At 62.9% G+C, this 56,660-nt stretch carries 51 protein-coding genes and 1 tRNA gene (2 of these 52 only partly in view); 34 read left to right on the top strand and 18 right to left on the bottom strand.

The genetic code is table 11. The features are described 5' to 3' along the window. The 10 genes from DK459_RS19405 to erpA form a co-directional block, all read left to right on the top strand. Window positions 1–1,137, top strand: the 3' portion of a protein-coding gene (locus DK459_RS19405) for an ABC transporter substrate-binding protein (protein ID WP_020925257.1). The gene continues 18 nt to the left of window position 1, outside the view; 1,137 of the gene's 1,155 nt are visible here — the last part of the coding sequence; its start codon lies beyond the left edge, outside the window; the stop codon is at window positions 1,135–1,137. Window positions 1,138–1,386: 249 nt separating this feature from the next. Further along, entirely contained in the window at window positions 1,387–2,268 is an 882-nt protein-coding gene (locus DK459_RS19400; RefSeq protein WP_006388637.1) for a branched-chain amino acid ABC transporter permease, read from the top strand. Between the two features lie 2 nt (window positions 2,269–2,270). After that, window positions 2,271–3,137: a branched-chain amino acid ABC transporter permease gene (locus DK459_RS19395; RefSeq protein WP_006388638.1), complete on the top strand. Its 867-nt coding sequence runs from the start codon at window positions 2,271–2,273 to the stop codon at window positions 3,135–3,137. Then, a complete protein-coding gene (locus DK459_RS19390) occupies window positions 3,130–3,918 on the top strand; it encodes an ABC transporter ATP-binding protein (RefSeq protein ID WP_020925256.1) in 789 nt (262 codons plus the stop codon). Before DK459_RS19395 ends, DK459_RS19390 begins: the two co-directional genes overlap by 8 nt. After that, window positions 3,915–4,628 carry an ABC transporter ATP-binding protein gene (locus DK459_RS19385; RefSeq protein ID WP_006388640.1) on the top strand — a complete coding sequence of 238 codons (714 nt, stop codon included), beginning with the start codon at window positions 3,915–3,917 and terminating at the stop codon, window positions 4,626–4,628. Before DK459_RS19390 ends, DK459_RS19385 begins: the two co-directional genes overlap by 4 nt. 362 nt (window positions 4,629–4,990) lie before the next feature. Next, entirely contained in the window at window positions 4,991–5,419 is a 429-nt protein-coding gene (rplM, locus tag DK459_RS19380) for a 50S ribosomal protein L13 (RefSeq protein WP_006217309.1), read from the top strand. 9 nt (window positions 5,420–5,428) lie between these two features. Next, the gene (rpsI, locus tag DK459_RS19375) at window positions 5,429–5,821 is read left to right on the top strand and encodes a 30S ribosomal protein S9 (protein ID WP_006388641.1); all 393 of its coding nucleotides are present in this window, start codon (window positions 5,429–5,431) and stop codon (window positions 5,819–5,821) included. Between the two features lie 169 nt (window positions 5,822–5,990). Next, window positions 5,991–7,055 (top strand): N-acetyl-gamma-glutamyl-phosphate reductase, encoded by a 1,065-nt coding sequence (gene argC / locus DK459_RS19370; protein ID WP_006388642.1) that lies wholly within the window; start codon window positions 5,991–5,993, stop codon window positions 7,053–7,055. A 40-nt stretch (window positions 7,056–7,095) separates the two neighbouring features. Further along, entirely contained in the window at window positions 7,096–7,842 is a 747-nt protein-coding gene (locus tag DK459_RS19365) for a DUF6776 family protein (protein WP_024067698.1), read from the top strand. A gap of 85 nt (window positions 7,843–7,927) precedes the next feature. Next, window positions 7,928–8,299, top strand: coding sequence for an iron-sulfur cluster insertion protein ErpA (gene erpA, locus DK459_RS19360; protein ID WP_006388644.1), 372 nt, complete (start codon window positions 7,928–7,930; stop codon window positions 8,297–8,299). Window positions 8,300–8,404: 105 nt separating this feature from the next. Here erpA and DK459_RS19355 read toward each other — a convergent pair whose 3' ends face one another. Continuing rightward, complete coding sequence (locus DK459_RS19355) at window positions 8,405–9,514, bottom strand: anhydro-N-acetylmuramic acid kinase (RefSeq protein WP_070542910.1); 1,110 nt, start codon at window positions 9,512–9,514, stop codon at window positions 8,405–8,407. Between the two features lie 79 nt (window positions 9,515–9,593). Then, complete coding sequence (locus tag DK459_RS19350) at window positions 9,594–11,003, bottom strand: peptidoglycan DD-metalloendopeptidase family protein (RefSeq protein ID WP_006388646.1); 1,410 nt, start codon at window positions 11,001–11,003, stop codon at window positions 9,594–9,596. 257 nt (window positions 11,004–11,260) lie between these two features. Between DK459_RS19350 and tyrS the strand changes: the two genes are divergently transcribed. Continuing rightward, window positions 11,261–12,490: a tyrosine--tRNA ligase gene (tyrS, locus tag DK459_RS19345; RefSeq protein WP_054506233.1), complete on the top strand. Its 1,230-nt coding sequence runs from the start codon at window positions 11,261–11,263 to the stop codon at window positions 12,488–12,490. A 72-nt stretch (window positions 12,491–12,562) separates the two neighbouring features. Beyond that, window positions 12,563–13,219 (top strand): YbhB/YbcL family Raf kinase inhibitor-like protein, encoded by a 657-nt coding sequence (locus tag DK459_RS19340; RefSeq protein ID WP_006388648.1) that lies wholly within the window; start codon window positions 12,563–12,565, stop codon window positions 13,217–13,219. A 79-nt stretch (window positions 13,220–13,298) separates the two neighbouring features. On the opposite strand, the gene DK459_RS19335 is transcribed toward DK459_RS19340, so the two are convergent. Beyond that, the gene (locus DK459_RS19335; RefSeq protein ID WP_054506232.1) at window positions 13,299–13,937 is read right to left on the bottom strand and encodes a LysE family translocator; all 639 of its coding nucleotides are present in this window, start codon (window positions 13,935–13,937) and stop codon (window positions 13,299–13,301) included. Window positions 13,938–14,142: 205 nt separating this feature from the next. Here DK459_RS19335 and glyA point away from each other — a divergent pair, with 205 nt between their 5' ends. Then, entirely contained in the window at window positions 14,143–15,393 is a 1,251-nt protein-coding gene (glyA, locus tag DK459_RS19330; protein WP_006388650.1) for a serine hydroxymethyltransferase, read from the top strand. A gap of 206 nt (window positions 15,394–15,599) precedes the next feature. Beyond that, window positions 15,600–16,079: a transcriptional regulator NrdR gene (gene nrdR, locus DK459_RS19325; RefSeq protein ID WP_006388651.1), complete on the top strand. Its 480-nt coding sequence runs from the start codon at window positions 15,600–15,602 to the stop codon at window positions 16,077–16,079. A 47-nt stretch (window positions 16,080–16,126) separates the two neighbouring features. Here the strand turns inward: nrdR and DK459_RS19320 are convergent, their stop codons facing one another. Beyond that, complete coding sequence (locus DK459_RS19320) at window positions 16,127–17,086, bottom strand: GlxA family transcriptional regulator (RefSeq protein ID WP_024067703.1); 960 nt, start codon at window positions 17,084–17,086, stop codon at window positions 16,127–16,129. Window positions 17,087–17,098: 12 nt separating this feature from the next. Continuing rightward, window positions 17,099–17,668, bottom strand: a complete 570-nt coding sequence (locus DK459_RS19315; protein ID WP_054480496.1) for a cysteine hydrolase family protein — start codon at window positions 17,666–17,668, stop codon at window positions 17,099–17,101. A gap of 240 nt (window positions 17,669–17,908) precedes the next feature. On the opposite strand from DK459_RS19315, the gene ribD reads away from it, so the two are divergent. After that, a complete protein-coding gene (ribD, locus tag DK459_RS19310) occupies window positions 17,909–19,030 on the top strand; it encodes a bifunctional diaminohydroxyphosphoribosylaminopyrimidine deaminase/5-amino-6-(5-phosphoribosylamino)uracil reductase RibD (RefSeq protein ID WP_109421483.1) in 1,122 nt (373 codons plus the stop codon). Here ribD and DK459_RS19305 read toward each other — a convergent pair. Together DK459_RS19305 and DK459_RS19300 are read right to left on the bottom strand one after the other, a co-directional pair. After that, window positions 19,027–21,483 (bottom strand): hypothetical protein, encoded by a 2,457-nt coding sequence (locus tag DK459_RS19305; RefSeq protein ID WP_024067707.1) that lies wholly within the window; start codon window positions 21,481–21,483, stop codon window positions 19,027–19,029. The two genes, ribD and DK459_RS19305, sit on opposite strands and share 4 nt — an antisense overlap. Next, on the bottom strand, window positions 21,470–22,666 hold the full coding sequence (locus DK459_RS19300; protein WP_054499707.1) for a DUF3142 domain-containing protein: 1,197 nt from the start codon (window positions 22,664–22,666) through the stop codon (window positions 21,470–21,472). Before DK459_RS19300 ends, DK459_RS19305 begins: the two co-directional genes overlap by 14 nt. 874 nt (window positions 22,667–23,540) lie before the next feature. On the opposite strand from DK459_RS19300, the gene DK459_RS19295 reads away from it, so the two are divergent. The 6 genes from DK459_RS19295 (at window position 23,541) to DK459_RS30470 (ending at window position 29,885) form a co-directional block, all read left to right on the top strand. After that, window positions 23,541–25,457: a PrkA family serine protein kinase gene (locus DK459_RS19295; RefSeq protein WP_370445607.1), complete on the top strand. Its 1,917-nt coding sequence runs from the start codon at window positions 23,541–23,543 to the stop codon at window positions 25,455–25,457. 12 nt (window positions 25,458–25,469) lie between these two features. Next, window positions 25,470–26,729, top strand: a complete 1,260-nt coding sequence (locus tag DK459_RS19290) for a YeaH/YhbH family protein (RefSeq protein WP_006388664.1) — start codon at window positions 25,470–25,472, stop codon at window positions 26,727–26,729. Then, window positions 26,726–28,276 (top strand): SpoVR family protein, encoded by a 1,551-nt coding sequence (locus DK459_RS19285; protein WP_020925243.1) that lies wholly within the window; start codon window positions 26,726–26,728, stop codon window positions 28,274–28,276. The genes DK459_RS19290 and DK459_RS19285 overlap by 4 nt, the downstream gene beginning before the upstream one ends. A gap of 178 nt (window positions 28,277–28,454) precedes the next feature. Then, window positions 28,455–28,545: transfer RNA gene (locus tag DK459_RS19280), tRNA-Ser, on the top strand. Window positions 28,546–28,861: 316 nt separating this feature from the next. Continuing rightward, the gene (locus DK459_RS19275) at window positions 28,862–29,149 is read left to right on the top strand and encodes a hypothetical protein (protein ID WP_070542907.1); all 288 of its coding nucleotides are present in this window, start codon (window positions 28,862–28,864) and stop codon (window positions 29,147–29,149) included. 4 nt (window positions 29,150–29,153) lie between these two features. Continuing rightward, window positions 29,154–29,885, top strand: coding sequence for a hypothetical protein (locus tag DK459_RS30470; protein ID WP_146221910.1), 732 nt, complete (start codon window positions 29,154–29,156; stop codon window positions 29,883–29,885). Window position 29,886: 1 nt separating this feature from the next. Here DK459_RS30470 and DK459_RS19265 read toward each other — a convergent pair whose 3' ends face one another. Next, window positions 29,887–30,159, bottom strand: a complete 273-nt coding sequence (locus DK459_RS19265) for a helix-turn-helix domain-containing protein (RefSeq protein WP_370445605.1) — start codon at window positions 30,157–30,159, stop codon at window positions 29,887–29,889. 83 nt (window positions 30,160–30,242) lie between these two features. Here DK459_RS19265 and DK459_RS30465 point away from each other — a divergent pair, with 83 nt between their 5' ends. Both DK459_RS30465 and DK459_RS30460 read left to right on the top strand, forming a co-directional pair. Further along, entirely contained in the window at window positions 30,243–30,437 is a 195-nt protein-coding gene (locus tag DK459_RS30465; RefSeq protein WP_146221909.1) for a hypothetical protein, read from the top strand. Further along, window positions 30,434–31,336, top strand: a complete 903-nt coding sequence (locus DK459_RS30460) for a hypothetical protein (RefSeq protein ID WP_146221908.1) — start codon at window positions 30,434–30,436, stop codon at window positions 31,334–31,336. Before DK459_RS30465 ends, DK459_RS30460 begins: the two co-directional genes overlap by 4 nt. Window positions 31,337–31,470: 134 nt before the next feature. Here DK459_RS30460 and DK459_RS19260 read toward each other — a convergent pair whose 3' ends face one another. After that, entirely contained in the window at window positions 31,471–32,379 is a 909-nt protein-coding gene (locus tag DK459_RS19260) for an HNH endonuclease (RefSeq protein WP_083301443.1), read from the bottom strand. A 235-nt stretch (window positions 32,380–32,614) separates the two neighbouring features. Here DK459_RS19260 and DK459_RS19255 point away from each other — a divergent pair, with 235 nt between their 5' ends. From DK459_RS19255 to DK459_RS19230, 6 genes are all read left to right on the top strand, one after another. Next, window positions 32,615–33,949, top strand: coding sequence for a DNA cytosine methyltransferase (locus DK459_RS19255; protein ID WP_233256831.1), 1,335 nt, complete (start codon window positions 32,615–32,617; stop codon window positions 33,947–33,949). Then, a complete protein-coding gene (locus DK459_RS19250) occupies window positions 33,946–35,499 on the top strand; it encodes an ATP-binding protein (protein ID WP_070542897.1) in 1,554 nt (517 codons plus the stop codon). Before DK459_RS19255 ends, DK459_RS19250 begins: the two co-directional genes overlap by 4 nt. A 2-nt stretch (window positions 35,500–35,501) precedes the next feature. After that, complete coding sequence (locus tag DK459_RS19245; RefSeq protein WP_070542894.1) at window positions 35,502–37,763, top strand: Z1 domain-containing protein; 2,262 nt, start codon at window positions 35,502–35,504, stop codon at window positions 37,761–37,763. A 1-nt stretch (window position 37,764) separates the two neighbouring features. Next, on the top strand, window positions 37,765–38,751 hold the full coding sequence (locus DK459_RS19240) for a PD-(D/E)XK motif protein (RefSeq protein ID WP_158288280.1): 987 nt from the start codon (window positions 37,765–37,767) through the stop codon (window positions 38,749–38,751). 164 nt (window positions 38,752–38,915) lie between these two features. Beyond that, window positions 38,916–39,935, top strand: coding sequence for a hypothetical protein (locus tag DK459_RS19235; protein WP_233256830.1), 1,020 nt, complete (start codon window positions 38,916–38,918; stop codon window positions 39,933–39,935). Window positions 39,936–39,978: 43 nt separating this feature from the next. Further along, window positions 39,979–41,142 carry a helix-turn-helix domain-containing protein gene (locus DK459_RS19230; RefSeq protein WP_083301439.1) on the top strand — a complete coding sequence of 388 codons (1,164 nt, stop codon included), beginning with the start codon at window positions 39,979–39,981 and terminating at the stop codon, window positions 41,140–41,142. A gap of 233 nt (window positions 41,143–41,375) precedes the next feature. Here DK459_RS19230 and DK459_RS19225 read toward each other — a convergent pair whose 3' ends face one another. The 5 genes from DK459_RS19225 to DK459_RS19210 form a co-directional block, all read right to left on the bottom strand. Further along, on the bottom strand, window positions 41,376–42,527 hold the full coding sequence (locus tag DK459_RS19225; RefSeq protein ID WP_083301438.1) for a phage/plasmid replication protein, II/X family: 1,152 nt from the start codon (window positions 42,525–42,527) through the stop codon (window positions 41,376–41,378). Between the two features lie 120 nt (window positions 42,528–42,647). Further along, window positions 42,648–42,881 (bottom strand): AlpA family transcriptional regulator, encoded by a 234-nt coding sequence (locus DK459_RS31205; RefSeq protein ID WP_083301437.1) that lies wholly within the window; start codon window positions 42,879–42,881, stop codon window positions 42,648–42,650. A 150-nt stretch (window positions 42,882–43,031) separates the two neighbouring features. Continuing rightward, a complete protein-coding gene (locus DK459_RS30455) occupies window positions 43,032–43,817 on the bottom strand; it encodes a transcriptional regulator domain-containing protein (protein ID WP_146221907.1) in 786 nt (261 codons plus the stop codon). A gap of 139 nt (window positions 43,818–43,956) precedes the next feature. Next, window positions 43,957–45,156 carry a site-specific integrase gene (locus tag DK459_RS19215; protein WP_070542884.1) on the bottom strand — a complete coding sequence of 400 codons (1,200 nt, stop codon included), beginning with the start codon at window positions 45,154–45,156 and terminating at the stop codon, window positions 43,957–43,959. Window positions 45,157–45,415: 259 nt separating this feature from the next. Next, the gene (locus DK459_RS19210; protein ID WP_070542880.1) at window positions 45,416–46,273 is read right to left on the bottom strand and encodes a LysR family transcriptional regulator; all 858 of its coding nucleotides are present in this window, start codon (window positions 46,271–46,273) and stop codon (window positions 45,416–45,418) included. An 83-nt stretch (window positions 46,274–46,356) separates the two neighbouring features. On the opposite strand from DK459_RS19210, the gene DK459_RS19205 reads away from it, so the two are divergent. The 3 genes from DK459_RS19205 to DK459_RS19195 all read left to right on the top strand — a co-directional run bounded on the left by DK459_RS19205 (window position 46,357) and on the right by DK459_RS19195 (window position 48,629). Beyond that, entirely contained in the window at window positions 46,357–46,737 is a 381-nt protein-coding gene (locus DK459_RS19205; RefSeq protein ID WP_026382496.1) for a tautomerase family protein, read from the top strand. A gap of 313 nt (window positions 46,738–47,050) precedes the next feature. Beyond that, window positions 47,051–47,809 (top strand): putative nucleotide-diphospho-sugar transferase, encoded by a 759-nt coding sequence (locus tag DK459_RS19200; protein WP_233256829.1) that lies wholly within the window; start codon window positions 47,051–47,053, stop codon window positions 47,807–47,809. Window positions 47,810–47,978: 169 nt separating this feature from the next. Next, window positions 47,979–48,629, top strand: coding sequence for a DsbA family oxidoreductase (locus tag DK459_RS19195; RefSeq protein WP_006388669.1), 651 nt, complete (start codon window positions 47,979–47,981; stop codon window positions 48,627–48,629). Window positions 48,630–48,677: 48 nt separating this feature from the next. Here DK459_RS19195 and DK459_RS19190 read toward each other — a convergent pair whose 3' ends face one another. Both DK459_RS19190 and DK459_RS19185 read right to left on the bottom strand, forming a co-directional pair. Then, window positions 48,678–49,949, bottom strand: a complete 1,272-nt coding sequence (locus DK459_RS19190; RefSeq protein WP_006388670.1) for a hypothetical protein — start codon at window positions 49,947–49,949, stop codon at window positions 48,678–48,680. A gap of 17 nt (window positions 49,950–49,966) precedes the next feature. Further along, on the bottom strand, window positions 49,967–50,959 hold the full coding sequence (locus tag DK459_RS19185; protein ID WP_006388671.1) for a tripartite tricarboxylate transporter substrate binding protein: 993 nt from the start codon (window positions 50,957–50,959) through the stop codon (window positions 49,967–49,969). 142 nt (window positions 50,960–51,101) lie between these two features. Between DK459_RS19185 and DK459_RS19180 the strand changes: the two genes are divergently transcribed. Next, the gene (locus tag DK459_RS19180) at window positions 51,102–52,004 is read left to right on the top strand and encodes a LysR substrate-binding domain-containing protein (protein WP_006388672.1); all 903 of its coding nucleotides are present in this window, start codon (window positions 51,102–51,104) and stop codon (window positions 52,002–52,004) included. A 145-nt stretch (window positions 52,005–52,149) separates the two neighbouring features. Beyond that, the gene (locus DK459_RS19175) at window positions 52,150–53,628 is read left to right on the top strand and encodes a glutamate-cysteine ligase family protein (protein ID WP_006388673.1); all 1,479 of its coding nucleotides are present in this window, start codon (window positions 52,150–52,152) and stop codon (window positions 53,626–53,628) included. 189 nt (window positions 53,629–53,817) lie between these two features. Here DK459_RS19175 and DK459_RS19170 read toward each other — a convergent pair whose 3' ends face one another. Both DK459_RS19170 and DK459_RS19165 read right to left on the bottom strand, forming a co-directional pair. Further along, the gene (locus DK459_RS19170; RefSeq protein WP_110134982.1) at window positions 53,818–55,014 is read right to left on the bottom strand and encodes an ABC transporter substrate-binding protein; all 1,197 of its coding nucleotides are present in this window, start codon (window positions 55,012–55,014) and stop codon (window positions 53,818–53,820) included. Further along, window positions 55,011–56,660, bottom strand: partial view of a SpoIIE family protein phosphatase gene (locus tag DK459_RS19165; protein WP_054444337.1) — the 3' portion only. 354 nt of this gene lie beyond the right edge of the window; 1,650 of the gene's 2,004 nt are visible here — the last part of the coding sequence; the start codon falls outside the window, past its right edge; the stop codon is at window positions 55,011–55,013. Before DK459_RS19165 ends, DK459_RS19170 begins: the two co-directional genes overlap by 4 nt.

Here is a 56,660-nt window from a genome sequence, read left to right as displayed (position 1 = left end):
AAGCTGCTGGCCGCGCTGATCGCCGCCGGTATCGTCCCGGCTGCCCATGCGGCCGACATCAAGCTGGGCGTGGCCGAGGCCCTGTCGGGCGGCGCCGCTCAGTACGGCGTGTCGATCCGCAACGGTTTCCAACTGGCCGCTGACGAGATCAACGCCGCGGGCGGGATCAATGGCAACAAGATCGTGCTGGTGGTCGAGGACGAGCAAGGCAAGAAAGAAGAAGCCATCAACGTCTTCAAGAAGCTGATCTTCAAGGACAACGTCCTGATGGTGTTTGGCCCGACGCTGTCGAACTCGGCCCAGGCCGCCGACCCGATCGCCCAGGCCGCCAAGACGGTCGCCTTCGGCACCTCCAACACCGCCGACGGCATCACCTCCATCGGCAACTACGTGTTCCGCAACTCGGTCACCGAAGCCGACGTGCTGCCCGCCACCATCTCCACCGTCAAGGCCAAGACCGGCCTGAAGAACGTGGCGGTGCTGTACGGCAACGACGACGTCTTCACCAAGAGCGGCTACGACAACTTCAAGAAGGCCCTGGAAGACCAGAAGATCCCGGTCACCACGACCGAAACGTTCGCCAAGGGCGACGTCGACTTCAAGGCCCAGCTGACCAAGATCAAGGGCACCAACCCCGACGCCATCGTGCTGTCGGCGCTGCTGGCCGAAGGCGCCCCGATCATGGTGCAGGCCCGCCAACTGGGCCTGAACGTGCCCGTCATCGGCGGCAACGGCATGAACTCGGTCAAGATCTTCGACCTGGCCCCCGGCGGCGCGTCGAACAACCTGTGGATCGGCAGCCCGTGGTCGATCGAGAACAAGGCCCCCGAGAACGTCAAGTTCATCGACGCCTACAAGGCCAAGTTCAACGGCGCGCCCGACCAGTTCGCCGCGCAGTCGTACGACGCCATGTACATCGTCGCCCAGGCCCTGAAGAACACCAAGATCTCCGGCGAACTGGCCAAGGACCGCGCCGCCCTGCGCGACGCGCTGCCCTCGGTGCAATGGACCGGCGCCACCGGCGCCTTCAAGTTCCGCCAGGCCACCGACCGCGCCGGCAAGCCCGCCGGCTACGACGCCGACCAGGCGCCGATCGTCAGCGTGACCAAGGACGGCAAGTACGTCATCGAAAAGTAAGCAGTCAGCATCCCCGCGCGGGGGGATGCGCCTTGCGGACGGCGGCCAGCTGTCGTCCGCAAGGCGCTTTTTATCGTAGGACTCCCCAGGAATAGAACGGCTCTCTCAGGGCGGCAGGTCCACGCAATGCGCGGCGTGGAAGGCCTTACACAGGCCTGCCCCGGGTCCCGAAGCCGTGCCTGGCGAGCGGCAAGTCCACGCAGGGGGCGCGGCGTGGGGGCTCTTTTTTGATTTGGAATATGTCCCATCATGTTGGAACAACAATTCGTTAACGCCTTGTCGCTGGGCTGTGTGTACGCACTGTTCGCGCTGGGCTTCACGCTGGTATTCGGCGTGCTCGGGGTGATCAACCTCGCGCATGGCGCCGTCTTCATGGTGGGGGCCTACGCGGCGCTCTCCGTGGTGCAGCATTTCGGCCTGCCCCTGTGGGCGGCGCTGATGGTGGCATTTTTCGTCGCCGGCTTCACCGGGGTCATCATCGACTACCTGGTGCTCAAGCCGCTGCGCAAGCGTAATGCCCCCCACCTGATCCCCATGATCGCCACGATCGGCGTGGGCATCATCCTGAACAATGGCGCGCAAGGCATCTTCGGCGCCAGCAACCTGCGCTTCCCGCACGGCACCGTGCCCGAGGAAGTGATCGAGATCGCCGGCCTGCACCTGACCGTGATCGAACTGGGCATCATCTTCCTGTCGTTCGCGCTGATGGCCCTGCTGATGTTCGTGATGCGTCGCACGCAGTTCGGCCGCGCCCTGCGCGCCATTGCCGAATCGCCCAAGGCCGCCTGGCTGCTGGGCATCAACGTCGAAAAGCTCTTCATCACCACCTCGTTCGCCGCCGCCGCCCTGGGCGGGGTCGCGGGCGTGCTGATCGGCCTGTACTCGAACGCGCTGTTCCCGCTGATGGGCCAGCCGATGCTGCACAAGGGCATCGCGGTCATCATCCTTGGCGGCATGGGCGACATTCGTGGCGCCATGCTGGGCGGGCTGTTCCTGGGCTTCGCTGAAGTGCTGTCGGTGGCCTATATCGGCTCCACCATGCGCGACGCGGTGGCATTCGGCCTGCTGTTCCTGATCCTGCTGGTGCGCCCGCAAGGTCTGTTCGGCAAAGTGGTTCAACGCAAGGCTTGAGTATGAGCGGATTCGAAAACTTCTGGGCCATCTATGGCAACCTGGTGCTGACGCTCGGCACCAACGCCCTACTGGCCCTCTCCATCTGGCTGACGCTTGCCTGCGGCATGCTGGCCATGGCCAATGCGGCCTTCATGGGCATCGGCGCCTACGCGGCGGCGTTGCTCACCATGAACTACGACGTCTCGTTCCCGGTCGCGCTGGCCGGCGGCATGGCGGCGCCGGCCCTGGTGGCGGCGCTGATCGGCTTGCCGACCTTGCGGCTGTCAGGGGTCTATCTCGCCATGGCCACGCTGGGTTTCGGCGAAGTGGTGCGGGTGACGGTGCTGAACACCGAGTCGATCACCGGCGGCGCGCTGGGCCTTAACGGCATTCCGCAGCTGACGCAGTGGTGGCACGTCATCCTGGCGGTCGTCATCGTGCTGTTCGTCCTGTGGCGCGTGCGCGCCTCGAAGATCGGACGCGCCTTCGAGGCCATCCGCGGCGACGAGACCGCGGCCGGCCTGATGGGCATCGACGTGCGCGCCAACAAGATGCTGGCCTTCGTGGCGGGCGCGATGATCGCCGGCCTGGCCGGCGCGCTGAATGCGCACCTGACCTTCTTCATCGGCCCCAACGAATACGGCTTCGACCGTGGCGTTGAAATCCTGACGATGGCCATCCTGGGCGGTATCGGCGGTCTGGCCGGTCCGGTGCTGGGCAGCTTCATCATCACCGTGCTGCCCGAGCTGCTGCGCGGGTTCGCGGATTTCCGCCTGGTCATCAACGGAGTGATCCTGGTGGTGATTGTGCTTTTCCTGCCGCAAGGCATCTGGGATCCGGCGCGCTTCAAGCGCTGGATGCGTCAAGGAGGCAAGCGCCATGCTTGAGCTGACCTCCGTTTCCAAGAGCTTCGGCGGCCTGCACGTGCTGCATGACGTCAGCCTGTCGGTGCCCGAAGGCGCGATCTTCGGCCTGATCGGTCCCAACGGCGCCGGCAAGACCACGGTGTTCAACCTGATCACCGGCCTGCTGCCGCCCAGCGGCGGCGGCATCGCCTTCAATGGCGAAAGCCTGCTGCGTCGCAAGCCGCACGCCATCACCCGCATGGGCATCGCCCGCACCTTCCAGAACATCCGTCTCTTCAAGGAGATGACGCTGCTGGAGAACGTGGTGGTGGGCGCCTACCGCCACATGAACTACGGCTTCCCCAGCCTGCTGCTGGGCCTGCCGGGCTACCGCGAGCACGAAAAGCGCGCCCGCGAGCGCGCCCACGAGCTGCTGACGTGGATGCGCCTGGACCACAAGGCCAACGACCTGGCCGACAACCTGTCGTACGGCGAGCAGCGCCGCCTGGAGCTGGCGCGCGCGCTGGCCACCGAGCCCAAGCTGCTGCTGCTGGACGAACCGGTCGCAGGCATGAACACCGGCGAGCGCGCCGAGCTGATGCGCGAGATCCTGGCGATCCGCGACCGCGGCTACACCATCCTCATGATCGAGCACGACATGCGCTTCGTGATGGGGCTGTGCGAGCGCATCGCGGTGCTGAACTTCGGCAAGATCATCGCTTGCGGCGGGCCTGAAGAGATCCGCAACAACGAGCAGGTCATCGAGGCCTACCTGGGCCGCGAGGACGACGACGACATCGACAACGCGGAGGCCGCACAATGAGCAGCGCAATGCTGGAAGTCCGCGGACTCGAGGTCAACTACGGCCATATCGAAGCCGTCCGCGGCATCGACCTGGACCTGGAAGCCAAGGAAATCACCGCCCTGGTCGGCGCCAACGGCGCCGGCAAATCGACCACGCTGCTGGCGCTGTCGGGCCTGCTGCCCAAGGCGCGCGGCAAGATCCTGTTCGAAGGCGAGGACGTCACCAACCTGGCGCCGCACCAGCTGGTGGCGCGCGGCATCGTCCAGGTGCCGGAAGGCCGGGCCATCCTCACCACCATGACCGTGTTGGAAAACCTCGAGCTGGGCGCTTACCGCCGCGGCCTGAAGAACATCGATTCGGACCTGGAATACGTCTTCAACCTGTTCCCGCGCCTGAAAGAGCGGATCACCGGCATCGCCGGCAATCTCTCCGGCGGCGAACAGCAGATGCTGGCGATCGGCCGCGCCCTGATGGCCAAGCCGCGCCTGTTGCTGCTGGACGAACCGTCGATGGGCCTGGCGCCGATCGTGGTGCAGGAAATCTTCCGCTCGCTGCGGGCGATCAACGCCGACGGCCTGACCCTGTTCCTGGTGGAGCAGAACGTGCGCCAGGCGCTCAAGATCGCCCAGCACGGCTACGTGCTGGAGAACGGCGCCATGGCGCTGTCGGGCACCGGCCGCGGGCTGTTGGGCCATCCGCGGGTGCTGGAAGCCTACCTGGGCGCCTGATCCGCGCGGTGGAACGGGGAAGGGGCGCTGGAGCGCTGGCGGGGTTCCCGGCGGCGTGCACTTGCGTCCCCTTTAAAAATGCGACAGTCGTTTCCCTCGGAACGGCTGTCCATCCACCTGGATTCGATCGCGGCTGCCCATTTTTTGAGCATCCGTGGTAGAATTTCAGGCTTTCCCTCATTTTGACCATTGCACGGGCGGGTAATAACGCTTAGGCGGGACGTCGATAGGGACCGTGGGTTGGCTGAAACCCGGCACTGAAACCCAGTTGCTGGAAAGATGCCGGCTCCATTGTCTAGTTGAGGGAAAAAGCCTGGCTGGATCGTCCAGTCAGAGACCATTTTTCATATCTAGGAACCATCATGAAGACCTTTGTGGCCAAGCCGCATGAAGTCCAACGTGACTGGTTTGTGATCGACGCCAAGGGCAAAGTCCTCGGTCGTGTGGCCAGCGAAGTCGCACGTCGTCTGCGTGGCAAGCACAAACCTGAATTCACGCCGCACGTTGATACCGGCGATTACATCGTCATCATCAACGCTTCCGATATCGTCGTTACCGGTACCAAGGCGAAGGACAAGAAGTACTTCCGCCACACCACGTACCCGGGCGGTATCCGCGAAACGAACTTCGAGAAGATGCAAGAGCGTTTTCCCGGTCGCGCCATTCAGAAGGCCGTCAAGGGCATGCTGCCCAAGGGTCCTCTGGGCTACGCCATGATCAAGAAGCTGAAGGTCTATGCCGGTGCCGAGCACCCGCACACCGCCCAGCAGCCCAAGACGCTGGATATCTAAGGAAACGCCATGATCGGTAACTGGAACTACGGAACCGGCCGTCGCAAAACTTCGGTGGCTCGCGTTTTCATCAAGAAGGGCACCGGCAAGATCGTCGTCAACGGCAAGCCCGTCGACGAATTCTTCGCCCGTGAAACCGGCCGCATGGTCGTGCGCCAGCCGCTGGAACTGACCGGCCACCTGGAATCGTTCGACATCAAGGTCAACGTGCACGGCGGCGGTGAAACCGGCCAGGCCGGCGCAGTCCGTCACGGCATCACGCGTGCCCTGATCGACTACGACGCGACCCTGAAGCCCGCGCTGTCGCAAGCTGGTTTCGTGACCCGCGATGCCCGCGAAGTCGAACGCAAGAAGGTCGGCTTCCGCAAGGCGCGCCGTCGCAAGCAGTTCAGCAAGCGTTAATCGCTGCGAAAAAAGCCCGCCTCGTGCGGGCTTTTTTTTACATGCCCCAGCTCGCGGAACTCCGCGGGCATCGTCCGGTCGGACATCGGTTGCCGCGCTTTCATGCGCGGCGGCAAGGCCGGTTGTCCGAGCGATACAATCGAGCCTCGTTCTACGAAGAGCACACATCATGGCCCAAGCATCGAACTCCCGTATCAAGGTTGGCATCGTCGGCGGCACCGGTTACACCGGCGTCGAACTGCTGCGCTTGCTGTCGCAGCATCCCCACGTGGAATTGACCGCCATCACGTCCCGCAAGGAAGACGGGCTGCCGGTGGCCGACATGTACCCGAACCTGCGCGGCCGCGTGCAGATCGCCTTTTCCTCGCCGGAAAAGGCCACGCTGACCGACTGCGACGTGGTGTTCTTCGCCACGCCCCACGGCGTGGCCATGGCCCAGGCTCAGGAACTGATCGCCGCCGGCACCAAGGTCATCGACCTGGCCGCGGACTTCCGCCTGCAGGACGTGCCCACCTTCGAACGCTGGTACAAGATTCCCCATACCTGCCCGGACATCCTGGCTGAATCCCAGTACGGCCTGGTCGAGCTGAACCGCGAAGCCATTGCCAAGGCGCGCGTGATCGGCAACCCGGGCTGCTACCCGACCACCGTGCTGCTGGGTCTGGCCCCGCTGCTCGAGGGCGGCAAGCAACTGGTGGATGCGCAGACCCTGATCGCCGACTGCAAGTCGGGCGTGTCCGGCGCCGGCCGCAAGGCCGAAGTCGGCTCGCTGTTCTCCGAGGCATCCGACAACTTCAAGGCCTACGGCGTGGCCGGCCACCGTCACCATCCCGAAATCGTCGCCCAGCTCGAGAAGATCGCCGGCGGCAAGGTTGGCCTGACCTTCGTGCCGCACCTGGTGCCGATGATCCGTGGCATGTACTCGACCATCTACGCCCGCATCAAGCCCGAGGCGCGCGACACCGACTTCCAGGCCCTGTTCGAGCAGCGCTACGCCGATGAAGCGTTCGTCGACGTCATGCCCGCCGGCAGCCTGCCCGAGACGCGCTCGGTGCGCGCTTCCAACAACCTGCGCATCGCACTGTCGCGCCCGGGCGGCGGCGACCAGCTCATCATCATGGTGGTGCAGGACAACCTGGTGAAGGGCGCGGCCGGCCAGGCGGTGCAGAACATGAACCTGATGTTCGGTTTCCCCGAGACCGTCGGCCTGGACCAGGTCGCGATCCTGCCCTGACGTCCGGCCGGGCCGGCGGTGTGCCGCCGGCCCGCTCCCCATGTCCAACGATTCCTCCGCGACGCCTCGAACTTCCCGTGCCGGCCTCGGCCTGCGGGTCGCCGCCGGCGTGCTGGCCGGTGTGCTGGTGGGCGCGGCGGCGGGCTATTACTACGCGCGCGGCGTCTACCAACCCAAGGACGCCGTCGTGCTCAGCGCGGCGCAGGTCGAGACGCGCGACGAAGCCATGCGCCAGCAGGCGGTGCAATTGCGCTACCTGCGCGGCCAGCTCGATACCGCCGACGGCGAGCTGGTGATCGAGCGCTCGGCGCGCCAGGAACTCGAAACCCAGCTGCACGCCGCGCAGGCCGAGATCGGCCGCGTGCGCGACCAGCTGGCGTTCTATGAACAACTGCTGCCCCCGGGGCCCGAAGGCACCGTGGACATCCGCGGCGCCCAGATCGACCGCGAAGGCGGCGGGCTGCGCTACAAGGTGCTGCTGATGCGCAGCGGCCGCAATGGCGCCGCCCCGTTCGCCGGCACGCTGCGGTTCCAGGCCGTCGGCACGCTCAAGGGCGAAACCGTCACCGTGGACCTGGCGCCGATGCAGGTCAAGGCCGAAAGCGGTCCCGTGCCCGCCACCGGCGAAACCACCACCGCGGCGTCGCTGGCCTTGCAGTTCGACCAGTATCAGCGCAGCCAGGGCGTCCTGGCCGTGCCCGAGGGATTTGTCCCCGAAAGCGTCACCATCAGTGTCCTGGAGGGCGATGTGGTCCGCGCCTCCCGCAGCGTCAAGCTCGAACTTTGAGTCCGGGCGGCGCTGCGCTATAGTGACTACATGCGAGCGGCGCAGCCGCTCATCGGAATACGGCCCCAGCGGCCAGGAGTGAATCATGAATGCAGTGACCGAAACCGTCGACCTGCAGGCCGCCCCGCCTGCTCCCCTGGTGTTCACCGACTCGGCTGCCGCCAAGGTCAAGGACCTGCTGGCCGAGGAAGGCAACCCCGAGCTGAAGCTGCGCGTGTTCGTGCAGGGCGGCGGCTGTTCGGGTTTCCAGTACGGTTTCACGTTCGACGAAGTCGTCAACGAAGACGACACCGTGCTGGACAAGGCCGGCGTGCAACTACTGGTCGACCCCATGAGCTTCCAGTACCTGGTCGGCGCCGAGATCGACTACAAGGAAGACCTGGAAGGCGCCCAGTTCGTCATCCGCAATCCCAACGCCAGCACCACCTGCGGCTGCGGCTCGTCGTTCTCGGTGTAAACCGGTAGCGGCGTTGCGCCGCGATGGCGGCGGGCCACGCCCGCTCGGCCACAAAAAAAGCCCTTCGGTTTTCCGAGGGGCTTTTTGTCGTGCGGGCGGCGCGCGTCAGGCGGGATACAAGGCGCCCAGGATGCGCGCGCCACGCGCACCGGTGACGCCGGGCAGGCCGGCGGGGCGGCGCGCCAGGAAGGCCTGGGCCAGCCAGGCGAACGCCAGCGCCTCCACCTGTTGCGCCGGGACGCCCAGCGCGTCGGTGGCATGCACCGGGCGCTGCAGGCAATACGCCAACTCACGCATCAGTCCGGGGTTGCAGGCGCCGCCGCCGCAGACATAGAGCTCGCGCACGTCCGTGCCGGCGGCGTCGATGGCGTTGGCGACGGTGCGGGCCGTCAGGCGTTGCAGGGTGGCCTGCACGTCCTGCGGCGCCGGCCTGGGACCATCGTAGGCGGCCAGCCGGTCGTCCAGCCAGCGCATGTTGAACAGGTCGCGGCCGGTCGATTTGGGCGGCGGCAGCGCGAACCACGGTTCGCTCGCGATCAGTTGCTCCAGGAGCGGCGCCAGCACCTGGCCGCTGGCGGCCCAGCGGCCGTCGGCGTCATAGGATTGGCCCAGGTGCCGCTGGCACCAGCCGTCCAGGAAGACATTGGCCGGGCCCGTGTCGAAGCCGCGTGGCGGCTGGTCCGGCGCCAGCAGCGTGACGTTGGCGATGCCGCCCAGGTTCAGCACCGCGCGGCCTTGCGGCGCGCCGAACACGGCGGCGTGGAAGGGCGGCACCAGCGGCGCGCCCTGGCCGCCGGCGGCCACGTCGCGGCTGCGGAAGTCCGCCACCACGTCGATGCCGGTCAGCTCCGCCAGCAGGGCGGGCGCGTTCAATTGCACGGTATAGCCGCTGTCGGGGCGGTGGCGTACCGTCTGACCATGGGCGCCGATGGCGGCAATGTCCCGCGCTTGCAGCTTGGCGTCGGCCAGCAGGTCCGCCACCACCTGCGCATACAGGCGGGCCAGTTCGTTGGCGGCGAGCGCGGCGCGGGCCAGTTCGTCGTCGCCGGCAAGGTTCAGGGCCAGGAACTCGGCCCGCAGCGCGGCGGGCATCGACAGGCTGGCGCTGGCCAGCACCTGTGGCGGCTGGCCGTCGCGCAGTCGCGCCAGGACACCGTCGACGCCGTCCACGCTGGTGCCGGACATCAGGCCGATGAAATGCTGGGGTGTCGTCATGTCAGGAGCCGCCTGTAAAAAAAGCGGCCCGGCATCGAGATGCGCGGGCCGCCTTGCGGATGCGTGATGCAGGTCCGGCTCAGCGGCTGGCCACGTTGGTCAGCGCGTCGGGCAGGGTCTGCTGGAATTCGGTGAGCAGCTGGATCTGCTGCTTGTACGGCGCCACGGCCTGATTGAAGGCGCGGATTTCGGCCGGTTCCAGGGCGCGGGCGACGGGCAGGTCGACCGACAACGGGTCGATCGGCTGGTTGTCGACGCGGAACTCGTAGTGCAGGTGCGGACCGGTGGCCCAGCCGGTGGCGCCGACGTAGCCGATCAGTTGCCCTTGCGAGATTTTGCTGCCCTTGGTGATGCCTTCGGCGATGCGGCTCTGGTGCGCGTAGAGCGTCGAGTACTTGCCGTGGTGCTTGACGATGACCACGTTGCCGTAGCCGTTCTGCCAGCCGGCGAATTCCACCGTGCCGTCGGCCGTGGAGTGGATCGGCGTGCCCGACGGCGCGGCATAGTCCACGCCCTTGTGCCCCGTCCAGGTCTTGTGGATGGGGTGCATGCGCATGCCGAAGGTGGAGCTGATGCGGCTGAACTTCAGGGCGGTGCGCAGGAACGCGCCGCGCAGGCTGGTGCCGTCGAAGTCGTAGTACGAGCCGGTCTTGTTGTCGGCGCTGAACCAGACGGCGGAGTAAGTCTTGCCGCCGTTGATGAATTCCAGGGCCAGCACGCGGCCGGCGCCGGCGTAGCGGCCGTCGTGCGAGCGCACTTCGTAGACCACGCGGAACTGGTCGCCCTGGCGCAGGTCGCGCAGGAAGTCGATCTTGGCGCTGAGGATGTCGGCCATCTGCATGGTGACCGAATCGGGGATGCCGGCGGCATCGGTGGCGCCGAACAGCGAGGACCGGATCGTGCCCACGGCGACGCGGGTCTGGCGATCGGTGCTTTCGGTGATTTCCTCGGCCTTGTAGCCGGCGTCGGTGCGCGCCACGTGCAGCATGCGGGTGACGACCTGGCCGTCGGCCTCGTTGCCCGGCGTGTGGATGTAGCGCAGCCAGATCAGGTTGCCTTCGGCGTCGGTCGCGGCCTGCACCGACCGGCCCGGGTACAGCTTGTAGATGCTGCGCGCGCTGGCGTCGTGGGTCAGGAAGGTCTGCAGGTCCGGGGAGTCCAGCTCCAGGCGCTGCAGCACGGCGGCCAGCGTGTCGCCCGCGCGGATGCGGGTTTCGCTGATGTAGGGCGCGGCGCTGGGCGTGCTGACTTCGACCTGTTCGGTGGTCAGCGGCAGGATGCTCTGGATGACGCGGGACGGGGGGAGTTCGCTGCGGTCGGGTTGCTGCACCATGCCCAAGGCGGCGGCGCCGGCAAACAGACCCATGGCGGTGACGAGGAGAGTGCGGCGGAAAAGTCCCGAGCGATGCGGCTTGGGCTCGACGGGCGCAAATACGGCGGCAACTTTGCGTTTGATGCTACTCGCCAGGTCGTGGAGGCCACGATTCATCGTGAAGATACCCTCTCAGGTGGCATGAGCTCGCAGGGTGCGTGACACGAACGGCCCCCGCGCGCCACGTTTTCCGGGGCAAGGGCTGGCGCGGGGCGCATCTTGTGAACAACGGGTGGTAACCGGAGCACAACTGCGTATATATGACAGTTGCGTATGATTAGGGCGGTATCCTAGCTGATTCGGCTAGAATTTTCGATAGTTTTCGTCACTTTTTACACCTTTTTATCGGCTGAAGCCGTTGCGGCCCCCCAAAAATGTCACCCTCCGAAGCCCCCATCACCCCCGAAGTCGAAGCCGATCTGCGTATTGCCAAGCGCGGATGCGATGAGTTGCTGGTCGAAGCCGAATTCGCCCGCAAGCTGGCCCGCAGCCGCGCCACCGGCGTGCCGCTGCGCATCAAGCTGGGGCTGGACCCGACCGCGCCGGACATCCACCTGGGCCATACCGTGGTGCTCAACAAGATGCGCCAGTTGCAGGACCTGGGCCATGAGGTCATTTTCCTGATCGGCGACTTCACCTCGACCATCGGCGACCCCAGCGGCCGCAACAGCACCCGCCCGCCGCTGACGCGCGAGCAGATCGAGGCCAACGCCAAGACCTACTATGCGCAGGCCAGCCTGGTGCTGGATCCGGCGCGCACCGAGATCCGTTACAACTCGGAGTGGTGCGACCCGCTGGGCGCGCGCGGCATGATCCAGCTGGCGTCGCGCTACACCGTGGCGCGCATGATGGAACGCGAGGATTTCACCAAGCGCTTCAAGGGCGGCATCCCGATCTCGGTGCATGAATTCCTGTACCCGCTGATGCAGGGTTACGACTCGGTGGCGCTGAAGTCCGATCTGGAGCTGGGGGGCACCGATCAGAAGTTCAACCTGCTGGTCGGCCGCGAGCTGCAGAAGGAGTATGGGCAGGAGCCGCAGTGCATCCTGACGATGCCGCTGCTGGTCGGCACCGACGGCGTCGAGAAGATGTCCAAGTCCAAGGGCAACTACATCGGCATTTCGGAGTCGCCCGATTCGATGTTCGGCAAGCTGATGTCGATTTCCGACACGCTGATGTGGCGCTACTTCGAGCTGCTGTCGTTCCGTTCGCTGGAAGACATCGCCGCGCTGCGCCAGGAGATCGACGGCGGCCGCAATCCGCGCGACGCCAAGGTCATGCTGGCGCAGGAAATCATCACCCGTTTCCATTCGGCCAAGGCCGCCGAGGACGCCCTGGCCGCGTTCGAGGCGCGTTTCCGCGACGGCGCGATTCCGGAGGACATGCCCGAGGTCAGCGTCGGCGGCGCGCCGGTCGGCATCCTCAAACTGTTGCGCGAGGCTGGCCTGGTGGCTTCGGGTTCCGAGGCGCAGCGCAACGTCGAGCAGGGCGGGGTGCGCGTCAATGGCGACCGGGTCGAAGACAAATCGTTGCAACTGCCTGCGGGGACTTACGTGGTCCAGGTGGGCAAGCGCAAGTTCGCGCGTGTTAAGTTGAACCCATAATCGCGAAGATTTTGATACGCTGGAGGGACGTTCAAGGCTGGGATGCCTTCGCAGCACTTCAAGGAGCACGACATGAAACTTTCGAGTTTGTCTTTTTCCGATAACGAGTCGATTCCGGAGCGCTACGCCTTCGGCAAGATCGATGCGCAATCGCACGTCGCGCTGGCTGACAACTACAACCCGCAGTTTTCCTGGGACGATGTCCCGGCGGGTACGCAGTCGTTCGCCTTGATCTGCCACGACCCGGACGTTCCCTCCAAGCCCGACGACGTCAACCAGGAGGGCCGTGAAGTGCCGGCCGACCTGCCGCGGGTGGACTTCTTCCATTGGGTGCTGGTCGACCTGGCGGCCGACATGCGCGAAATCGACGAAGGCGCTTTTTCCAGCGGTATCACGCCGCGTGGCAAGGGCGGCCCGCTGGCGCCGCTGGATGCCCGCCAGGGCATCAACTCGTACTCGTCCTGGTTCGCCAACGACCACGACATGAGCGGCGACTATTTCGGCTATGACGGCCCGTGCCCGCCCTGGAACGACGCACTGGTGCACCGCTACGTGTTCACGCTGTACGCGCTGGACGTCCATACGCTGAACCTGCAGGGTTCGTTCACCGGCGAGGACGCGCTGCGCGCCATCCAGAAGCACGTGCTGGCGCAGGCGTCGCTGACCGGCACCTACACGCTCAACCCGAAGCTGGCGCCCAAGCAGATCGGGGCGACCTCGGCGTCCTGATTCCTCGCGATCAGCAAAAAGGGCCGCATCAATGTGGCCCTTTTTTATTTCCCGGCCATCCGCCGGAGGCGCGGCGCCTTCAGGCGCCGGCGCGCTTCAGGCGCAGCAGCGCCACGCCGAAGGCGACGAACACCGAGCCCACCGCCCGGTTGATCCAGCGCAGCGCGCGTGGCTGCTGGAACAGGCGGCGGGCGCGGCGCGCCAGCAGGCCGTAGGCCAGCAGCGATGGCAGCGACAGGCCCATGAAGATGCCGGTCAGGATGAAGAACTGCGGCAGCAGCGGCTCGGCCGCGTTCAGGAACTGCGGGAACAGCGCGGTGAAGAACAGGATGGGCTTGGGATTCAGGCCGGCCACGAGGGTGGCCTCCAGGTACAGCGCCAGCGCGCCGCGCGGCGGGCGGCCCTGGCTGTCTGGCGGCGGCGCGGCCACGCTGCTGCGGCCCAGCAGGTGGCGCAGGCCCAGGTAGATCAGGTAGGCGGCGCCGGCGATCTTGAGGATGGCGAACAGCAGGGCGGACGATTGCAGCACCACGCCCAGGCCCAGCATGGCGGCGCCGGACAGCAGGAACAGGCCGGTGATATTGCCCAGCGACGACGGCAGCACGGCGCGCAGGCCGCCGGCGGCGCCATTGCGCATGGCCAGGATGCTGGCGGGGCCGGGGGTGACGACGCTGACGGCGGCGACCAGGGTGTAGGCGAGCAAAGTCTGGGTTTGCATGAAAGTTTCTCAAGTCGGATTGAGAGGGTTTTCCTGCCACGGACGGATCGCGGAAATTTCGCGCCCTTGGCGGGAATTTTGCCGCCATTCGGGGCATTTTGGCGACAGGGAAAGCGGCGGTACGCGGTAAACTATTCGTCATTATCCGGGTTTACCCACCCGGGCGCAGTTTTCTCCTCTCTTACCGCCTCAGGAACCCCCCGTCATGTTTGACCGCAACCTCACCCTCTCCAAGGCTGACCCGGACGTCTGGGCCGCCGTCCAGAAGGAAGACGTTCGCCAAGAGCAGCACATCGAGCTGATCGCTTCGGAGAACTACGCCAGCCCGGCCGTCATGGAAGCCCAGGGCACGCAGCTCACGAACAAGTACGCCGAAGGCTACCCGGGCAAGCGCTACTACGGCGGTTGCGAATACGTCGACGTGGTCGAGCAGCTGGCCATCGACCGCCTGAAGCAGATCTTCGGCGCCGAAGCCGCCAACGTGCAGCCCAACTCGGGTTCGCAAGCCAACCAGGGCGTGTACATGGCCGTCCTGAAGCCGGGCGACACCGTGCTGGGCATGAGCCTGGCCGAAGGCGGCCACCTGACGCACGGCGCCTCGGTCAACGCCTCGGGCAAGCTGTACAACTTCATCTCGTACGGCCTGGACGAAAACGAAGTCCTGAACTACGCCCAGGTCGAGCAGCTGGCCAAGGAGCACAAGCCCAAGCTGATCGTCGCCGGCGCCTCGGCCTACGCCCTGCACATCGACTTCGAGCGCATGGCCCGCATCGCTCACGACAACGGCGCGCTGTTCATGGTCGACATCGCCCACTACGCCGGCCTGGTCGCCGGCGGCGCGTACCCCAACCCGGTGCCGCACGCCGACTTCGTCACCTCGACCACGCACAAGTCGCTGCGCGGCCCGCGCGGCGGCGTCATCATGATGAAGGCCGAATACGAGAAGATCATCAACTCGGCCATCTTCCCCGGCATCCAGGGCGGTCCGCTGATGCACGTCATCGCCGGCAAGGCCGTGGCCTTCAAGGAAGCGCTGGAACCCGAATTCAAGACCTACGCGCAACAAGTGGTCAAGAACGCCAAGGTGCTGGCCGACACGCTGGTCAAGCGCGGCCTGCGCATCGTTTCGGGCCGCACCGAAAGCCACGTCATGCTGGTGGACCTGCGTGCCAAGGGCATCACGGGCAAGGAAGCCGAAGCCGTGCTGGGCCAGGCTCATATCACCGTCAACAAGAACGCCATCCCGAACGATCCGGAAAAGCCCTTCGTGACCAGCGGCATCCGCCTGGGCACGCCGGCCATGACCACCCGCGGCTTCACCGAAGCCGAGGCCGAGCTGACCGCCAACCTGATCGCCGACGTGCTGGACAACCCGCGTGACGAAGCCAACATCGCCGCCGTGCGCGCCAAGGTCAATGAGCTGACCTCGCGCCTGCCGGTGTACGGCAAGAAGTGATGCGGCGGCGGATCTTTCCCGCCGGCACATGACGAGGACGGCTCCGCAAGGGGCCGTCCTTTTGTTTTCGGGCCAATGGCGCTTGCGCGCCGGCGGTCATCGTGGCAAAAATAATAGGGACGAATTTGTCATAGTCGCCACGGATCGACTGTCGCCTCGTTACAATATGGGCGAATTATTGCTTTCCGTGTTTTCAGGGATCACACATGCGGTGTCCATTTTGCGGCAACTCCGAAACGCAGGTCGTCGACAGCCGTGTCTCGGAAGAGGGCGACGCCATCCGTCGCCGGCGCCGCTGCCAGTCCTGTGACAAGCGCTTCACCACCTACGAGCGGGTGGAGCTGGCGATGCCGTCCGTGGTCAAGCGCAACGGCAGCCGCAGCGACTACGATCCCGCCAAGCTGCGCGCCAGCCTGAGCCTGGCGCTGCGCAAGCGCCCGGTCAGCACCGAGGACGTGGACGCCGCCGTCGCCCGCATCGAGGAACAACTCCTGGCCAGCGGGCTGCGCGAAGTGGCTTCCGGGCATATCGGCGAACTGGTCATGAACGAGCTGCGCAAGCTCGACAAGGTGGCCTACGTGCGCTTTGCGTCGGTGTACAAGAGCTTCGAGGACATCGGCGAATTCGTCGAGGCGATCCGCGAGATGCAGGGGCCGGTGCTGCCCGCCAAGCTGCGCAAGGAATGAGGGCGCCGCGCGGCGCCTGAGGGGCGCGGATTGACTCGCAAGGCGCGCTACAGCGCGGGTGTCCGCGCCATGCTGGGCGTCTGCGGCTGGAATCGGCGCCACACGCGGCGCAGGTGCTGGGCCGAGCCGAATCCGGATTTCTCCGCCACCATCTCCAGGTTCAAGCGGGTTTCGCGCAGCATGTCGCGCGCCAGCGCCACGCGTATCTGATACAGGTAGTCCATCGGCGTGCAGCCGGCGTGCTCGCGGAACAGCCGCGTCAGGTGGCGCGAACTGGTGTGGGCCTGCTCGGCCAGCGACTGCGCCGACCACGGCGCCGCCGGGTTGCGCACCACCGCGTCCTGGACCCGGTGCACACCGGGATGCATGTGGTTGCGGTGTTCCAGCCAGGGCGACAGGGCCGAGTCGGTGCCGGCGCGGCGCTGGTAGACCACCATGTCGCGCGCCACTTCACTGGCCACGCGCGGGCCGCAGTGGCGCGACACCATGTGCAGCGCCAGGTCGATGCCGGCGGTGATGCCGGCGCTGCTGACCAGGTTGCCGTCTTCGACGAAGATGCGGTTGTCGTGCAGCCGGGCGGACGGATCCATGTCGGCCAATTGCGCCAGGCAGCTGTGGTGCGTGGTGCATTCGCGCTGGCGCGTCAGGCCGGCCGCGGCGGCGAACAGGGCGCCGGCGCAGACGGTCATCAGCGTGAAGCCGTCGACCGGATGGCGCGCCGCCAGCCAGTCGATGATGACGCGGGCCTCGGGCTCGTCCAGGCGGATGTGCTTGCCCACCACCCCGGACACGATCACCAGCGCCTCGGGCGGCAGCTTCTGGGGCAGGGGCTGGATCCGCGCCAGGTGCAGGCCGGGAATGCCGCTTTCCACTTCGGTCGAGGGGCCGCAGAAATGCTGCGCGAAGGCGTCCGGGCACAGCTTGTTGGCAACCCGGAACGCCTCGGCCGGCCCGGCCACGTCGAGCAGCACGATTCCCCGCGGCAACACGAAGTACACGGGAATCATGGCGGCGCGTCCTTATTGCGCGTCGGCGAAGACGTCGGCAGCGCGGGCGATGCGGGCAAAGCGGCCCTGCAGCACAAGTTCGGTGGCGTCGCGGATCTCGGCCGGCGTGTAGTGCTTGCCCGACGGACTCTGCATGGCGAAAGTCAGCGTGGCGTCGGTCGGGAACACCACCTTGAAGCCGTCGTCGCTGGCATGGCGGGTGGTGGTCTCGCAGCACTGTTCGGTGCGGATGCCGCTGACGATGACGCCCTCGATGCCGTGCTTGCGCAGCCAGTCCCGCAGCGTGGCGCCGTCGGCGTCCTTGGCGTAGAGGGAGGAATGCACGGTCTTGTGGAACACGGCGTCGGGCTCGATGCGCAGTTCCTTCAATGTCCTGACATGGCCGGAGGCCAGCGAGAATGGGTTGGCTGGATCGTTGGCGGCGCTGGTGTGAAACACCTGCAGCACCGGGATGTCGCGGGCACGGGCGGCGTCTATCAGGCCCTGGAGTTGCGAGACGAATGCCGGATATTCCGACTCGTCCCAAAACGGACGCTGGCGGAAGGAATCCTGGACGTCGATGACGATCAATGCTTGTTTCATGGCGGCGGGCTCCGTGCCTTGGGATTTCGAGAGATACGTGGCGTATTGTGGGCCTGCCCCGGCGGCGGGGCGAGGCCGTCCCGAGACCAGCATCGGCCCAAAACGGACATGACTGCCGGGCCGCTTGAACGATCATAGCGCGCCGGCGCGGAACGGCAAGCGCGGCGTGCCGGCGATCCGCCGCGGACATACAATCCGTGCATGATGAAGAACCCCAGCGAATCCGACGACCTGTCCTGGATGCGGCGCGCCCTGGCCCTGGCGCAGACCGTCATGTACTCGACCGCGCCCAACCCCCGGGTGGGCTGCGTCATCGTGCGCGATGGCCGCGTGCTGGGCGAGGGCGCCACCCAGCCTCCCGGCGGCCCGCATGCCGAAGTGTGCGCGCTGCGCGACGCGCAGGCGCGCGGCGAATCGGTGGCGGGCGCCACCGTCTACGTCACGCTGGAGCCGTGCAGTCATTTCGGCCGCACGCCGCCCTGCGTGGACGCCTTGCTGGCGGCCGCGCCGGCGCGGGTGGTGGTGGCGATCGGCGATCCCAACCCGCTGGTCAATGGCAAGGGGCTGGCGCGCCTGCGCGAGGCTGGTATCGCCGTCACCACCGGCATCTGCCGCGAAGAGGCGCTGGCCCTGAACGCCGGTTTCATTTCGCGCATGAGCCGGGGGCTGCCGTGGACCTGGCTCAAGATGGCGACATCGCTGGATGGCCGCAGCGCCCTGCATAACGGCCTGTCGCAATGGATCACCGGCCCCGAGGCGCGCGCCGACGGGCATCTCTGGCGCGCGCGCAGCTGCGTGGTGCTGACCGGCATCGGTACCGTGCTCAAGGACGATCCGCAACTGACCGTGCGCAGCGTGCAGACGCCGCGCCAGCCGCGCCGGGCGGTGGTCGACGGGCGCTTCGAGATTCCCGAGGACGCGCGCCTGTTCGACGGCGGCGAGGTCATCGTGTTCACGGCGCGGGTCGACGCCGCCAAGCAGGCGCGGCTGGAAGCCAGGAACGTCCGCGTGGTGTCGATGCCCGCCGCCGAGCCCGACCGCGTGGACCTGCCGGCGATGATGCGCTGGCTGGCCGCGCAGCAGTTCAATGAAGTCCACGTCGAGGCCGGCGCCGGTTTGAGCGGCGCGCTGGTGGCGGCCGGCTGCGTCGACGAGCTGCTGATATATATGGCGCCGATGTTGCTGGGCGACGCCGCCGGCGTGGTCAGGCTGCCGCTGCTGGAGCGGCTGGACGCCGCCCCGCGCTACGAATTCATCGAGGCGCAGCGGGTGGCGGCAGACCTGCGCGTGCGCGCCCGGGTGCCGGAGCATTGGCGCGGACTGTTGCGGCGGGTCGAATTGCCCGCCGTTCAGACGCCCTAGCGCTTGCCGCCGCGGGCCGCCGGGGTGGCGCTGCGCCAGGCCCACAGCGCGGCGCCGAGCGCCGCCAGCGCAAGCAGGCCGCCGGCCAGCAACAGGCCGGGATGCTGCTGGCGCGCGCGCTCCCAGGCTTTCCATGCCTGGATGTAGTGAAAGCGCGCGGCCGATTGGAAGTCCGGTTCAGGGCATTCGCGGCCGAAGGTGTCGCTGAAGGGCACCCGGGCGCCCTGGTCCACGTAGCGCAGATAGATGGCGGAGGCGCGTTCCGGCGTGTCGTCGATGACGTAACGCGCGCCGCGGCACAGCACGGCGGCGAAGGCCTGCGAGCGGCTGGGCAGTTCGTCGGCCGCCTTCATCGCGTAGTCGGCGGCGATCTGGCGGTAGTGGTAGCGCACGTTGGGGCGCGCCTCGCTGGCGGCATAGCGCTTGCGTTCTTCCTGTGTCACATAGGGGCCCGGCAGGTCGGCCTCGGCGCGCTGCAACGGGGTATCCAGCGGCATGCCGGCGTCGGCGCGGGCTTCGCGCCACCACGGGTTGGCGTCGCGACCCGCGCCGGCTGAATAGTTGCCGTCATAGACGGCGTAGTCCGGGCCCTGTTCATAGCCCATGATGCGGATGCCGTCGCGGCGCGCCAGCGTTGCCGCCTGGTACCAGGCCTGGGCACGGGCGGTGCGGCCCCAGGCGCTGCCCGCCGTCCGCAGGGCGTCGCCGTACCGGGCGGCGCGCTGGCGCACGTCGGACTCCTGGATCTTCCATGCGTCGTCGTCGTAGCCCCCGCTGGCAAAGCGCGGATCGGAATCGGCCGGAAAGTAGGGCAGGGCCTCGGCCACGCGGCCCTCGCGCACCAGGCGCCGCGCCAGCAGCTGGCGCAGGCGGTCATGCGCGGGCGGGGGGTTCAGGCGGCTCCATTGATAGAACTGTTCGGGCGTATAGCGGCTGAAGCCGGCCGGACGCGCAGGCGCCGGCGCGGGCGGCGGCAGGCGGTCGACATAGGCCTTGAGCTCCTCGGTCGTGAGCACGCGTTCGGCCACGTAGGCGGCGTCGTTCCAGTAGGGCGACAGGGGCCAGCCTTCATCGTCCGGGTTGGCGCCGTCGCGGGTCGCGGCGGCGCGGTACAGCTGGTCCAGCGCTTCCACGTACTGGCCGCGTGACAGCGACAGCACGCCTTGTTCGGCCTTGAGCAGGGAGGCCGATCCAGGTTCGAGACTGCCATCGGCCCGCGGGAATGCCGCGATCGCGCGGGCATAGGCCTGGGCGGCGAGTTCGTTGTCACCGCGGCGGATGGCCAGTTTGGCGCGCACCCACCAGGCCAATGCCGTGTCGAGCCGCTCGGCCAGGGTCTGGGCGAGATCGTAGCGGCCCACGCGATAGGCCAGCGCCGCGACCCGATCGGCATCGGCGATGCGTTGCGGGTCCTGGGTCTGCAACGCGGCCACGAGCGATTGCAGCGCCGGGTTGGGCGCGACGTTGGGCGCGCCGCCGGCGGCATCGGCCAGGCTCAGGCGGCCGGTCTGTTCGAAGTTGGCGAACGGGTCGCGGGCGCTGTCCGGCTTGCCGTCGACGATATCGCCGATACGGGCCAGGCCATACGCCACCAGCAGGCGTTGGCCCACCGGGTCGTCGATCAGGCGGCCGGCTCGCGCCGCCGAGGCCAGCGCCCAGTCGGCGATCAGGCGCAGCGATTCGCGCCCGCTGATCGAGTCGCGGGCGGCCTGGGCGGCGTACAGGCGCACCGCCTGATGCAGGTTGGCCGGGGCGATGGCGTCCAGGCAGGGCGTTGCATTGACCACGTCTTCATACGCGCATTGTCCCAGGCTGCCGGTCAGCGACAGCCGCGCCTGCTGGCCGTAGCTGGCAACGGCCAGGCCGAGCGGATCGGGCGCGCCTTGCAGCGCCATCTCGCGCACGCGCGCATAGTCCTGCGCCGCCGTGCCCGGGTTCCCGGTTTCGGCCAGCATGTAGGCGGCCCAGACGCTGCGCGTCGCCGCCTGCTCGGCGGGCAGCGCCAGGATTGCCCGCAGGCGCTGGCGCGCCCGTTCCCAGCGCTGCTCGTGCGGGGCCTGCGGCGCTGTGTGGTAGTCGACCGCGGCCGCGGCATAGAGGCGGACCGCTTCAGGCAGGCCGGCGCCCGCGGCGTACGCCTGCTCGCCGTCCGGACGGGTGCGCATCAACCGCAGCTGGTCGAGCTGTGCCGGGGTGAGCGCGGGGTCGTAGGCTTCCGGGATGGCGTCGGAGCGGTAGCTGCCGTCCGGCAGCAGTGGTGATTCATTGGCGCGCAGCGAGTCCGTGGCGGGGACCAGGCGCATCGCCTCGTAGGCGAACGAATTGGCGGGCGTGCCCTGCAGCGTGCCGGCGCGGTCGTCCAGCAGCTGTGGCGGGAAGTCGGGACCGCAGGCAATGACGATGCCCGCGCCGGCCAGCAGCAAGGCGGCGATCAGCGATTTACGGTTGTACATGGAAGCTCGGGGTTGCGGCGTCACAGCGGATCCATCCTATGGCGCGTTCGGCGCCGGCGCGCAGCAGGCCATCCCGCGCGCGCCGAAGATACCCGCCCTGCCGATCATATTCAAGGGTGTAGCCGTTGATGCCGTCGGCGGCGCGGCAGCGGGCGTCCAGCCTGACGATGAAGGGCAGCGGCGCATCGGTGTTGCCACGGTTGGACAGCAACACGTCGCGCGCGCCGCCCGGCCCTGGCGCAGCGGCCGCGACCGCGAGCGCCGGCGTCAGGGGGTGGCGCGCCAGCACCGCGCGCCAGGTCGGCAGGCTCCAGGCGCGCGTGTCCGCCTGGGTCGGCAGGCGGAACCAGGCGATGCCCGCCAGCCCGGCCGGCCGATCGCGGTCGAGCGTGGCGACAAAGGCCGCGATGGTGTCGGGCGCGACCAGCAGTTCCGCCGAACGGCCGCCCGGTATCAACGCAGGCCGTTCGCTTTCGACGGCGACGATCTGGCCTTGTTCGTCCCACGCGACGCGGCTGCCGTAGGCTGGCAGCGCCACCCGCCAGGGCTTTGCGGTGCGGTCGGCGTAGGCAGCGAGCCAGGCGCGCGCGCGCCTGGCGTCGAACAGCGACCCTTGCGCCGGATTCAATACGGCGTGGACCTGCAGCACGGTTTCGTCCGGCACCGCCAGCAATTCGGTCAGCGCGGCGCTTTCCAGCCAGGTGGGCAGGGCGGTGATGGACAGCCGCAAGTCCTGCGGCAGGCGGGCCTTGAGCTTGGCCAGCAGCGCGGTGTAGGCCGGTAATCGCGCCGTGGGGCAGTCGTAGTCGATCTCCAGGCCGGCCAGCGTGATGCCGGCGCCGCGCCAGGCCGAGAGCAGGGCGGCCGCGCGCGCGTCGATGTCGGCCTCGCTCAGGGCGCCGAAGCGACCGTCGAGCCGCAGCACCAGCACGACGGGACGCCCGGTTGCCGCCAGCGCGGCCAGGTCGGGCGTTGCCTCGAACCAGGCGCCGTCGGCGCGCAGTTCGGCCGCCAGCACGCGCCACGCGCGCAGCATGTCGGCGCTGTCAGCCAGTGCGTGGTTCAGCGCGGGCGTCCAGCGCCGCTGCCAGACGTAGGCATCGTTGGGCAAGGGAGGGGCGTTGCGTTCGCAGGCTGCCAGCAGCAGCAGTCCGCACAGAACCGCCAGACGCCAACAGCGCATCGACGCGCGGGCGATGCGCGGCCGGTCCGGGACAGGGCGCGGGCGTGGCAACATGATGTGCGGACGGTGTTTGAAAAAGCGGCGCGCGGCGGCTGCGGCGGTTGCGTGATTCTATCCTTGACGGCGCCAGGGGTATTAGCACTCTCATGTCTTGGCTGCCAATCGATGCCGCGATAGCGCAGCGCGATCGAGTCGATAGCGTTTGCCCGCGCGGCTTGCGGCGTGATCGCAGCAAGTTTGAGAGCGATTCCCCGACGCCGCTCCAAGGGTTGTCGATTGGTATTTTTTTACCGTGACGCCCCAAATGAATTGCCACAAAGCCGTCAATTGGGCTTAAGCTAGGCCATGACTTGGCGCTACGCGCTCATGGCCCGATCCATAACCCGCCACGCGCCCTCGTCACCACGGATTCCAGTGTCGCGTACCGGCGCTTTCACACACCGGACCGATACTTGCTGAACGTAGTCGCTTTGCGCCGTTCAGACCGTTCGCTGCCATCGCATAGCGAACGCACCGGACCTGTTGTCCGGATCATAAGAATCCACCGGGATATCTCATCCCTTCAAATCATTGCTGACCATTTCATGCGTGGCTGCATCCTGCGCCCGTTCTACAGCAATATGCTGAAGGCGTACGAGTGAACTTATTCACGTTGGTTGCAATCCCTGACGGAACTTGTGTCCGAACGGTGCAGCCTAAACGGAAAGGGCCCGATCGTGCTCTTGGTTGATGTGTGGCGAAAGCAACATACGACCGTGCCGAAATTGCTTATAGCGCGTTGACCCTAGTCACGCTGAAGCACTGAGGCACACAATGGGGACACGTAGGGACGTCATGGCTTTTTCGCGTGTTGTAGGAGGTTTCCGTGCAAAACATCGTCGAAGGCTTCAAGTCGCAGTATGCAAGAGAGCAGGAGTCGGAACTTTCCCTCGAGGAATATCTGAACCTCGCCAAGCGTGACCCGATGGCATATGCCAGCCCCGCTGAGCGCATGCTGGCGGCGATTGGCGAACCTGAAATCGTGGATACGCGCAACGACCCACGTCTTTCCCGTTTGTTTTCCAACCGGACCATCCGACGCTATCCGGCGTTCCAGGAGTTCTACGGCATGGAGGACGTCATCGGGCAGATCGTGGCGTTCTTCAAGCACGCCGCGCAGGGACTGGAAGAGCGCAAGCAAATCCTCTATCTGCTCGGGCCGGTGGGCGGCGGCAAGTCGTCCATCGCCGAACGCCTGAAGGTGCTGATGGAAGTCCACCCCATCTACGCGCTCAAGGGCTCGCCGGTGAACGAGTCGCCGCTCGGCCTGTTCCATCCGGAACGCTTCGGCGACACGCTCGAAAAGGAATACGGCATTCCGCGCCGCTATCTCACGGGCATCATGTCGCCGTGGGCGGTCAAGCGCCTGAAGGAGTTCGACGGCGACATCTCGCAATTCCGCGTGGTGCGCCTGAACCCGTCGGTGCTGCGCCAGGTGGCGATCGCCAAGACCGAGCCGGGTGACGAGAACAACCAGGACATCTCGTCGCTGGTCGGCAAGGTCGACATCCGCAAGCTCGACCGCCATTCGCAGGACGACCCGGACGCCTACAGCTATTCCGGCGGCTTGTGCCTGGCCAACCAGGGCCTGCTCGAGTTCGTGGAAATGTTCAAGGCGCCGATCAAGATGCTGCATCCGCTCTTGACGGCGACGCAGGAAGGCAACTTCAAGGGCACCGAGGGTTTCTCGGCGATCCCGTTCAACGGTTGCATCCTGGCGCACTCGAACGAATCGGAGTGGCAGACCTTCCGCAACAACAAGCACAACGAGGCGTTCCTCGACCGTATCTATATCGTCAAGGTGCCTTACTGCCTGCAGGTGTCGGAAGAAGTCCGCATCTACGAAAAGCTGCTGCATCACAGCTCGCTGTCGACGGCGCCGTGCGCGCCGGGGACGCTGGACATGATGGCGCAGTTCTCGGTGCTGACGCGGCTGAAGGAGCCGGAGAATTCCAGCATCTACTCGAAGCTGCGCGTCTATGATGGCGAAAGCCTGAAGGACGTCGACCCGAAGGCCAAGGCACTGCAGGAGTACAAGGACTACGCCGGCACCGACGAAGGCATGAACGGGGTCTCGACGCGCTTCGCGTACAAGATCCTGTCCAGCGTCTTCAATTACGACCAGACCGAGGTGGCGGCCAATCCGGTGCACCTGATGTACGTGCTCGAACAGCGCATCGGGCGCGAGGACTATCCGGAGGAAATCCGCCGGCGCTACCTGGAGTTCATCAAGGGTTTCCTGGCGCCGCGCTATGCCGAGTTCATCGGCAAGGAGATCCAGACGGCGTACCTCGAGTCGTACTCGGAGTATGGGCAGAACATCTTCGATCGCTACGTCACGTTCGCCGACTGCTGGATCCAGGACGAGGAATTCCGCGACCCGGAAACCGGCGAGAGCTTCGACCGCAGCGCCCTGAACGACGAACTGGAGAAGATCGAGAAGCCGGCCGGCATCGCCAATCCGAAGGACTTCCGCAACGAGATCGTGAACTTCGTGCTGCGGGCGCGCGCCAACAACAACGGCCGCAACCCGACCTGGACCAGCTATGAAAAGCTGCGCGAAGTGATCGAGAAGAAGATGTTCTCGAACACGGAAGACCTGCTGCCGGTGATCTCGTTCAACGCCAAGGCGTCGGCCGAGGACAAGACCAAGCACCAGAGCTTCGTCGACCGGATGGTGGAGAAGGGCTACACGGAAAAGCAGGTCAGGCTGCTGTGCGAGTGGTATCTCCGTGTGAGGAAGTCTTCCTGAGCGAGGTGAATCATGAATTCACTGATCGATCGCCGTCTTAACGGGCGCAACAAGAGCGCCGTTAACCGGGAGCGCTTTCTGCGGCGTTACAAGGACCAGATCCGCAAGGCGGTCCACGGGATGATCCGCGACCGCTCGATCCAGGACATGGATCAGGGCGGCGAGATCAACCTGCCCGCCCGCGATATTTCCGAGCCGACGTTCCGGCACGGCGCGGGCGGCGACCGGGAAATGGTGCATCCGGGCAACCGCGAGTTCGCCAAGGGCGATACGTTCGACCGGCCCCAGGGAGGAGAAGGCCAGGGCGGTTCCGAGCCCGGCGAAGGCGAGTCGGTCGATCAGTTCACCTTCAGCCTGTCGCGGGCGGAATTCCTCAACCTGTTCTTCGAAGACCTGGAACTGCCTCACCTGGCCCGCAACACGCTCGGCGAGGTCAGCCAGAAGAAATGGCAACGCGCAGGCTACACCACCACCGGCTCGCCCAGCATGCTCAGCATCAGCCGCACGCTGAAGTCGTCGCTGGCGCGGCGGGTGGCGTTGAGCGTGAAGGCGCGGGCCGACCTCGAGGACGCGGAGGAGCGCCTGGCCAAGGCCAAGGCGGCGGGCGCGCCCGCGGACCAGATCAAGGCCCTGGAACAGGATGTCGAGGACTGCCGCGAGCGCCTGGCCCGCGTGCCGTTCCTGGACGACCTGGACCTGCGCTACCGCAATCGCGTGTCGGTATCGATCCCGATGGCGCGCGCGGTCATGTTCTGCCTGATGGACGTATCCGGCTCGATGGACGAGGGCAAGAAGGACCTGGCCAAGCGCTTTTTCACGCTGCTGTATCTGTTCCTGTCGCGCAAGTACGAGCACGTGGACCTGGTCTTCATCCGCCACACCGACAACGCCGAGGAAGTGGACGAGCAGACATTTTTCTACGATCCCAAGAGCGGCGGCACCATCGTGCTGTCGGCGCTGGAACTGATGCGCGAGATCGTCGAGAAGCGCTATCCGCCCACCGCCTGGAATGTGTACGCGGCGCAGGCCAGCGACGGCGACTCGTTCGGCGCCGACGCCGGCAAGAGCGCGCGCTTCCTGGCCGAGCACCTGTTGCCAGCCACGCGCTACTTTGCCTATATCGAGGTTCCCGACTCGCAGGAGGCGCGCAAGAGCAGCCTGTGGGCGGAGTATGAACAGAAGCTGGAGCCGCATTTCGTGATGCGGCGGATTTGCGAGCGCGGGGAGATCTATCCCGTGTTCCATGACCTGTTCAAGAAGGAAACCGCATGAATGCCATCCTGGGCGCACTGGTGGAGCCGGAATCGGCCGACAGCCCCCGGCCGTTGTCGCAAGGTTCCGAATGGACGTTCGAACTGATCCAGTCCTATGACGAAGCGATCTCGCGGGTCGCGCGCGAGTACGGGCTGGACACCTATCCGAACCAGATCGAGGTCATCACCTCGGAGCAGATGCTGGACGCGTATGCGTCGGCGGGCCTGCCCATCGGTTATCCGCACTGGTCGTACGGCAAGGAGTTCATCCGCAACGAGCAGTTCTACCGGCGCGGCATGCAGGGCCTGGCCTACGAGATCGTGATCAATTCCAACCCCTGCATTGCGTATCTCATGGAAGAGAACTCCATGACGATGCAGGCGCTGGTGATCGCGCACGCCTGCTATGGCCACAACTCCTTCTTCAAGGGCAACTACCTGTTCCGCCAGTGGACCGACGCCGACGGCGTGCTGGACTACCTGGTGTTCGCCCGCAAGTACGTGATGGATTGCGAGGACCGCTACGGCATCGATGCGGTGGAGGCGCTGCTGGATTCCTGCCATGCGCTGTCGCACCATGGCGTGGACCGCTACAAGCGGCCGACGCCGATCTCGTACAAGGAAGAGGCCGCGCGCCAGGCCGAACGCCAGGAACACGCGCGCCTGCAATACAACGACCTGTGGCGCACGCTGCCGCGGCTGGAGGCCGACAAGGACGAACGGGTCGCCGCGTCGGTGTTCCCGCCCGAGCCGGAAGAGAACCTGCTGTACTTCATCGAGAAGTATTCGCCCAAGCTGGCGCCGTGGCAGAAGGAGCTGGTGCGCATCGTGCGCAAGATCGCCCAGTATTTCTATCCGCAGACCCAGACCAAGGTCATGAACGAGGGCTGGGCCACGTTCTGGCACTACACCATCCTGAACCGGCTGCACGAGAAGGGGCTGGTCAATGACGGCTTCATGATGGAGTTCCTGCAGAGCCACACCAACGTCGTCAGCCAGCGCGGCTTCGACGAGCGCGGCTACGGCGGCATCAACCCGTACGCGCTGGGCTTTGCGATGATGTCGGATATTCGCCGCATCTGCGAAAAGCCCACCGACGAGGACCGCCGCTGGTTCCCCGACATCGCCGGCGGCGACTGGCTCAAGACGCTGGACTTCGCCATGCGCAACTTCAAGGACGAGTCCTTCATCTCGCAATACCTGTCGCCGCGCCTGATCCGCGAGTTCCGCTTCTTCGCGATCTCGGACCACCAGGCCAATCCCAAGCTGGAAGTGGCCGCGATCCACGACGACGAAGGCTACCGCGACATCCGCCGACTGCTGGCCGCGCAGCACAACCGCGACAACCAGGTGCCGGACATCCAGGTCACGCGCTTCAACCGCGACACCGATCGCTCGCTGGTGCTGCGGCATCTGCGAAGCCGCGGCCGGCCGCTGGCGGCCGAGGACGCGGAGCAGGTCATGAAGCACCTGGCGCGGCTGTGGGGCTTCCGGGTGCGGCTGGAGGAAACCGAGCCGGACGGCACGGTCAGCTCGTACCGCGAACAGGATCCGCCGAACGCCTGAGTGAGCATGGCCGCCCCGGACGAGCGCGGGATGGCGGCCGCGGGGCGCGCAGCGGAGCCTGTGGCAAAAGGGGACGCAATAACGTCCCCTTTTTCTTTACCCCGTCCCGCCAATGCAGCTTTCCTGCCGATCTGCTAGAATCGCGGATTCGCATTTTCAGGAATGCGTATCCAGATCAGGACAGGTGGCCGAGTGGTTGAAGGCGCACGCCTGGAAAGCGTGTATACGTCAAAAGCGTATCGGGGGTTCGAATCCCCCTCTGTCCGCCAAGAATGCATATAAGCCCTTGATTTCGTTGAGAAATCAAGGGCTTTTTGTTTGCCGCTTACAAAACGACTATCAAAAGTTTGACGGTTGGCTCTGGAACATCCTGGACTTGGCTGGAAAATTAGCCTAAAATGGGGACGCATTACAGAGTCAGCGCAAGTTCTTCGCCCTGACTCCCGCAAGGCTGACGCCGTCACGTTCTCAGCCCGCCTAAAGGGCCTCTAGCGCCCGTTCTCCCTCCCCTAGAAAACTTTCCCGAGCCCGATCGATCGGCGTCGCCATGGCGCGCGTTCGCTCGTCCATACAAGGAATCATCCTATGAATCGCCTGAGCCGTTCATCGTTCTCTCTTGGCCGCATCGTCGCGACCAAAGGCGCGCTCGCCGCTTGCCAGAATTATTCCGTCTCGCCTTTGGATCTACTTCGGCGTCATGCTGCGGAAGATTGGGGCGACGTCTGCATCGAAGACTTGCAGGCGAATAGCCAAGCAATCAATAGCGGGGAGCGCGTACTGTCTGCGTATCAACTTTCGCCGCAGGAGCGGATTTGGGTCATCACTGAGGCCGATCGAAGCGCGACAACGCTTCTCCTGCCCGAGGAGTACTGAACAGATGCCCAAGACTTCAGCAAAGCGGAGCAGGGTGATGGCTGCAAGAGTTCGAACAGATGAATGGCTGCAAAAGACCCTGAGCTTTTGCGCTTTGGGTGCCGATTCATCATGGTGGTTCGACGAAGAACACTTCGGGCTGGCTCATTTTTCCCAAGGTGTCTATGCAGGATCGTGCGGGATCTGCTGCCTTAGCTCTGTGCTTGCCCTGCATGGCATTGTGCCGCTCCGTTCGTTACGCGACATGGCTTATCGAACTCGTGGGTTGCCCGCGAGAATATGGCGGGCGTTGGGAGGCACGTTCTTTACTGGGCTGGGCGCGAACGAACTGATGGCGGCGTGCTCGGAGTTGGATCTTTCTCTTCAACTGCGTAGCTCGTTCGAGGCTGGCCAGTCGACGAGCGCGTCGGCGTTCGCAGTGGAACAACTGCTAGAGGGCAGATTGACAATGGTTCAGTTGGTGAGCATGAGTGGCGCCTTGAATCATTGGAGCCTCGGTGTTGGCATCGCGACGATCGATGCAATGTCGTACACCCACCCCAAACAAATCTTGCTCATGGATTCAAGCGCCGAGGCCCCGAAGTTTGGTCATTACAACGCGTGGCTGACGATGATGCCGCGGTCACGGCGTGGCACGAGGGCTGTGCATCCAACATGGGTCTACCGCGTGCCATCCTCTTATCGAACTGAGGTAAGAATTGCCACAGCGGTGTCGTTCGAATGCGTGGCCTCTTGATTCACTTGCTGCTATCAAGCGGCGCAAGCAACTCGCCCATAGAGACGTTCAATGCAATGGCGATCCGTTCGATGTTGCAGATGGAGATATTGCGTTCGCCGCGTTCTACCGAGCTGATGTAGTTCACATGTAATTCCGCCGCTTCAGCCACCTTTTCCTGGGTGAGCTTCTGCAGCAAGCGGATGCGTCGCATGTTGGCGGCGAACAGTTGTTGCGCCCCACACTTATACGTTGGGTTGACCATGCCGGCAGTGTTTCCGACAGGCTCGCGCATTTCCACACACTTTAAGTTTGGTTTGGTGTAAATTCACCATCAAACCAAACCCAAAGTGTGTATTTTTGCCAAATGGAGTGTTTATGAAGTCGTCTCATGTGTTGATTGCCCAAGGCATTGTCGTAATCGCTGGATTGATCGCGGCTCTCGCATGGTTTGATCGGGTTCGCTGCCCGGAGATTCATGGTCAAGCCATATGCGTCCTGTTTGATCACCAAGCCGACAAGGCTGCTGCGTTCAAAAAAGTGCTCACGGAAATTTCGAAGGGGTTGAAATGAAGTCGTTCAGATGCGCAGGTGCACGAAAGCCCAACATAGTTGCTCTACTGCTCTGCGCAATGCCGGCGCTCGCCCAGGCGGCAACGTCTACGCACTGCAAGGAGGAAGAGCAGGTGATCTTCTCGTGCAACGTAGGCAAGAAGGTTGTGTCGATCTGCGCGAGCGATACCCTTGGCCCTGCAGCAGGAACGGCGCAATACCGCTTCGGCGCTTTAGGGAAGATTGAGCTCAAGATCCCCGCTCAACCACAGCACCCTACGACGTTCAGTCGACTAGGCGTGATGCGTGGGCCGGCATGGGTGGACACACACATACGGGTAGCCAACGGTGAATACGCCTATACCGTCTATGAGGGAGAAGGGAGGGGTTGGCAGCGTTCGGGGGTGCTGGTCACTAAGTATGATCAGACGCTGGCAAACTTGTCTTGCGTTTCGCCCAGACAAGGGCTCTTCTCCGAAATCGTCTCGGATAGCCAAGCCTTCGTTAATGAAACGGAAGATCAAATGGACGCTTGGCTCGACACAGTAATTGCTACGCAAAAAACTGCGGAGAACTCCAATCAGAAAGCTCAAACAGGAGTTGCACCGTCTCCGGGAAAGCTCCGTCCAAGGAGGGGAAAGAATTTTGTGTTGGAGGACTTCAACCCTGGGATCATTCTGCCTGCGGCTGCCGCAAATGGGTGTGAAGTTGATTCGCCGCCAAGGTTCTCTTTGCAAACAGAGATCGGTACTGTCCATGTAGACGAATATCAGTTTCCGCATGGATGCTTCGGCGCTTCGAAGGCTGGCGCACTTTTTGGTGTGGGTTTTGTCATCCCTCAGAATGGAACCCCTCCGCTTGGATTCCGTTATCGAGAAGGTGGTCGTAGGGAGTTACTCGAGTTTCTGAAAGGTCAGTAACGCTCAAACCACTATCACTATGTGCAATGGCATTAACTCAACTAGCGAAAATCATCAATTCTCGCCATTTTTTGCCGTGCGAGCGACGAATTCAAACGGCTCGCCACGCCGTTGGTTGCTGATCTCTTGAGAGGTCAGGTCTCGTCGCCTGACTCCATCGACAGGTTGAATTTGGCACGCAGAGCACCGTTGTCAGGCCAACACGCGGGATCAGTTGGGAGGCGAAGGCGCAATCCATGAAACGGGAAGTATTCGGAGGTATGCAGGGCACGGACAACGTGGACGGTGTACGTGTCTGGTTCAACGTTCAGGAGGCCCAAGTCGAAGAGGGTATGGAGATCAGCGCGCAAAAGAATGCCATTGCAGATGTGATTCGTGTGAGGGCCGCGATATGGACTAATGTGCGCGGCTTCAAGAACCGCGCTAGTCGTACAACCGGATATCCCGCAGGCTCCTCCGTAAGCGTCTAGGAGACGTCTCCGGAATGCTGGTTGCCCTCGACGAATAGCAATGGCCTTTATCGTCTTTCGGCGAGCATCTACTTGATTCGATGCATCGAACGCTTCCAATGGGAGTTGCACTGCAATGCTCCCCTCGGTGCGCTCAAGCTGTGAACCATATTGACGAATCGTGAACACGCCGTCTTGATCATCATCGACCATGCCAAGGCCAAGTACCCTGTAAACCGGATTGGGCTTTTGCTTTACCTGTAAGAGCACGCCAACAGGTACCCGATCGCGGCGGCAGGCATTCATAGCCCGATTCGTGAAATAGGCCGGATTGCTGCCTTCATGGTGGTAACGCAGATGCCAAGAGCCGTCGGGTGCCCAGTTCAGGGCATCCTCGTACGGGCCATCTAGGGACTGGCGAACACTTAGTGCGTAATCGAAGCCCTGTGGCTTGTGAATACCTTTGGCCTTGTTCACTAGAAAGATGCCATCTAGCGGTGCAGGCCAGCCAATGTCCTGACCCGTACGTTCATGGAACCAGGTCAGCGCGGCTAGATGGTTCAGCGGCAGCGATCGCAAGTTGTCTAGGAGCATGTTCGGTTCCGATATAGCAGGTTGATAGCCTCATTGAAGACGATAGGCGCCGAATAGGTGACAGCGCTCCTTTCGTGGTCATCGCTAGAGCCTAGCGCGAAGCGCGAAACACACGGGAAATGCTGTACATTTATACATGCTTCTGCATCGGTGTTATGTTACAAAGGAATAACTTCAGTCACAATGGAAAACCCGACAGCAGCGAGCTTGATGCAGGCTAATCATGGGACACAGAGTGCAAAGATTTAAGTTTATTGACCTCTTCGCGGGCCTCGGTGGCTTCCATATTGCCTTGGATAAGCTCGGCGGTAGGTGTGTCTTCGCCGCAGAGTGGCAACTCCATCTACAAGATCTTTACTTTCAGAACTTTGGTCTTCGACCGCAAGGCGACATTCGCGAGGTGTCCCCGGCTTCCGTGCCAGACCATGATGTTCTCTGCGCAGGATTTCCATGTCAGCCCTTCTCTAAGGCCGGTGAGCAACTCGGCTTCGAATGCACGCGACAGGGCGATCTTTTCTTCAACGTCGCGGCCATTATCGAGGCGAAGACTCCGAGCTATTTCATACTTGAAAACGTTCCCAACTTGCTACAGCACGACGGGGGTAGGACGTTCGAGCGCATCAAGAGCATCCTTATCGAGCTCGGTTACCAGGTTGACGCGCGTCGATTTTCGCCACATCAGTTCGGGATTCCCCAGATCCGTGAGCGCGTCTACATCGTAGGGTCGCGAACGGGGTTAGCAGGCTTCGCATGGCCAGAACCGACTAACGAGCCAACCAACATCAAGTCGGTACTCGAGCAGCAACCTGTTGATGCGAAGCTCCTTTCGCCACAGGTCGAGAGATGTCTTGAGGTCTGGGATGATTTCTTGCGACGGAGCCCGTCCGACATTGAATTGCCGTCGTTTCCCATATGGTCCATGGAGTTCGGCGCAGACTACCCATACGCAGATGGTACGCCTTACGCAGTGCTTTCCGAGAAGGGGACGCGAGGCCTCACGAAATTTCGCGGGTCACATGGCGTTCCTTTGAGGCAGTTCGAACCTGCTGAGCGTTGGGCGGCACTGCCCAGTCATGCGCGCACCGAGCAATTGGAGTTTCCGAAATGGAAGCAAGACTTCATCCGCCAAAATCGCGAGTTCTACGCGAATAATCGAAAGTGGATTGATCCGTGGTTGTCCAAAATTCTCCAATTTCCCTCCAGCCTGCAAAAGCTCGAGTGGAACGCCAAGGGCGGAGAGCGAGATATTTGGCGCTACGTGATTCAGTTTCGCGCCTCAGGTGTTCGCATCAAGCGACCGACCACCGCTCCAAGCCTAATCGCAATGACGGACACGCAAGTACCTATCATCGGGTGGGAGAAGCGCTATATGACGCCGCGCGAGTGTGCAGGGCTGCAAAGCCTTGGAGCCCTGTCCCTACCTGAGAATCGCAGTCGTGCTTTTGCTGCGCTCGGCAACGCGGTTAATGCCAACGTCGTCGGCGGCATTGCGTCCAATCTCATCGCAGACTTCAAGACACCCCGCCCACATGAGGTGCGGCACGCTTACCGACAGGTTGTACACGCATGATCGGAGCAACAAACAAAGTCAATATTCGGCCTGAAGTCAATATCCTCTCAGTGCTGCGGCACCTGAATTACAGGCCCTGGTTTGCACTAGCTGAATTCGTTGATAACTCCATTCAGAGCTATGTCGCGAATCGGGAGTCGCTGCGAGCGGTTGACGGAGTCGACTCCTCGCTTCGCGTGACAGTTAGCATCGAACCTGAGGGCGCCGGCCGAATCACAATCACTGACAATGCGGCAGGCATCGCACTGACCGACTTCCCTCGTGCCTTCAGGCCAGCGCAGACACCACCAGATCGCGACGGCTTGTCCGAGTTTGGCATGGGGATGAAGAGTGCGGCGTGTTGGTTCGCGAAGAAGTGGAGCGTTCGCACCAAGGCCCTCGGTGAAAGCGTTGAGCGCGTCGTCAAGTTCGACATCGACGAAATCGTCGAAGACCGTGTCGAGGAATTGACGATTTTTGAGGTTCCGTCAACACCGCAGAGGCATTACACCGTTCTTGAACTCACGGATCTCTGCCATGTGCCAAAGAGGCGCACGATCGGCAAGATTAAGGAGCATCTCGCCAGTATCTATCGAACTTTCCTGCGCGACGAGACGTTGACACTGGTATTCGGGCGAGAAGAACTTACCTTCGAGGAAACGCTGATCCTCAACGCGGCTCCATACCGTGAACAGACCAGCGCGCCGATTGAATGGCGCAAGGCCATCGAGATGGATCTAGGTGGGCCCCACAAAGTGACTGGTTTCGCTGCACTGCGTGAAGTGGGCTCGACCACGCACGCTGGGTTCGCGCTCTTTCGACGAGGGCGACTTATTGAGGGCAGTGCCGATGAGTCGTACCGGCCAGAGCAGATTTTCGGCAAGAGCAACAGTTACACGTTTCAGCGGTTATTTGGCGAGCTTCACCTCTCGGGGTTCGACGTCAGCCATACGAAAGACGGGTTCCGCTGGGAAGAGCACGAGGAACTATTCCTAGAGTTGCTGAAGGATGAACTCAAGGCAGCGCCCATGAATCTCCTCGATCAGGCAGAGGGCTACCGGGCTAAACAGCACAAGCGTACACGTGAGTTTGACACGGTTGCTGAGACGGCAACTAACAATGTGGCCGACGTTCTCGAGCGTGAGCTTGCACCTGTCCTCGAGGAAGAGGCACAACATCCGGCAAATCCACCTGCCGTTCCCCCGGTGATTGCGGCGCCCTCTGCGTCGGGCTTCGAACGCACAGTTGAAGTTCGTGTTTCGACGACCCTCTGGGTGCTGACCATCAAAGCAGGTACGGACCCGACCGTGAGTGACTGGCTTAGGGTTGGCGACGCGACGAAACCGAGCGACGATGGCTTACGGCGACGCAGCGTACAAGTCGAAGTGTCATTGGTTCATCCGTTCGTGGAGCGATTTGTCGGCGGTGGTAACGAGAACATCGAAGTGTTCGTTCGTTTTGCCAGCGCAGCCGCCCTGGCTGCGGCTCTCAGTTCGGTGGCTGGTGGAAAGCCGCAATTCTTCCTTCATCATCTAAACAACCTTCTCCGCGAAACCTTCGCAGCACCCTAGCCATGAACATCGTCGTCGAACGCCTTGGTGGTGGCAGTCTAGATACCCGCTGGACTCCGAAAGTTGGGCCTTTCACTCAAGAATTCATCGAGCGCAAGCTGAAGCAGCGTAGCGCTCCGGACCCCGATGCCATGGAGCGCGTCGTGACCGAGGCGGCAACCATTCTTGGACGCTGCGTTCCCCCGACCGAGCCGGCCGGCCAGGATGCAGGACTTGTCGTCGGTTACGTTCAATCCGGTAAGACTTTGTCATTCACCACCGTCACGGCGCTGGCGAGGGACAATAGCTACGGCGTGGTCATCCTGTTGGCTGGCACGGCCGTGGCGCTCAAGGGACAATCCGAGGATCGGCTTACGATCGATCTGGGTATGAGCGAAATCCAGCATGACTGGCGCAAGTTCGAGAACCCCGATATCAAGGCCGGCCATGCGGCCGATATCGAGAAGGTTCTTCGCACTTGGAGTGGCAGCCGTGGCGGTGCCCCTGGAACAGCAAAACGCTCTGTCCTGATCACGGTACTCAAGCATCACAAGCGTCTCGAGAACCTGCGTGAGGTCCTTGAACGCGTGGACCTAACCGGTATCCCGGTCCTTATCATCGATGATGAGAGCGATCAGGCCGGTCTCAATGCCAAAGCGGGGAAGAATCTGAAGACCGGCTCAAAAGAGTTGAGTTCGACGTACCAGCGGATACTCGAGCTCAAGGCCGTCATCCCTCATCACACCTATCTGCAGTACACGGCAACCCCGCAAGCGAACCTCCTGATTGCCGTCGCTGATGTCCTAAGTCCGTCGTTTGCTGAACTGGTGTCACCTGGTGCCGGCTATGTCGGTGGCAGCGACTTCTTCAGTGAAGAAAAGCCGCTTTGCTTCGAGATTCCTCTCCAAGAGGTACCTACGGTGCAGAATCCGCTGACCGAGGCACCGCAGACCCTCCAGCAGGCTCTACAACTCTTCATCTTGGGAGCGGCTCATCACAGCGTGACCCGGGGTAAAGGCAATCGTTCGATGATGGTTCACCCATCTCAGCGTACAGCGCCGCACACCGACTATAAGGAATGGCTGGATGGGCTGCTTGAGCACTGGCGAGATTTCCTGGAGCAACCCAAAGGCAGCGCTGTGCGCAAGGAACTCGAGCGCAGTCTTCGTGAGAATTATGACGAATTGCTGAGGACGTTCCCGGCGCTTGAACCCTTCGATACGCTTGTGGACGCGCTGCCGGAAGTTTTCAGCGAACTTAAGGTCGTGAAGGTGAATTCGAACGCCGATGGTCAGAAAGCAGTCAAGTGGAACGACTGGCCGTACTGGATTTTGGTCGGTGGCCAGAAGTTAGATCGGGGCTTTACAGTTGAAGGTCTGACCATCAGCTACATGCCGCGCACCGCCTCAACGAACGCCGATACTTTGCAGCAGCGCGCCCGGTTCTTTGGATACAAAAGGTCCTATGAGGGCCTATGTCGTGTCTTTCTTCTCGACGACGTCATCGATGCATTCGAGAGTTACGTTGAGTCTGAGGAGTTCGTGCGGAAAGCGCTTGCCGCGCATCGAGGCAAGCCACTTCAGGAATGGAAGCGCGACTTCATTCTAAATCGTGCGCTGAGTCCCACAAGAAAGGCTGTCATTGGTCGAAGTGTTGTACCTGTGGAAATGGATGAAGGGTGGGTTGTGCCCGGCTCGCTGTATTTCGATGCCGATGCAGTTCTTCACAACCGCGGGCTGTTCGAACGCAAGGCTGCCAGTTGGAAGCAGACATATGGCGCTGTCGATGCGGCGCAACGGCCTGAGTTCAAAGACGTGCGTCGTGACTCGAGTCGCAACATTTTGATTGAAGGTGTGCCCATCGACGAGGTTCTCGACTTTTTGCTCAACACGCATCTCCGTAGCCTTGACGATTCGACCGATATCACTGCCGCCGCAATTTCCCTGGTTAAACATCGGGATGATGCTGAGGTGCCGCCACTTGTGGATGTCATCTTGGTAGGTGGTCTCAGCACGGTCGGTCTCACCGGCCGGAGCCTGACCGCAGCGGGGAAAATCAATAACCTTTTCGTCGGCGAGAGTCCTAAAGGCGCTACATCCATCGACCAGCTCAACTATGTTGGTGATCGCGCACTTTTTACCCCAGGCCGTGTAACGCTGCATCTGCGCTACCTTGTATTCAAGCAGGATGCTCGCGTCGACTCGAGCGTTGCAAATTGCGTGCCATGGTTCTCTATCCATCTCCCTGAGTCCGTCGCGAAAGACTGCGTCATCGAAGAACTCTGAAATGCGCAGCAAGCTCTATGACGCCTATCGTGACGCGGCATCTACTAAGCGTGGGGATGATGGGGCGCTGCCGGCATCCGTAGCACCTGGCCGCGAGCACGACTACATCGCCTTGGGGCAGCAGTTGCAACCGGTTCTGCTACTGTCCTGTGCTTCATCTGTTGGCCTCAAGCGTCCGCCAATCAGCTTGCAGCATTTGACCGTCGAGTTTGGGATTCGCTTTCGCGTGCGTGCCCCTACCGGAGTCGTGGAGGATGATTTCGTAGTGATCTCCCTTCGGGGGGACGACGTCGGACTTGCCGAAGCGTTCTGCCTAGCAGCAGACGCTCTTCTCGCGGCGTTGCCTGATACACCCTCGGCTTCGGATATTGAGAAGGTTGTCCGTGAGTTTGTCGAGGTTCTGAGTGTGCTGTCACTTCCATCGACACGTGCCGTCGCAGGCCTGTGGGCAGAACTTTGGCTAATGTCAGTTGCAGTCGATCCACAGGCTGCGGTCGCGGCATGGCATAACGACCCCACGGACCGATTTGATTTCTCTTTTCCCGGGCATTTGGTTGAGGTTAAGGCCACAGAGCGAGAAGAGCGCAGTCACGACTTCTCTTATGAGCAACTGCGTAGCGCCGGGATGCCTATTCTCGTAGCGTCACTGAGGCTTCGGCGTGCTCAGAGGGGTAAGTCCATTGCCGACCTTGTCTCGGCGCTGCAAAATGAACTGAGCGTCGAACTTCGGACTAAGCTTGTTAGAAATGTGTTCGGTGCGATCGGAAATTCCGTTTCCGAAGCATCGGAAATTCGTTTTGACGAGGTATTTGCCAATGCCAATCTTCGGGTGCTACCTGCTGACAGAGTGCCGGTGGTGGTAATCCCAGACGGAAGTCCCATCTCTGCAGTTCGATTTCGGGTAAACCTCGACGACTCGTCTCTGACGTCTGCCATGTTGAGGCCAGCGATTCATTTGGCGCTCGTGGCACCTGGCGAAAAATGGTAAAGCGTTAACTGTCCATAACCCGCTCTTTTCATATATGTGTAGGTATGTGATGACTGTTCAGTAATCCGTGGGGCGGCAATATGAGCGCTAAAAGCACAAGAGCCAGGGAGGGTACGGTGAGCAGTGCATTCGCGGTAGTGACCGACATCGCGGAAATTGCTCGGTTGAACAAAGAACTGGGAAGACGCCTTTCGACGTCTTTCAAGGTTCGGCGAACCCGAGAAATCACGTACCCTGCAGGGCACCAGACTGGGACGGTTTACTTCGAGTCCTGCAGGGGGGCTTCCGTGCGAGCGTGGTCGCCCGATAGCAAACCCGACAAGCTCATTAACTTCCTGCTTGCTGGAGACCCAACTGCGTCTACCTGGATGCAGATACATGTACAGTTGAACTTTCCTGGCCACACATATAACCGCCGTATGGCCGGTGCATTTGTAACTGACGCGAACGGCGACGTCCTCGTGGCTCATCGAGGCAAACTAACTAAGGGAAAGGCGGGACTTCCAAAGGCGAAGGTCTTCAGAGAGTTCGCGTCGCGCACAGTCGAGGCGGACGATAGGAATCTAACTTCGAAAGTTATTCTGATTTCAGCACTGGACGATCCCGACCTGGCCAACCGGCTTTGGCAATTTGCTGTGGAGGCACGAGAGGTCGCGACGCGCATTGCCTCCGAGGAGGGGCACAACGATGCAGACGACGCGTCAACTAGTCGCGGGTGTGAGCCAAGCGGCGGAAGAAAGCCGGGTTCCCGGTCGGAGGACCCGATGCTGAGGCTTCGAGACTACTTTGATGAATACGCTGGCGAAGGAAGTTCCAAGGGACATGGTGGGGGAAAGCGCACTGTGGAGCATGGAGATGTTGTTAAAGCTTTAGAGCTTCAACTGCGTAGTGGTGGCAAGAGTCAGAAAGCTCAGGCCATTGACCTAGCTATCGTAGCTGCGAAGGTTGACCTCTTTGAAGTGAAGACTTCAGCTCGAACTACCGATGTGTACACAGGTGTTGGCCAATTGCTCATTCACGGCGAGTGCATTCGAGAGTTGCTTGAGTTGCCTGTGCGCCGCCACTTGGTTCTACCAGCGCTTCCACGCGCTAATCACGGGAAGCATGTCACCAAGAAGGGGGGTATCAACATCGTGACCTATAAGAAGAATGGAGTTGGCTACACATTTACAGGTCTAGTGTGACGCTGACAACCCCATTGAGCAACCTAAGCAACTTTCAGAAGCAATGAGCCTGCCACGCGACCTTTCAATAGCCAGTGAAGAGGACATCCAAGCCCTCGTGACCGCGCGTATAGCGGAGGGGACTTACTTGGAGTTCAAGCGAGATCTCCCTCGGCCCGATGCAGGTGGCCGGCACGAATTTCTGGCTGATGTATCAGCCTTCGCGAATAGCAGTGGAGGCGATCTAATTTACGGCATTAACGAGGACGGTGAGGGTCGAGCTAATGCTGTTGTTGCGCAGTTTGGAAATGCGGACGAAGAGGCCCGACGACTCCAGGACATATTGCTTAACGGGGTTGAGCCCAGGATGCCTGGTCTTCAAGTGCAAGCAGTCGCTGTGGCAGGCGGCTTCGTGGTCATCGTGCGAGCGCCGCAAAGCTGGGCAGGACCTCATCGGGTAAAGTCGAATCAGCACTTCTTCATTCGAGAGAACGGTCGCAAGCGACAGCTTGATGTGCCGGAGATCCGTGCCCTCTTTCTGCGGTCGGAGAATCAAGCGCAGCGCGTACGAGATTTCCGGACCGAGCGCCTTGGCAAGTTGATGTCTGGCGAAGGGCCACATCGCCTCGCTCCCGGGGCGCTACTGATCGGCCATTTTGTGCCTACGCAAGCCGCTTTGGGAATCGTTCAGATCGACCCCATTCCGTACATGCAACAGCGGGCGTTGCCTGTACTGAGCGCTACTGTGCCGCTTTCGCGAGTCAATGCGGATGGAGCACTCGCCGTGCGGAATCCCCGCCCAGAGGGGACTCACGGCTACTCGCAGTTGTTTCGTAATGGGTACTTTGAGACCGTGAAAGTTTATCCCTACGGGGAAGCGGCACGAGTGGGCCTTGGCAGCTTGGCCTACGAAGAACAGTTCATCGCAGTCCTGCGATTACTTCGAAATGAGTACGTTCATCTCGGTATCGGCACAGAGATGACGTGCATGGTCTCTCTTCTGGATGCTGATCATGTCGAGCTTGGCCTCGACCGGCACCGCTACATGTTGGACGAGCATCAAGGCTTCTTCGATCGTAAGGCGCTTGTTTTGCCTGATGTGCTGTTGCCCGCAGATCTTAGTGCTGAGCAAGCGCTCAAGCCAGTTTTCGACCTGGTCTGGCAGTCGGCTGGCTTGGAGCGGTCGGCGAACTACAACATTGCGGGCGACTGGGCCCCGGCGCCTTGACAGCGCAAGATTAAATTCCAGTATAGCTTCGCTATAGTTGGGCAAATGAGCACCACCCGCTAAAGCTAGACACTTCTATGCGACTGCAGGTCATGTGGGAAAAGGCTGGGTAGTGGATGCAAGTCCCCCGGAGCCAGATTTGAGCCAAAAGCGTCGTTATTGAGGCGCACCGGCGCCCTCTAAGCAGATAATTCGCGACTATTGACCGTTTTGTCAGCGAATGGCAAGTCGGTCTAGCGCGCTAGATCTGCCAGGATTGTCTGCAAAATTAGATCATCGCTGGCGTTGCATGTCAGGCGAGTCTTGTGCGGCGTGCTGCGTTTCGATCTTGAGTTTTTCCTCTTCACGTCGAGCTTAGGAACTCTACCTTCGGCTAACAGCCATTCGGGTGGGGTGGCGATGCGTTCTGAAGAAGACAGTAAGTCTCCTAGCTGAAGCGCTTCTGCAACCGCGTTGGGTACATTGAGATCGATTCCAAGTGTTCGAAATTTCGATACATGTTTCCGAATAGTCCTTGCTGTGTAGTGCTCGCGGAGTGGCACCCCGTGTTTGTATAGTGAGTAAAACCGACGTTCTGCCAAAGACAATCCCCCCAGTTCTTCTACTCTGATGGGCCCCCATGCGACGTTAAAGATGGGGAGTCGTTCAAAATACTTTCTAAACACTTCACGCGGTGTACCAGGATTCCAGCCGGATAGGGCAGTGAGTTGCAACTGCTCCAATTCTGGCTTACGTAGTCGAAGTTCAATACGGACAATGCCATCGGCTTCGTCCACTATCCGATCGAAGAATTCATTCCTCGTTCGCATTCGATCTTGTTTCGCCTTCAACTGCAGTCCTTTGGCGTAACAAATGACTTGGTAATTTCTTCCAGAGCAAGGGTTCCAATAGGCACTGGTCGGATAAACAAAAACGGACTTTTGTTGAGCCACGAATTGCAGCCCAAGTTGTTGAAGAACATCTGCAGCCTCCTTGTTGTTCTGGAATCGAAGGTTCATGAAGAGATCTACTCGATCGATTGACACTGTCTCCAGTGCAGTCGTTTCAATGCTGTCGGCTAATCTCGCGTCTCGGCTCATACGGCGCAACATTCTTTTGCATGCTGCATGGATGCTCGCTCCCGAATACAGGTTCTGCCCAAAGACGTAACCATTGGGAGATCCCTCGATTTCGAGTTCATTGGCTGTGGGGTTGTGCCAGGCTTTCAGAGTGTGTGCGCCGTCCCTGCCTTTCAAAGAGATGGAGTGGCTCCGACCGTGGATGATTTCGCCATCGGAGGTTCTCAATTGCTGGTACGAGGTGGGAAGGTTCGGACCTGTATAGGGCGTTCTGAGAGCTATGGTATCTATTCCGACGTCGGTGGCGCGGGGGATGTCAATCTTCATGGCAATGCTCACCCTGTCTCTATCGCTGTAGAGGAATATATATGTATGTAGATGCTGTAGTTACCAGTCGATCACGACGGTAACTGCTGTGGAAGTTCTTGTGCCGCTAATACTTCTGGGTTATTGGGTGCGTGCGGAAATTCGCGCCAGCATCCATTCATCGATTTCGGAAGAGATCCAACGGACAGCTTTTGTGCCTACAGCGACAGGCTTCGGGAAGTGACCCTCAGCGATTGCGTGGTAGATGGAGGATCGGCTCAAGCCGGTCAACTCTTCGACTGTTTGTCTACGCAAAAACTTCCCACGAGGTGAGGACGCGGATTGGGAGGTAGAGAGGGAACTGCAGGATTTCATCAAGTTTCTCCAATTGCGCAGCATTGCTGCTGGTCGCTCTTGAAGCTCTTCCCAAGTCCTCTGCGTGAGTCCAAAATTTTCAGTGAAAAGCACATCCCCGGGGGCATGCAATCGATCCGGAATCCGATCCCCAGGTATGGAATAAGTGCTTTAGATTCTATCCCTCTTGTGTTTTTTCGTGGGCAGATGCTTCGCGTTGATTAGGCCGAAGTAGCCTTGGGCAGTCATTCGTTTCGCCGCAGGGATTCTAGGCTTCAACAGTTCTACGAGTTCGCTGTTCTCTTGATGATGTCGTCGCTTCCCATCCTGATAGATGTTCAGGTAGATATCTGCTCTCTTCCATTTTTTTGATTTATTCAGATCAAGCAGCCGCAGTAGACGCAAGAGGTCTACGGTTGTTCTTGCTGTATCTCGGCTTGAACTCAGTGTTTTACCTTGGGCTACAGCGAAATCGTTTAAGTGCTTTTCAATGGACTCGCTCACGCTTCTCAATTGAGTTGTCAATGCTTTCTTACTGGTAAGAGCTGGAAGCAATTCAAGTCTTACTACCGCTTGCCCATGATGAAGTTTGACGTTCAGATTTGTGGTGTGGCGTTTCCCGTCAAGGCGAATTTCCATTCTCGCTGGATTGAAGGAGGGACACTGGTTGCCATTGCCATACGCGTCTTTCCAATCCTTAAATTTTCGTAGGCCAAATTCCCGAGCTATTTTTACCTGAGCCTCTTTTCTTTCTGGTTCCGATGGCGGGAGTAGGGAGCACGCTTTTTGGAAAGCAGTGTTTCGCCGTAGAAATTCCCAGGCCCAACGCTCGCCATTCCAATTCTCGTAGTCCTGGTAGCTGAGGATGTCTGTGCCATCGGGAGGCAGATCCTGCTGTGAGGGGGAGGCTAGCCAGTTATCAATACGTTCTTTTTTTGTGACTGATTTTTCTTCCATTTTTTTAAATGAGGTTCTTGATTAGGAAAGCACGGTCTCATGCCAAATGGCGTAAGTGGCTGCTACAACGTTCAGTCTCAAATTAGGACGTTGTGCCACCAACTACGAACGTGGTGGATGGAATTTTATGCAATTGTCCTCATTGATCAGCAAGGAAGTTGGCCCAGTCCTCCATCATTCGCCGGCGTTTCAGGAAAAGATCACCGCGAGCGTACGCCGCCTCTGACTTGTCCTTGATCGTATGAGCGAGCGCGGCTTCGGCGATTTCCCGTGCGTGATGCGTGACTTCCCCTACCCAGTCCCGAAAGGTGGAGCGGAATCCATGCGCAGTGATATCGCCGCGGTTCATCCGTTTCAGCAGTTGGAGGAACGCCATATTTGAAAGAGGGCGCCCCACCTTCTGCCCAACGAACACATAGTCATCGCCGGCCGCATGCTCCGTCCACGCTTCATGTAGAAGCTCAAGTGCAGCTTTGGACAGAGGTACGCGATGCTCTTTGCCCGCTTTCATGCGCTCCGCAGGGATTGTCCAGGTGCCAGCCGACAGATCGATTTCCTTCCATTGAGCCCCAATCGTTTCGTTGGTGCGGGTAGCGGTCAGGATGAGGAAGGCCAAAGCCTTTTGCGAGTTGCTGGATTGGGCGCGCAGCGTTTGAAAGAACGCAGGGGCATCCTTGTACGGCAATGCGGGATGATGTTTAACGCGTTGCACTTTGGATCGCTTGGGCAGCAGATGATCCAGGTGTCCCTTCCAGCGTGCGGGATTCTCGCCAGTCCGATAGCCGCGAACGGTCGCCCAGTCCAGGATGGATTCGATCCGGCCGCGTACCCGCGTGGCGGTTTCTGTCTTCGTCTGCCAGATTGGCTCAAGTACCTTGAGCACGAGCGGGGTATCGACAAGGGAGACAGTTGCCGCGCCGAAGACCGGGCTCGCGTATGTCCTCAGAGTGTTTGTCCACTGATCAGCATGTTTGGCATTCCGCCAGCCCGCCTGGTGGGCCGCGATATATGCGTCGGCGCATTGATCGAACGTGATCGACTTGGCCGCAGAGAGCTTTTCCGCTATCTTGGCGGCGCTCTTGGCCTCCAGGGGATCGATTCCCTCAAGCAGTTGCTGGCGGCAGGCGAGAGCCTTGGAGCGGGCCTCGGCAAGGCTGATCGTATGAAGAGGCCCCAGGCCCATCCCCCGAGCGCGTCCATTGCGCATATAGCGCAACAGCCAGGACTTCACGCCAGCCGCTGTAATCTGCAAATAGAGGCCGCCGCCATCGCTGTACAGCCCCGGCTTTTCCAGTCGGGCTACCCCAATGGCCGTTAGCCTGTTGATTGATCGCGCCATTTTTCAACTCACAAATTGACTATCAAAATTGTAGCGGATTTGATCGGAATTTATTGGAATCTGGCGGACAATATTTTCTATAAGAATGTTGTTTTTAAAGGGAAATTTAGTATTTTTTGGACTGTCCTGGAACTAATGTTGGCGGCCCCTCTGTCCGCCAAGATTTCCCCAAGCCTTGCCCGGCCTTGCCGGCAATGTCACAAACCCGCATGAACATTGGTTCTGCGGGTTTTTTGTTGCCCGCTGTTGTTTGCCTGCCTCAGTTTCGCGCCACGCTGCGAAAGGCGGCCGAGAGCGCGGCAAGCGCGTCGCGCGCCCGGCTGTCCCTGACTCTGGTATGAAGCAGAATGGGCAGGCGCGGCAATTCCGGCAACCCCAGCCTGGGGCCGACGTCGACCGCCCCGAACGGCACCATGCGCGCGGAGAGCGCGGCAACGCCGAGCCCGGCCATCACGGCGGCCGCGACCGCCATCACGCCGCCGCCCACGAATACTCCCGTCCAGGGTATGCCTGCCTCGTCGAGCAGCTGTCCAGCCATGGCGCGCACGCCGCAAGGTTCGGCCATCGTGGCCAGCGGCAGGGGCGTTCCCGCGCGATGTTGCCAGCCCGGCATGGCGAACCAGCCAAACTTCTCTTCGGCGAGGAGGTCTCCATCGCCGCGGCCCGCGTGGAAGCGGACGATCACCGTGTCGAGTTCCCTGCGGTCGAAACTCTGAAGCAGCTCCGCTGACGATCCGATCCGGATTTCGATCAGCAGTTGCGGGTCCTGCGCGTTCATGCGGGCAATCAAGGCGGGCAGTTCCGGGCCGGCGACATGGTCGCTGATGCCGATGGCGAGACGCCGCCGCGTTTGCGCGACAACCGAGACCGCCCGGTCATGGGCCTGCATGAGTTCGCGCGCATGTTCGAGAAAGGTCGCGCCCTGTGCAGAAAGTTCCACGCTGCGAGGCGTGCGTTCGACAAGCCTGAATCCCAGCCTGTCTTCGAGCCGCTTGAGCCGCAGGCTGACCGCCGCCTGCGTGGTCTGCAAGGCTTCGGCGGCGCGGGTGAAACTCCCGAGTTCCGCAATGCGGATGAAGGCTCGGACGGCTTCCAGGTCGAGGGCGCGCTCAGTCATTTCAATAATTTATCGTTGAAATAAAGATCCATACGTTATCAGAATAGATAACATGAAGGCTGACAACCATGGAGGAATCCACGATGCCGCTCGCTCATATCTCGTTGCGTACCGGAAAGACGGAGGCTTACAGGCAGGCGATCTTCGATGGCGTTTATCGCGCGATGCGCGAGACATTCGATGTTCCCGAAGACGACCAGTTCATGTTCCTGACCGAGCACGAGGCCGCGAACTTTCGCTACGGTGCGACTTACCTCGATGTCGCCCGCAGCGACGATCTCGTGTTCATTCAGATCACGGCGAACAACACGCGCGGCGTGGAGCAGAAGAAGGCGTTGTTCCAGCGGATCGCGGCATTGCTCGGCGACAATCCAGGCATCCGGTCCGAGGACGTGTTCGTCAGTCTCGTCGAGGTCGTGAAAGAAAACTGGTCGCTGGGACGCGGCCTGGCGCAGTACGCCTGATCTGGCCCGCGACAGGCCGTAATCTGGAAAGCCAGTTGAAAGTTGTGTTGACCCGGTGGCCGGGTTTCCCAGGGAAGTCCGCAGGGCGCGTGTTTCAGCATGGCGCTTTGCATTTCGACTGATTGCAAATACATGGACGCCAAATGCGGCGATTCATACACTCCGCCTGCGCGTCATCCCGCGCCCGCTTGCGCGGCCCGGCAAACGCGCCACGCGGCGGCGGGATGCCGCGTTGTGCGAGCCTGCCGCCGCGCTGTCGATCCGACGCTGCCGGTACGCCCGCTTTACCTCATCTTGAAAAGCGTGGCGCAGCATGTTCGATTGGTTTCGACGCAAGTGGTTCGGGTGGTCCGCGGAGCAGACGCGCGTGGTGCCGAGCTTTCCGCGGGATACGGGAGCGCCGGACCGGCGTGGCGGTGACGCCACCGGCGTGGTGGTCGCGTTCTTCACGCGCGACAGCATCTACGAGACGGAAAAGAACCGTCTGCTGCGATCGGCGCAAAGATTGGGACTGGCCGTCGACGCCGAGCCGATCGAATCCACCGGGTCCTGGGTGCGCAATGCGTCCATGAAGCCGTCGGTGCTGGTTGCCATGCGCCGCAAGCACGCGGGCCCCATGTTGTACGTCGACGTGGACGCGGTGTTTCATCGCGACCCATGGCCGGCGCTGGCCGCGCTGGACTGCGATATCGCCGCCTACTACGAGCCGCAGGGGCATCTGCTGAGCGGCACGCTGTTCATCAACCATACGCCGGCCGCCACCGCGTTGTTGCAAGCCTGGGCGCAGGCTTGCGCGGAGAATCCGGATGAATGGGATCAATTGGTGCTCGAGCGGCTGCTCGACAGCGACGCCGCCCGCGCCGAGCCGCGCTATCGGCTGGCGCGGCTGCCCGTTGCCTATTGCTGGATCTTCGACAAGACCGACAATGCGCCGTGCGACGAGATCTACGTCGAGCATCTGCAGGCCAGCCGGGAAGCCACGCAACGCAAGCGCGTGTTCGGCAGGCCGGTCCGCGCGGTCAGGCGCCGGCGGGACCGGGTGCGCGCGATCGAGCGGATCCTGTTCGAATGAAGGGGCGCGTCAGGCCACGGCATAGATGATGTGGTCCAGCAAGCATTCAACCTGCCTGTCTGCCTGGCGCCGGCAGCCGGATTTGCCCTGAATCCCTGGCAGGCCCAGGGCTTTTGCATGGCGGCGCGCGGCAATGTTCTACGCTAATCGCCTGTTCCCGGAGATTGCCATGCCCAAGATCACTATCGATTTCGTGTCCGATGTTGCCTGCCCCTGGTGCGCGGTGGGCCTGGGCGGCCTGCTGGCCGCGATGGAGCGGGTGGCGGGCGAGGCCGACGTCGAACTGCATTTCCGGCCGTTCGAACTCAATCCCGACATGCCCAAGGGCGGGCAGAACACCATCGAACGGCTGATGGCGAAATACGGCTACAGCCGCGAGCAGGTGCAGGCCAATCGCAAGGTGATCAGCGAACGCGCGGCAGCCGTCGGCATGCGCATGCGCATGGAGGATGACAACCGCTCGTTCAATACCTTCGATGCCCATCGCCTGTTGCATTGGGCCGGATTGCAGGGCCAGGCCGGCCAGACCGCGCTGAAGAAGCGTCTGCTGGAGGTCTATCACTACGAGAACCACGACACCAGCGATGCCCAGGTGCTGGCGCGGGCCGCGGCCGACGCGGGACTGGATGAAGCGCAGGCGCGCGAGGTGCTGGCGTCCGGGCGCTATGCCGACGAGGTGCGCAAGGAAGAGGCCGACTGGCGCGACCGGGGCATCACGTCCGTGCCGTCGGTGATCCTCAACGGCAAGTACCTGGTGTCCGGCGGCCAGCCGGCCGACGTGTTCGAACAGGCGCTGCGCCAGGTGGCGCGCGAGGGCTGAGGCGGCGCCCTCGCGGGCAGCCCGGCCGCCGCATTCCGTCGATCGCCTTCAAGCCCGCACGATCGGGCCCACGTCCAGCACGTACATCTGCCGCTCGCCTTCGTGCACGGAATCGATGCAGACCTGGGTGCCGTCGCGGCTCCAGCGCGGATGCAGGTCGCAGCGGTTTTCCTTGGACAGCGCGGGATCGGCGTAGAAGCTGCCGAGATCGTGGCGTTGTCCCGTGCGCATGTCGTACAGGAACAGGATGCGTTCGTGCGTGACGGGATCGGGATAGGTGTCGCTCAGCAGCCAGCGGGTGTCCACCGGCGAAAAAGTCATGTGGCCGTTCTCGGTGAGGATGCCGTCGCCGACCACTTGCACCTGGCCGCCGTCGGCATCCTCGTACAGGTGGTAGTGGATGCTGCCGGCGTGCGGCCCCCACACGATGATCGAGCGGTCGTCGCGCCACAGCGGGTGCGAGATCTGGTATTCCGACTTCTCGTAGTCGAAGGTGCCGACCGCGTTCGGATCGAAGTCGGCGGCCAGCTGCGGCAAGGGGTGGTCGGAGCATTCCAGCAGGCGCATGTCGCTGCCGTCCGGATTCATCGTGATGAGGCGGTGCAGGAAGCAGGTTTCGTCCTCGACCCGTTCGGTCCAGCGATGCAGGAACAGGATGCGGGTCGATGACGGGTTGACCTCGATGTGGCTGACCCAGTGGATGGCGCGCTCCATCGAGGCGCGCGGGTGGAAGTTGCGCAGTTCGGCATAGCTGACCAGCAGGCGGTGGTCGCCGCTGTCCAGGTCCAGGGCGTGGATGCCGTCGTCCGCCGGGGCGTTGGCCACCGGGCCCGGCGCGTGTTCGCTGTAGCCGATGGTCTGGTGCGTGATGTAAAGCCGCCTGTAGTCCACGCACAGCGCGTAGCGGCTGTTGGGCGCCGCGACGTAGATCGGCAGCGGCAGGTAGTGGGTTTCGCCGGTGGCGAGATCGTGCACCGCCGAGCGCAGGCCGGGATAGAAACCGCTTTCGTCGTCGCGGCGGCAGTTGTAGATCAGCTGCGGTTCGGCCTTGCCGTCCAGCCATTGCAGTTGGCAGCCCATCTGCCAGTTCCAGGCGGTGGTGGCGCCGACGGCGTGGTAGCGTCCGCCGTCGCGCAGGTCGAAGTAGCCCACTTCGGCCTGCAGTTGCGGGGTGAGCACGGCATCCTTGAACGCGGTGCGATTGGCCAGCAGATAGCGGCCGTCACGGTGCCAGACGGTCTTGTTGTAGTAGCCGAAGAAATGGTGATGCGGCGCGGCGCCCAGGCGGCGGCAGGCGATGGGTGTGGTCATGCGAGTCATGGGTCAGGAAAAGAAGTTCAACCGGCGCTGATGTGTTCGGCCTCGATGACCTTGTTCCAGCGGGCGCGTTCGCGTTCGACGAAGGCGCGCGCCTCGGCCGGGGTGTTGCCCACCGGGGTCATGCCCAGGCGTTCGAGCCCGGCGCGGAACGCGGGGTCGGCGTAGACGCGGCGCAGGTCGGCGCTGATCTTCTCGATCAGCGCGTCGGGCACGTCCTTGCCGGCGGCCAGCGTGGTCCAGGAGGTGACCGTCAGGCCTGGCAGGCCGGCCTCGGCGGCGGTGGGAACGTCGGGCAGCGCGGCCGAACGCGTGGCGCCGGTGATGGCCAGCGCCTTGAGCTTGCCGGACTGGATGTAGCCGATGGTGGTGGGCACGTTCTCGAACAGCAGCTGGATCTGGCCGCCGAGCAGGTCGTTGAGGGCGGCCGAGCTGCCGCGGTACGGTATGTGTACGATCGGGGCCTGGGAGGCGGTCTTGTAGAGTTCGCCTACCATGTGTACCGAAGAGCCCACGCCGGCCGAGCCGAAGTGCAGCGTTTCCGGCTTGGCCTTGGCCTGCGCGGTAAGCTCGGCAAGGGTGGTGGCCTCCAGCGCTGGATTGGCTACCACGACGTGCGGCATCTCGGCGACGATGGTGATGAGCTTCAGGTCGTCGGCGGGGCGGTAGTTCAAGGTCTTGTAGACGCCATAGGTGGCGTGCAGGCCGATGGAGCCGAGCAGCAGGGTGTAGCCATCGGGCCCGGAATCGGCCACGTATTTGCCGCCGATATGGCCGCCGGCGCCGGGCCGGTTCTCGACCACGACGGACTGGCCATAGAGCTTGCCCAGGTGTTCGGCGAGCAGGCGCCCCTGGATGTCCGAACTGCCGCCGGCCGTGAACGGTACGATGATCCGTAACGGTCGGTCGGGATAATTGGCTTGGGCCTGCACGGTGAACGGCAGGGCCGCGCCGGCGAGGGTCAGGCAAAGGGCTTGCAGGACGCGGCGGCGCCAGGGACGGCATGAAGACATGGTAATTCCCCACAGCAGTTGGATTTCAAGAGGGGCGCGAGTGACCACACCCTGGGAGCCACGAGTGTAGGAGTGGCGAGAGTATTTGAAAAAATTCTTTTTTCGGCATAGGCTATGCAGGTTTGCAATACCCTGTGACGCCATGAGCCGACCGCTGAATTTCCGTCAGATCGAAGCCTTCCACGCGGTAATGCTGGCCGGCACCACCACGGGTGCCGCGCAGATGCTGCGCACCACCCAGCCGTCGATCAGCCGCCTGCTGGCGCAGGCGCAGCAGGCCAGCGGCCTGAAGCTGTTCGACATGGAGCGTGGCCGCCTGCGTCCGACACGCGAGGCCAAGGACCTGTTCGACACCGTCAAGCGGCACTTCGTGGGCCTGGAGCGCATCGAGGACCGCGTGGCAGCCATGCGCCGCAGCGGCAGCGGCGTGCTGCGGCTGGCCTGCACGCCGGCGCTGGGCCTGGGCATGCTGCCGGGCGCGGTCGAGGAATTCGCGCAGCGCTATCCCGACGTGCACATCAACATGCAGACCGTTGGCAGCCAGTACCTGCGCGAAGGCCTGCTGCATGGCACCTACGACGTGGTGGTGACGACGGTGCCGCTGGACGGCGCGCACCTGGCGCTGCACAGCCTGCACGAGAGCGCGGCGGTCTGCGTGATGCGGCCCGACCATCCGTTGGCCGCGCTGCCCGCCATCGGCATCGCCGACCTGAACGAGCGCCGGTTGCTGGTGTTGAACGCGGACGACGACGTCTACCTGCAGCTGCGCGGCGCCATGCTGGCGCACCAGGTGCAGCCGGTGTCCGAAATCGAGACCACCTATTCCTCGACGATCTGCGCGCTGGCCGCTGCCGGCACCGGCCTGGGCATCGTCAATCCGTACATTGCCGACGTGTTCGCGCAGCAACTGGCGATAAGGCCGTTCACGCCGAGCCTGCCGGTGCGCGTCTGCATGGCTTATCCCGCGCAGACGGCGCCGTCGGTGGTGACGGAAGCGTTTGTCGACATCCTGACACGCCGGTTCGCGGGTATGCCGCAGCGCTAATGAAGCGCTCGGCCCGACCACCGAGGAACGCCGGGGTGGTTGCTGTCACTCAACTTGCTGTACGCCGTGTGTGGAAGGACAAGGAGACCGTTTTGAGGAGTGCTGCCATCCCCTGCAATCGTGCCCGCCCTGCCGGAGCTGGGCGATGACGCCGCGAGCGGGACAGACGCTGGGACTGGAAATGGAGATGGTGGTGGCGCGCAGGGAGAGCGGCACCAGCCATCCCGTGGTGGGCTACTTCGATGCGCTGGCGGCCATCAAGACCGCGCGCGGCGAGGCGCCAGACCTGGTGCGCATCGACGGGAAAACCGTCGGCGTATCGGTGGCGGCCGGCGAAAGCGGCCTGGACAACGGCTTCAACCTGCTGGAGACCGCGCTCGCGCCGGTGTCCGAGGAAGAGGGGGGGCTGGCCGAACTGGCGCGGCGTGTGGGACGCGAACTGGCGGATGCGAGCGCCGCCTTGCACGGCGAGGATGCGGTGATCTTGAACGCGTCCGAACATCCGCAGTGCACACTGGACCCCGCCTGGTATGCGTCGGTGCATGTGCCACGACCGATCTATCGCGAACTGGTCGGGCATCGGGAATGGCTGCACCGTGTGGGCATCGACGCCAAGGCGCAGAACAGCCCGTGCACGTCGGTGGACGTGTCGCAGGCGGCGCGCGCGCTGAACGTGGTACTGGCGTTGGCGCCAGCCAGCATCGCGATCTTCGCCAACAGCCCGCTGGAAAACGGTCGCGTCACCGGCCTGAAGGAAAACCGGCTGACCGTGTGGGACCGCATGTTCCGCCATTCGCGCTTTGCCGGCGATCATTATCTGCAGCGTCTGCCCGAGCGTCCGTTCGTGGATCTGGGCGATTATTTCCGCTGGATGTTCGCGCCGGGCACCGTCAGCCGGTGCCTGCCGCTGGCGGTTGACGAAGGCTACAAATCGGCCGCGGGTGTCTACTTGCGTGGTTCGCCGTCGCTTTCGGCGTTCCTGGCGTCCGAAGGCTGGAGCGGCCTGCGCACGGATACTGGTGAGGTGGTGACCATCACGCCGCAAGGCAGCCACTTCGAGTATTCGCAGTTCGCGCATTTCCTGGATGCGCGTTGGCGCTACCGACTGGCGGCGCCACCGACGCTGGATGCGTTGCGGAGCGCCTGGCGGCAGCCTGGCGGCATCGAGGATTTGTTCGCGCGCCTGGGCGCCAGCGGCTATATCGAAGGCCGCGCGCCGGGCGCGGGCTTTGCCGATGGGCAGTTGCTGCAGGAGGCCGGCCCCGCGGTGGCGGCGACGCTGGTGATGGCGCCGTCCGCGCTGCAACTGGGCCTGATGCGCAATCTGTCGCAGGCCGAAGACCTGTTGCGGGCGTGGGGGTGGTTGCGGTTGAGGGCGATGCGCGCCGACGCAATACGCGACGCGCTCCATGATCCTGCGGTGCGCGCGCTTGCCGATGAGGTGCTGGCGGTGGCCGCGGGCGGCCTGGCGCCGGCCGAACGCGATTGGTTGGCGTATGCGCGATACGCCATCGACACGCGCAGCACCGGTGCCGACAGGCTGCTGCAACTGTGGCGGCAGCACGGCGATGATTCCGATCGGCTGGCCGCGATCTGCCGCGCCCGGGCTCTCGTCCAGCTGTGAGCGGGAGCAGCAGGCAACGGGGCGGACCCCGGTCAGGCTCGTCGGCCTCCGCGGCCCACGTTCCTCAAATGCGCGGCAACATGAGGTCTGGCACAGGATCTGTCGGCACTGCCGATGCAAGCCATCGACCACTGCAGCCACGCGAAACGCTTGCCTTTATGGCCGACTCGTCAGTGCGGACGCTGCGGGTTACCGCGCCTCGTAGACTTCGTCGGCCGCCAGCAGGATATCCACGGGCGGATCGAAGCCGATCACGCGGGCGGTCTGCAGATTCAAGGCGATCTTGGCCGGATCGATCCAGACCTGGCTCAATTCGCGCGCCTTGGCGCCGTTGAAGATGCGCGCCATGGTCTCGGCATAGAACAGGCCGACGTACGAATAGTCGGCCTGCGCCAGGCTCAGCAACAGGCCATGCTTGACCTCTTCGGAACCCAGCATCGAGAAGCTGGGCACCCGCGCCTGCCGCAGGATCTCGGCCACCGTGTCGATCGACGTCGGGGTAACGCCGCGATGCACCGTGACGTAGGCCGCGTCGATCTGCGGCGCCAGCCTGGCATAGCATTCCAGCGCATTGCGGGTGGCCACTTCGGGCGCGATGCCATTGGAGGGCGCGTTGCAGGTCAGCACCTTGAAACCCTGTTCGCGCGCCACCTGCTCGACCGCCTCGACCGCGCTGTAAGTGCGGCCTTCGGGGCTATCCTCGTATACCAGGCCGAGCCGCTTGAACGGCACGATCTCATGGAACAGGCGCACTTGCCGCTGATAGCGCTCAGGCTGGACGCGCGCGTGCAGATTGTCCAGGCCGCTGTCCTGCGCCGAGCGGGTGATGCGGGAGCCGACCGCGTCGCTGGTCGAGGCCACGATGGTAGGCACCGGCGCGCCCAGGCCCGCCATGTCCTGACCGGCCCAGGTGCCCATGGCGATGATCAGGTCGATGTCCTTCCTGCCCTCCAGGCGCTGCTTGATCGATTCGCGCACGGCGGGCCGCTGCGCGGCGTCGAAGTTGCCGGGCTGCCACCAGGCGTCGCGCACGAATTCCAGCGTGTCGCTGCGGGCGTTGTCGGCCAGGTATTCCCACATCTGCCTGCCATTGAGGCCGTCGGGGATGACGGGAACGGTGATCCAGCCCAGTTTCTGCAGGCCATCGACGATGACGCGCAGCGTGCGCGGATATTCGCTGTAGTCGCCGCTCTCGAAATAGCCGATGCGCCATTTCCTGCCGTCGGGGCGCATCACCGGCTTGGTGGGGAACACCTGTGGCGTGGCGACGGGCGGCGCGGCCGCGGCACGACCGGCCGTGGGGGCCGCCGCCGCGGCCTGGGCCAGGCTCGCGGCGGGCGCCAGCAGGGCCAGGCTCAGCAATAGGGTGGACAGCGATGTCTTCATGGGCGGCGGATCACGATCAATGTGATGTCATCGGATTGTTCCGCGCCGTCGGCGAAGGCCTGCACGTCTTCCAGCAGACGCTTGGCCAGGCTGGCCGCCGGCACGGGGGGATTGGACAGCACGGCCAGCAGGCGAGGGTCGCCGTACTGCGCATTCTGCGGATTGACGGCCTCGGTGATGCCGTCGGTGTAGCCCACGAACATCTCGCCGGGCGCCAGCACGGTCGACAGGCAGCGGTACTCCAGGTCCTCCTGGACGCCGCAGGCGGGGCCGCTGCGGCCTTCCAGCAACCGCACCACGCCGTCCGCGCCCACCACCGCCGGCGGCAGGTGGCCGGCGTTGGCCCATTTGAGTTCGCCGGTGGTCATGTCCAGCACACCGACCAGCAGCGTGACGAACATCATGTTGGGATTGTTTTCGGACAGGCGATTGTTGATCTTCTGCATCATCAACGCCGGGTCGGTCTCGTCCTCGGCGGTGGCGCGGATCAAGGTGCGCGTCACCGCCATGAAGAGTGCCGCCGGCACCCCCTTGTCCGAAACGTCGCCGATGGCCAGGCACAGCCGGCCGTCGGGCAGGGTGAAGTAGTCGTACAGGTCGCCGCCGACTTCCTTGGCCGGCAGCATCACGGCATTCAGGTCGATCTGCTCCCGCGTAAGCGGCGACAGCGGCACCGGTAACAGGCCGAGCTGGATGGCGCGCGCGATATTGAGCTCGCTTTCGAAGCGTTCGCGGGCCGTGGTCTCGCGCATCAGCCGGGAGATGTTCTCGCGCAGCTTGCGGTCCATGAACAGGAACGATGCCGCCAGCCGGCCGACCTCATCCTTGTGCCTGTCCGGCAGCGCGGCGATGTAGGCGGGCACGCTGGATGCCGCGGTCAGGTCCTGCTCGGGCAGCAGGCGGGCATAGTGGGTCAGCGTCTCCAGCGGGCGCACGATGCGCGCCGCCACCAGCCAGGCGCATACCAGCGCCACCAGCATCATGCCGACGAAGATCAGCGCCTGCCGATTCAGCAGCTCGCGCGCCGGCGCCGTCAGGTCGCTTTCGGGAACCACCGCCACCACGGTCCAGCCCAGCGGCGCGAAGCGGGCGCTGTCGATTTGCCAGGGCCCGTCGCCGCCCTCGAAGCGCAGGCTTTGCAGCTTGCCGCCGCGGTCCTGGCGCGCCAGCAGCGCGCGCAGCGTTTCGCCCTGGCCATCCTTGGCGTCGAGCAGGCCGGCGCGCGCCTCGGGAGGCGCCACGACCATGCGGCCGTCATCGGCCGCGATGAAGATGAAGCCCGATTGCGCCAGCGTCAGTTTCGACAGCGTGTCGCGCACCGAGTTTTCCAATTGCGCGCGGCGCGTCTCGATCTGCTCGATCACATCCTGGGCGCTGTCGGAGATGGCGAAGACCCAGTTCCAGGGACGGAAGTAGCCGAAATAGGCGTAGCGCGTTTCGCCATCGCCACGCTGGGCCGACGGCGGCCAGCGGTAGATGGCAAAGCCATAGCCCGAGCTGCGGCTTTCCTCCAGCAGGGCCTGGGCCAGCGGCCGGTTCTTGAAGTCGGACAGCGACGACAGGTCGCGGTCGATCATGTCCGGGTTGCCGCTGGCCAGCACCTGGAAGTCGGCGTCATAGACGAAGGCGTAGCGGCGGTCGTCGAG

Origin of the sequence: Achromobacter sp. RW408 (assembly GCF_003184165.1) — a bacterium.
Classification (GTDB): domain Bacteria; phylum Pseudomonadota; class Gammaproteobacteria; order Burkholderiales; family Burkholderiaceae_B; genus Achromobacter; species Achromobacter xylosoxidans.
The sequence above is the reverse complement of the archived record's forward strand: the minus strand, read 5'-3'. Positions and strand labels throughout refer to the sequence as shown.

Excerpts from the sequence above, each read along its gene's own strand:
- DK459_RS19400 (WP_006388637.1), top strand. The coding sequence starts at position 1,387 with ATGTTGGAACAACAATTCGTTAACGCCTTGTCGCTGGGCTGTGTGTAC.
- DK459_RS19395 (WP_006388638.1), top strand. The coding sequence starts at position 2,271 with ATGAGCGGATTCGAAAACTTCTGGGCCATCTATGGCAACCTGGTGCTG.
- DK459_RS19390 (WP_020925256.1), top strand. The coding sequence starts at position 3,130 with ATGCTTGAGCTGACCTCCGTTTCCAAGAGCTTCGGCGGCCTGCACGTG.
- DK459_RS19385 (WP_006388640.1), top strand. The coding sequence starts at position 3,915 with ATGAGCAGCGCAATGCTGGAAGTCCGCGGACTCGAGGTCAACTACGGC.
- rplM (WP_006217309.1), top strand. The coding sequence starts at position 4,991 with ATGAAGACCTTTGTGGCCAAGCCGCATGAAGTCCAACGTGACTGGTTT.
- rpsI (WP_006388641.1), top strand. The coding sequence starts at position 5,429 with ATGATCGGTAACTGGAACTACGGAACCGGCCGTCGCAAAACTTCGGTG.
- argC (WP_006388642.1), top strand. The coding sequence starts at position 5,991 with ATGGCCCAAGCATCGAACTCCCGTATCAAGGTTGGCATCGTCGGCGGC.
- DK459_RS19365 (WP_024067698.1), top strand. The coding sequence starts at position 7,096 with ATGTCCAACGATTCCTCCGCGACGCCTCGAACTTCCCGTGCCGGCCTC.
- erpA (WP_006388644.1), top strand. The coding sequence starts at position 7,928 with ATGAATGCAGTGACCGAAACCGTCGACCTGCAGGCCGCCCCGCCTGCT.
- DK459_RS19355 (WP_070542910.1), bottom strand. The coding sequence starts at position 9,514 with ATGACGACACCCCAGCATTTCATCGGCCTGATGTCCGGCACCAGCGTG.
- DK459_RS19350 (WP_006388646.1), bottom strand. The coding sequence starts at position 11,003 with ATGAATCGTGGCCTCCACGACCTGGCGAGTAGCATCAAACGCAAAGTT.
- tyrS (WP_054506233.1), top strand. The coding sequence starts at position 11,261 with ATGTCACCCTCCGAAGCCCCCATCACCCCCGAAGTCGAAGCCGATCTG.
- DK459_RS19340 (WP_006388648.1), top strand. The coding sequence starts at position 12,563 with ATGAAACTTTCGAGTTTGTCTTTTTCCGATAACGAGTCGATTCCGGAG.
- DK459_RS19335 (WP_054506232.1), bottom strand. The coding sequence starts at position 13,937 with ATGCAAACCCAGACTTTGCTCGCCTACACCCTGGTCGCCGCCGTCAGC.
- glyA (WP_006388650.1), top strand. The coding sequence starts at position 14,143 with ATGTTTGACCGCAACCTCACCCTCTCCAAGGCTGACCCGGACGTCTGG.
- nrdR (WP_006388651.1), top strand. The coding sequence starts at position 15,600 with ATGCGGTGTCCATTTTGCGGCAACTCCGAAACGCAGGTCGTCGACAGC.
- DK459_RS19320 (WP_024067703.1), bottom strand. The coding sequence starts at position 17,086 with ATGATTCCCGTGTACTTCGTGTTGCCGCGGGGAATCGTGCTGCTCGAC.
- DK459_RS19315 (WP_054480496.1), bottom strand. The coding sequence starts at position 17,668 with ATGAAACAAGCATTGATCGTCATCGACGTCCAGGATTCCTTCCGCCAG.
- ribD (WP_109421483.1), top strand. The coding sequence starts at position 17,909 with ATGCGGCGCGCCCTGGCCCTGGCGCAGACCGTCATGTACTCGACCGCG.
- DK459_RS19305 (WP_024067707.1), bottom strand. The coding sequence starts at position 21,483 with ATGTACAACCGTAAATCGCTGATCGCCGCCTTGCTGCTGGCCGGCGCG.
- DK459_RS19300 (WP_054499707.1), bottom strand. The coding sequence starts at position 22,666 with ATGCGCTGTTGGCGTCTGGCGGTTCTGTGCGGACTGCTGCTGCTGGCA.
- DK459_RS19290 (WP_006388664.1), top strand. The coding sequence starts at position 25,470 with ATGAATTCACTGATCGATCGCCGTCTTAACGGGCGCAACAAGAGCGCC.
- DK459_RS19285 (WP_020925243.1), top strand. The coding sequence starts at position 26,726 with ATGAATGCCATCCTGGGCGCACTGGTGGAGCCGGAATCGGCCGACAGC.
- DK459_RS19275 (WP_070542907.1), top strand. The coding sequence starts at position 28,862 with ATGAATCGCCTGAGCCGTTCATCGTTCTCTCTTGGCCGCATCGTCGCG.
- DK459_RS30470 (WP_146221910.1), top strand. The coding sequence starts at position 29,154 with ATGCCCAAGACTTCAGCAAAGCGGAGCAGGGTGATGGCTGCAAGAGTT.
- DK459_RS19265 (WP_370445605.1), bottom strand. The coding sequence starts at position 30,159 with ATGCGCGAGCCTGTCGGAAACACTGCCGGCATGGTCAACCCAACGTAT.
- DK459_RS30465 (WP_146221909.1), top strand. The coding sequence starts at position 30,243 with ATGAAGTCGTCTCATGTGTTGATTGCCCAAGGCATTGTCGTAATCGCT.
- DK459_RS30460 (WP_146221908.1), top strand. The coding sequence starts at position 30,434 with ATGAAGTCGTTCAGATGCGCAGGTGCACGAAAGCCCAACATAGTTGCT.
- DK459_RS19260 (WP_083301443.1), bottom strand. The coding sequence starts at position 32,379 with ATGCTCCTAGACAACTTGCGATCGCTGCCGCTGAACCATCTAGCCGCG.
- DK459_RS19250 (WP_070542897.1), top strand. The coding sequence starts at position 33,946 with ATGATCGGAGCAACAAACAAAGTCAATATTCGGCCTGAAGTCAATATC.
- DK459_RS19245 (WP_070542894.1), top strand. The coding sequence starts at position 35,502 with ATGAACATCGTCGTCGAACGCCTTGGTGGTGGCAGTCTAGATACCCGC.
- DK459_RS19240 (WP_158288280.1), top strand. The coding sequence starts at position 37,765 with ATGCGCAGCAAGCTCTATGACGCCTATCGTGACGCGGCATCTACTAAG.
- DK459_RS19230 (WP_083301439.1), top strand. The coding sequence starts at position 39,979 with ATGAGCCTGCCACGCGACCTTTCAATAGCCAGTGAAGAGGACATCCAA.
- DK459_RS19225 (WP_083301438.1), bottom strand. The coding sequence starts at position 42,527 with ATGAAGATTGACATCCCCCGCGCCACCGACGTCGGAATAGATACCATA.
- DK459_RS31205 (WP_083301437.1), bottom strand. The coding sequence starts at position 42,881 with ATGAAATCCTGCAGTTCCCTCTCTACCTCCCAATCCGCGTCCTCACCT.
- DK459_RS30455 (WP_146221907.1), bottom strand. The coding sequence starts at position 43,817 with ATGGAAGAAAAATCAGTCACAAAAAAAGAACGTATTGATAACTGGCTA.
- DK459_RS19215 (WP_070542884.1), bottom strand. The coding sequence starts at position 45,156 with ATGGCGCGATCAATCAACAGGCTAACGGCCATTGGGGTAGCCCGACTG.
- DK459_RS19210 (WP_070542880.1), bottom strand. The coding sequence starts at position 46,273 with ATGACTGAGCGCGCCCTCGACCTGGAAGCCGTCCGAGCCTTCATCCGC.
- DK459_RS19205 (WP_026382496.1), top strand. The coding sequence starts at position 46,357 with ATGCCGCTCGCTCATATCTCGTTGCGTACCGGAAAGACGGAGGCTTAC.
- DK459_RS19200 (WP_233256829.1), top strand. The coding sequence starts at position 47,051 with ATGTTCGATTGGTTTCGACGCAAGTGGTTCGGGTGGTCCGCGGAGCAG.
- DK459_RS19195 (WP_006388669.1), top strand. The coding sequence starts at position 47,979 with ATGCCCAAGATCACTATCGATTTCGTGTCCGATGTTGCCTGCCCCTGG.
- DK459_RS19190 (WP_006388670.1), bottom strand. The coding sequence starts at position 49,949 with ATGACTCGCATGACCACACCCATCGCCTGCCGCCGCCTGGGCGCCGCG.
- DK459_RS19185 (WP_006388671.1), bottom strand. The coding sequence starts at position 50,959 with ATGTCTTCATGCCGTCCCTGGCGCCGCCGCGTCCTGCAAGCCCTTTGC.
- DK459_RS19180 (WP_006388672.1), top strand. The coding sequence starts at position 51,102 with ATGAGCCGACCGCTGAATTTCCGTCAGATCGAAGCCTTCCACGCGGTA.
- DK459_RS19175 (WP_006388673.1), top strand. The coding sequence starts at position 52,150 with ATGACGCCGCGAGCGGGACAGACGCTGGGACTGGAAATGGAGATGGTG.
- DK459_RS19170 (WP_110134982.1), bottom strand. The coding sequence starts at position 55,014 with ATGAAGACATCGCTGTCCACCCTATTGCTGAGCCTGGCCCTGCTGGCG.